Source organism: Paenibacillus phocaeensis, assembly GCF_900021165.1.
Taxonomy (GTDB): domain Bacteria; phylum Bacillota; class Bacilli; order Paenibacillales; family Paenibacillaceae; genus Fontibacillus; species Fontibacillus phocaensis.
In genome coordinates this window covers 57,672-115,342 of the sequence record NZ_FCOQ01000021.1, presented here as the reverse complement: position 1 = coordinate 115,342, position 57,671 = coordinate 57,672, and the positions used below count along the sequence as shown (strand labels likewise).

General features: G+C 49.9%; 52 protein-coding genes and 1 other annotated feature (1 of these 53 only partly in view). Of the genes, 15 read left to right on the top strand and 37 right to left on the bottom strand.

Annotated features, from left to right (window positions below; all coding sequences use genetic code 11):
* Nucleotides 1–402, top strand: the 3' end of a protein-coding gene (locus BN3795_RS15110; protein ID WP_068785539.1) for an AraC family transcriptional regulator. The gene continues 432 nt to the left of window position 1, outside the view; only the last 402 of its 834 coding nucleotides appear in the window; its start codon lies off the left edge, out of view; its stop codon occupies nucleotides 400–402.
* A gap of 48 nt (nucleotides 403–450) precedes the next feature.
* Nucleotides 451–951, top strand: a complete 501-nt coding sequence (locus BN3795_RS15105; RefSeq protein ID WP_198524727.1) for a hypothetical protein — start codon at nucleotides 451–453, stop codon at nucleotides 949–951.
* Nucleotides 952–1,424: 473 nt separating this feature from the next.
* Here the strand turns inward: BN3795_RS15105 and BN3795_RS15100 are convergent, their stop codons facing one another.
* A complete protein-coding gene (locus BN3795_RS15100) occupies nucleotides 1,425–2,141 on the bottom strand; it encodes an NAD(P)-dependent oxidoreductase (protein ID WP_068785512.1) in 717 nt (238 codons plus the stop codon).
* Between the two features lie 369 nt (nucleotides 2,142–2,510).
* Complete coding sequence (locus tag BN3795_RS15095; protein WP_332835607.1) at nucleotides 2,511–5,156, bottom strand: LuxR C-terminal-related transcriptional regulator; 2,646 nt, start codon at nucleotides 5,154–5,156, stop codon at nucleotides 2,511–2,513.
* A 173-nt stretch (nucleotides 5,157–5,329) separates the two neighbouring features.
* On the opposite strand from BN3795_RS15095, the gene BN3795_RS15090 reads away from it, so the two are divergent.
* The 4 genes from BN3795_RS15090 to BN3795_RS15075 all read left to right on the top strand — a co-directional run bounded on the left by BN3795_RS15090 (nucleotide 5,330) and on the right by BN3795_RS15075 (nucleotide 6,822).
* Entirely contained in the window at nucleotides 5,330–5,590 is a 261-nt protein-coding gene (locus BN3795_RS15090; protein ID WP_068785510.1) for a hypothetical protein, read from the top strand.
* Entirely contained in the window at nucleotides 5,587–5,967 is a 381-nt protein-coding gene (locus BN3795_RS15085; protein ID WP_068785509.1) for a pepsin/retropepsin-like aspartic protease family protein, read from the top strand. The genes BN3795_RS15090 and BN3795_RS15085 overlap by 4 nt, the downstream gene beginning before the upstream one ends.
* Nucleotides 5,968–6,179: 212 nt before the next feature.
* Entirely contained in the window at nucleotides 6,180–6,422 is a 243-nt protein-coding gene (locus BN3795_RS15080; protein WP_068785508.1) for a hypothetical protein, read from the top strand.
* A 1-nt stretch (nucleotide 6,423) separates the two neighbouring features.
* On the top strand, nucleotides 6,424–6,822 hold the full coding sequence (locus tag BN3795_RS15075) for a retropepsin-like aspartic protease (protein ID WP_068785507.1): 399 nt from the start codon (nucleotides 6,424–6,426) through the stop codon (nucleotides 6,820–6,822).
* Between the two features lie 166 nt (nucleotides 6,823–6,988).
* On the opposite strand, the gene BN3795_RS15070 is transcribed toward BN3795_RS15075, so the two are convergent.
* The 15 genes from BN3795_RS15070 to BN3795_RS15005 all read right to left on the bottom strand — a co-directional run bounded on the left by BN3795_RS15070 (nucleotide 6,989) and on the right by BN3795_RS15005 (nucleotide 24,790).
* Entirely contained in the window at nucleotides 6,989–7,507 is a 519-nt protein-coding gene (locus BN3795_RS15070; protein ID WP_068785506.1) for a hypothetical protein, read from the bottom strand.
* A 122-nt stretch (nucleotides 7,508–7,629) separates the two neighbouring features.
* A complete protein-coding gene (locus BN3795_RS15065) occupies nucleotides 7,630–9,021 on the bottom strand; it encodes a TIGR02679 domain-containing protein (protein ID WP_068785505.1) in 1,392 nt (463 codons plus the stop codon).
* Nucleotides 9,011–13,120: a TIGR02680 family protein gene (locus BN3795_RS15060; RefSeq protein ID WP_068785504.1), complete on the bottom strand. Its 4,110-nt coding sequence runs from the start codon at nucleotides 13,118–13,120 to the stop codon at nucleotides 9,011–9,013. The genes BN3795_RS15065 and BN3795_RS15060 overlap by 11 nt, the downstream gene beginning before the upstream one ends.
* Nucleotides 13,121–13,136: 16 nt before the next feature.
* The gene (locus tag BN3795_RS15055) at nucleotides 13,137–14,288 is read right to left on the bottom strand and encodes a TIGR02678 family protein (protein WP_068785503.1); all 1,152 of its coding nucleotides are present in this window, start codon (nucleotides 14,286–14,288) and stop codon (nucleotides 13,137–13,139) included.
* A gap of 1 nt (nucleotide 14,289) precedes the next feature.
* Entirely contained in the window at nucleotides 14,290–15,783 is a 1,494-nt protein-coding gene (locus BN3795_RS15050; protein WP_068785502.1) for a TIGR02677 family protein, read from the bottom strand.
* Between the two features lie 412 nt (nucleotides 15,784–16,195).
* Nucleotides 16,196–17,182 carry a hypothetical protein gene (locus BN3795_RS15045; RefSeq protein ID WP_068785501.1) on the bottom strand — a complete coding sequence of 329 codons (987 nt, stop codon included), beginning with the start codon at nucleotides 17,180–17,182 and terminating at the stop codon, nucleotides 16,196–16,198.
* Between the two features lie 329 nt (nucleotides 17,183–17,511).
* Nucleotides 17,512–17,802 (bottom strand): DUF6809 family protein, encoded by a 291-nt coding sequence (locus BN3795_RS15040; protein WP_068785500.1) that lies wholly within the window; start codon nucleotides 17,800–17,802, stop codon nucleotides 17,512–17,514.
* 290 nt (nucleotides 17,803–18,092) lie between these two features.
* Nucleotides 18,093–19,481, bottom strand: coding sequence for an ABC transporter substrate-binding protein (locus BN3795_RS15035; RefSeq protein ID WP_068785499.1), 1,389 nt, complete (start codon nucleotides 19,479–19,481; stop codon nucleotides 18,093–18,095).
* A gap of 81 nt (nucleotides 19,482–19,562) precedes the next feature.
* Nucleotides 19,563–20,363 carry an endonuclease/exonuclease/phosphatase family protein gene (locus BN3795_RS15030; RefSeq protein WP_068785498.1) on the bottom strand — a complete coding sequence of 267 codons (801 nt, stop codon included), beginning with the start codon at nucleotides 20,361–20,363 and terminating at the stop codon, nucleotides 19,563–19,565.
* Nucleotides 20,364–20,374: 11 nt separating this feature from the next.
* The gene (locus BN3795_RS15025; protein ID WP_232729939.1) at nucleotides 20,375–21,097 is read right to left on the bottom strand and encodes a carbohydrate ABC transporter permease; all 723 of its coding nucleotides are present in this window, start codon (nucleotides 21,095–21,097) and stop codon (nucleotides 20,375–20,377) included.
* 101 nt (nucleotides 21,098–21,198) lie between these two features.
* On the bottom strand, nucleotides 21,199–22,062 hold the full coding sequence (locus BN3795_RS15020) for a carbohydrate ABC transporter permease (protein ID WP_110945195.1): 864 nt from the start codon (nucleotides 22,060–22,062) through the stop codon (nucleotides 21,199–21,201).
* A 369-nt stretch (nucleotides 22,063–22,431) separates the two neighbouring features.
* Nucleotides 22,432–22,572, bottom strand: a complete 141-nt coding sequence (locus BN3795_RS25595) for a hypothetical protein (RefSeq protein WP_198524726.1) — start codon at nucleotides 22,570–22,572, stop codon at nucleotides 22,432–22,434.
* On the bottom strand, nucleotides 22,565–23,314 hold the full coding sequence (locus tag BN3795_RS15015) for a sugar phosphate isomerase/epimerase family protein (protein ID WP_068785495.1): 750 nt from the start codon (nucleotides 23,312–23,314) through the stop codon (nucleotides 22,565–22,567). Before BN3795_RS15015 ends, BN3795_RS25595 begins: the two co-directional genes overlap by 8 nt.
* A 103-nt stretch (nucleotides 23,315–23,417) precedes the next feature.
* Nucleotides 23,418–24,068 carry an FMN-dependent NADH-azoreductase gene (locus BN3795_RS15010; protein ID WP_068785494.1) on the bottom strand — a complete coding sequence of 217 codons (651 nt, stop codon included), beginning with the start codon at nucleotides 24,066–24,068 and terminating at the stop codon, nucleotides 23,418–23,420.
* A 2-nt stretch (nucleotides 24,069–24,070) separates the two neighbouring features.
* Complete coding sequence (locus tag BN3795_RS15005) at nucleotides 24,071–24,790, bottom strand: SDR family oxidoreductase (protein ID WP_068785538.1); 720 nt, start codon at nucleotides 24,788–24,790, stop codon at nucleotides 24,071–24,073.
* A 318-nt stretch (nucleotides 24,791–25,108) separates the two neighbouring features.
* Between BN3795_RS15005 and BN3795_RS15000 the strand changes: the two genes are divergently transcribed.
* Nucleotides 25,109–25,603 (top strand): GNAT family N-acetyltransferase, encoded by a 495-nt coding sequence (locus tag BN3795_RS15000; protein WP_068785493.1) that lies wholly within the window; start codon nucleotides 25,109–25,111, stop codon nucleotides 25,601–25,603.
* Here BN3795_RS15000 and BN3795_RS14995 read toward each other — a convergent pair.
* From BN3795_RS14995 to BN3795_RS14980, 4 genes are all read right to left on the bottom strand, one after another.
* On the bottom strand, nucleotides 25,597–26,397 hold the full coding sequence (locus BN3795_RS14995) for a CPBP family intramembrane glutamic endopeptidase (protein ID WP_068785492.1): 801 nt from the start codon (nucleotides 26,395–26,397) through the stop codon (nucleotides 25,597–25,599). The two genes, BN3795_RS15000 and BN3795_RS14995, sit on opposite strands and share 7 nt — an antisense overlap.
* A 96-nt stretch (nucleotides 26,398–26,493) precedes the next feature.
* A complete protein-coding gene (locus BN3795_RS25590) occupies nucleotides 26,494–26,901 on the bottom strand; it encodes a P-loop NTPase family protein (protein WP_068785491.1) in 408 nt (135 codons plus the stop codon).
* Nucleotides 26,902–27,368: 467 nt separating this feature from the next.
* Nucleotides 27,369–28,688 (bottom strand): hypothetical protein, encoded by a 1,320-nt coding sequence (locus BN3795_RS14985; protein ID WP_068785537.1) that lies wholly within the window; start codon nucleotides 28,686–28,688, stop codon nucleotides 27,369–27,371.
* Nucleotides 28,681–29,238 (bottom strand): RNA polymerase sigma factor, encoded by a 558-nt coding sequence (locus BN3795_RS14980; protein ID WP_332835608.1) that lies wholly within the window; start codon nucleotides 29,236–29,238, stop codon nucleotides 28,681–28,683. The genes BN3795_RS14985 and BN3795_RS14980 overlap by 8 nt, the downstream gene beginning before the upstream one ends.
* A 398-nt stretch (nucleotides 29,239–29,636) precedes the next feature.
* Between BN3795_RS14980 and BN3795_RS14970 the strand changes: the two genes are divergently transcribed.
* Together BN3795_RS14970 and BN3795_RS14965 are read left to right on the top strand one after the other, a co-directional pair.
* Entirely contained in the window at nucleotides 29,637–31,796 is a 2,160-nt protein-coding gene (locus tag BN3795_RS14970; protein ID WP_068785488.1) for an alpha-amylase family glycosyl hydrolase, read from the top strand.
* Nucleotides 31,797–32,001: 205 nt separating this feature from the next.
* On the top strand, nucleotides 32,002–32,727 hold the full coding sequence (locus BN3795_RS14965) for a Uma2 family endonuclease (protein WP_068785487.1): 726 nt from the start codon (nucleotides 32,002–32,004) through the stop codon (nucleotides 32,725–32,727).
* Nucleotides 32,728–32,786: 59 nt separating this feature from the next.
* Here BN3795_RS14965 and sstT read toward each other — a convergent pair whose 3' ends face one another.
* Nucleotides 32,787–34,028 (bottom strand): serine/threonine transporter SstT, encoded by a 1,242-nt coding sequence (gene sstT, locus BN3795_RS14960; RefSeq protein ID WP_068785536.1) that lies wholly within the window; start codon nucleotides 34,026–34,028, stop codon nucleotides 32,787–32,789.
* 111 nt (nucleotides 34,029–34,139) lie between these two features.
* Complete coding sequence (locus BN3795_RS14955; RefSeq protein ID WP_068785486.1) at nucleotides 34,140–35,270, bottom strand: NAD(P)/FAD-dependent oxidoreductase; 1,131 nt, start codon at nucleotides 35,268–35,270, stop codon at nucleotides 34,140–34,142.
* Nucleotides 35,271–35,371: 101 nt separating this feature from the next.
* On the opposite strand from BN3795_RS14955, the gene BN3795_RS14950 reads away from it, so the two are divergent.
* Entirely contained in the window at nucleotides 35,372–35,683 is a 312-nt protein-coding gene (locus BN3795_RS14950) for a YbjQ family protein (RefSeq protein ID WP_068785485.1), read from the top strand.
* 76 nt (nucleotides 35,684–35,759) lie between these two features.
* Here BN3795_RS14950 and BN3795_RS14945 read toward each other — a convergent pair whose 3' ends face one another.
* The 5 genes from BN3795_RS14945 to BN3795_RS14925 all read right to left on the bottom strand — a co-directional run bounded on the left by BN3795_RS14945 (nucleotide 35,760) and on the right by BN3795_RS14925 (nucleotide 40,299).
* Nucleotides 35,760–36,218 (bottom strand): GNAT family N-acetyltransferase, encoded by a 459-nt coding sequence (locus BN3795_RS14945; protein ID WP_068785484.1) that lies wholly within the window; start codon nucleotides 36,216–36,218, stop codon nucleotides 35,760–35,762.
* A gap of 31 nt (nucleotides 36,219–36,249) precedes the next feature.
* Nucleotides 36,250–37,335, bottom strand: coding sequence for an aspartate-semialdehyde dehydrogenase (gene asd, locus BN3795_RS14940; protein ID WP_110945194.1), 1,086 nt, complete (start codon nucleotides 37,333–37,335; stop codon nucleotides 36,250–36,252).
* Nucleotides 37,336–37,417: 82 nt separating this feature from the next.
* Nucleotides 37,418–37,682 (bottom strand) — a binding site (T-box leader).
* Between the two features lie 71 nt (nucleotides 37,683–37,753).
* Nucleotides 37,754–38,263 carry a hypothetical protein gene (locus BN3795_RS14935; protein WP_068785482.1) on the bottom strand — a complete coding sequence of 170 codons (510 nt, stop codon included), beginning with the start codon at nucleotides 38,261–38,263 and terminating at the stop codon, nucleotides 37,754–37,756.
* Between the two features lie 128 nt (nucleotides 38,264–38,391).
* Complete coding sequence (locus BN3795_RS14930) at nucleotides 38,392–39,153, bottom strand: glycoside hydrolase domain-containing protein (RefSeq protein ID WP_068785481.1); 762 nt, start codon at nucleotides 39,151–39,153, stop codon at nucleotides 38,392–38,394.
* A gap of 267 nt (nucleotides 39,154–39,420) precedes the next feature.
* The gene (locus BN3795_RS14925) at nucleotides 39,421–40,299 is read right to left on the bottom strand and encodes an AraC family transcriptional regulator (RefSeq protein ID WP_068785480.1); all 879 of its coding nucleotides are present in this window, start codon (nucleotides 40,297–40,299) and stop codon (nucleotides 39,421–39,423) included.
* 133 nt (nucleotides 40,300–40,432) lie between these two features.
* On the opposite strand from BN3795_RS14925, the gene BN3795_RS14920 reads away from it, so the two are divergent.
* On the top strand, nucleotides 40,433–42,391 hold the full coding sequence (locus BN3795_RS14920; protein WP_068785479.1) for an alpha-amylase family protein: 1,959 nt from the start codon (nucleotides 40,433–40,435) through the stop codon (nucleotides 42,389–42,391).
* A 63-nt stretch (nucleotides 42,392–42,454) separates the two neighbouring features.
* On the opposite strand, the gene BN3795_RS14915 is transcribed toward BN3795_RS14920, so the two are convergent.
* The 5 genes from BN3795_RS14915 to BN3795_RS14890 all read right to left on the bottom strand — a co-directional run bounded on the left by BN3795_RS14915 (nucleotide 42,455) and on the right by BN3795_RS14890 (nucleotide 51,289).
* Nucleotides 42,455–43,030 carry a hydrolase gene (locus BN3795_RS14915; RefSeq protein WP_198524731.1) on the bottom strand — a complete coding sequence of 192 codons (576 nt, stop codon included), beginning with the start codon at nucleotides 43,028–43,030 and terminating at the stop codon, nucleotides 42,455–42,457.
* 39 nt (nucleotides 43,031–43,069) lie between these two features.
* Nucleotides 43,070–44,284 (bottom strand): multidrug efflux MFS transporter, encoded by a 1,215-nt coding sequence (locus BN3795_RS14910; RefSeq protein WP_068785477.1) that lies wholly within the window; start codon nucleotides 44,282–44,284, stop codon nucleotides 43,070–43,072.
* A 106-nt stretch (nucleotides 44,285–44,390) separates the two neighbouring features.
* Nucleotides 44,391–45,221, bottom strand: coding sequence for an AraC family transcriptional regulator (locus BN3795_RS14905; RefSeq protein ID WP_068785476.1), 831 nt, complete (start codon nucleotides 45,219–45,221; stop codon nucleotides 44,391–44,393).
* Nucleotides 45,222–45,425: 204 nt separating this feature from the next.
* The gene (locus BN3795_RS14900) at nucleotides 45,426–45,965 is read right to left on the bottom strand and encodes a polymer-forming cytoskeletal protein (RefSeq protein WP_068785475.1); all 540 of its coding nucleotides are present in this window, start codon (nucleotides 45,963–45,965) and stop codon (nucleotides 45,426–45,428) included.
* Nucleotides 45,966–46,315: 350 nt separating this feature from the next.
* Complete coding sequence (locus BN3795_RS14890; protein ID WP_068785473.1) at nucleotides 46,316–51,289, bottom strand: discoidin domain-containing protein; 4,974 nt, start codon at nucleotides 51,287–51,289, stop codon at nucleotides 46,316–46,318.
* A 374-nt stretch (nucleotides 51,290–51,663) separates the two neighbouring features.
* Here BN3795_RS14890 and BN3795_RS14885 point away from each other — a divergent pair, with 374 nt between their 5' ends.
* Both BN3795_RS14885 and BN3795_RS14880 read left to right on the top strand, forming a co-directional pair.
* Entirely contained in the window at nucleotides 51,664–52,545 is an 882-nt protein-coding gene (locus BN3795_RS14885) for an ATP-binding cassette domain-containing protein (RefSeq protein WP_068785472.1), read from the top strand.
* A complete protein-coding gene (locus BN3795_RS14880; protein ID WP_068785471.1) occupies nucleotides 52,542–53,330 on the top strand; it encodes an ABC transporter permease in 789 nt (262 codons plus the stop codon). Before BN3795_RS14885 ends, BN3795_RS14880 begins: the two co-directional genes overlap by 4 nt.
* 102 nt (nucleotides 53,331–53,432) lie before the next feature.
* Here BN3795_RS14880 and BN3795_RS14875 read toward each other — a convergent pair whose 3' ends face one another.
* The 3 genes from BN3795_RS14875 to BN3795_RS14865 all read right to left on the bottom strand — a co-directional run bounded on the left by BN3795_RS14875 (nucleotide 53,433) and on the right by BN3795_RS14865 (nucleotide 55,385).
* On the bottom strand, nucleotides 53,433–54,227 hold the full coding sequence (locus BN3795_RS14875) for a TetR/AcrR family transcriptional regulator (RefSeq protein WP_110945193.1): 795 nt from the start codon (nucleotides 54,225–54,227) through the stop codon (nucleotides 53,433–53,435).
* 99 nt (nucleotides 54,228–54,326) lie between these two features.
* The gene (locus BN3795_RS14870; protein ID WP_068785470.1) at nucleotides 54,327–55,016 is read right to left on the bottom strand and encodes a VOC family protein; all 690 of its coding nucleotides are present in this window, start codon (nucleotides 55,014–55,016) and stop codon (nucleotides 54,327–54,329) included.
* Between the two features lie 51 nt (nucleotides 55,017–55,067).
* Nucleotides 55,068–55,385, bottom strand: coding sequence for a thioredoxin family protein (locus BN3795_RS14865; RefSeq protein ID WP_068785469.1), 318 nt, complete (start codon nucleotides 55,383–55,385; stop codon nucleotides 55,068–55,070).
* A gap of 169 nt (nucleotides 55,386–55,554) precedes the next feature.
* Here BN3795_RS14865 and BN3795_RS14860 point away from each other — a divergent pair, with 169 nt between their 5' ends.
* Together BN3795_RS14860 and BN3795_RS14855 are read left to right on the top strand one after the other, a co-directional pair.
* Nucleotides 55,555–55,881, top strand: a complete 327-nt coding sequence (locus BN3795_RS14860; RefSeq protein WP_068785534.1) for a YnfA family protein — start codon at nucleotides 55,555–55,557, stop codon at nucleotides 55,879–55,881.
* Between the two features lie 16 nt (nucleotides 55,882–55,897).
* On the top strand, nucleotides 55,898–56,821 hold the full coding sequence (locus BN3795_RS14855) for a serine hydrolase domain-containing protein (protein WP_068785468.1): 924 nt from the start codon (nucleotides 55,898–55,900) through the stop codon (nucleotides 56,819–56,821).
* A 55-nt stretch (nucleotides 56,822–56,876) separates the two neighbouring features.
* Here BN3795_RS14855 and BN3795_RS14850 read toward each other — a convergent pair whose 3' ends face one another.
* Nucleotides 56,877–57,671, bottom strand: a complete 795-nt coding sequence (locus BN3795_RS14850; RefSeq protein WP_068785467.1) for an SDR family oxidoreductase — start codon at nucleotides 57,669–57,671, stop codon at nucleotides 56,877–56,879.

Sequence of the window (57,671 nt, the reverse complement as noted above, 5' to 3'; positions counted from 1 at the left end):
GCGCTCACTTTAACACTGCAACTGCTCATCAAATGCTGCCGGCAAGTGAAGCAAAACAGCCCGGAGCCGCCGTTCCCAAGTCCGATGCATGAACGGATTTCGGAGATTGTTCGTTACATTAACGACCATTATGCCGAGAAGTTATCGCTGCATTTGCTGGCGGAGAAGTTCTACGTGAGTCCCTATTATTTAAGCCGCTGTTTTAAAGAAGCGACGGGGTTTACCTTTGTGGAATATTTGAACAGCATTCGGGTCAAGGAAGCCAAGAAACTCCTGGTCCACTCCTCCCTGAAGGTCAACCTGATTGCCAAAAAGGTAGGGTTCGGCAGCGTCACGCATTTTGGCAGAGTGTTCAAGCAAGTTACCGGGCATAATCCGTTGTTTTATAAGTTGGATCCATGATAGAGCAACAAACACCCCCGCCCTATCGTCCATAGGATGGAGGTGTTTATGATGAAACCATTCGGATTTATTCTCTTGTTCGCCCTTTTGCTTGGTTGCCAAGCTTCCGAACCGGGCCTTGACGCCAATCCGGCGAAGACGGAACCCGCTCCGCCTGCTCAGACGCAAACGTCAAGCAGCCAAGACAACTTCTTCTCCGTACGGTTTGCGGCTCCTGAACAAGTGAAGGTCAACACGACGTTCTCCTTGGAAGCGGAATTAAAAAACACGGCGGATCAAACGTTCGAAATCATAACGGGAGAGCCGGTCTTTTACTATGTCATCCAAGACAGCGAAGGAAATGCCGATCCTATCGTAAGAACCGACATTGGCGTCATGCGCCCTATTGATCCGGACGACGTCATCCAGGAGAAACATCCGTATCGCTTTAAGACCCCGGGCGTCTACGAAGTCTCCGCCGTTGCTGAATTCACGCTGCAAGGGGCGGACGACAATCCCCAAGCCTATAAATTAGAGACCGATCGGAAGAGGATCGAAGTAATCGAGTAGGTTGGCACTTTGCACTTCCCAATAGGGGGTGGTCTATCCCCCATTCGATCGTCGGGCCAAGCTATCGCTGATCTTCCCGCAAGGCAGGCACGGCGGAATAGAGGGGCGCCGAAGGCGGGCACAAGTCTAGCCAACCTGTAGCTGCGCCGCGTTCAACGTCCGAACAAGGCCAACCTGCGCCGTTCCCTATTTACGCTAACGCTGACCAGAACGCTTATTGGGGCAAAAAAAGGAGAGTTTCATTTCTAACGCTGACCACAGCGCTTATACGGCCAAAAACACCGCTTTTCTGCAGAAAAGTCGGGAAATAAGCTCTCCTGCAAGCGTTAGATTTTACAAGTCCCCGTTTCGGCGCAAATAGCGTTGCTGGTAAGCGTTAGGTGGGGAGGGTCAAGAAGTTGGTGCAGTAGAAGTGTCCATCAGAGAAACGAAACTCTTTCGATTTCTGCTCTTCGGCGGCATGCGCAACCTCTTTATTTATTATAAATCACCGGGGTTTTGAATTCCCAATCCTTCCACATCTTATCATCCGTCGCTAGTTCAGCGATAAAATGACTTACATTGATTCGGCTTGTTTTACCCGCATTGAATATGGGGCTTCTTACCGGAGCTTCACAAATATCATAGGGACTCTCTTCATCATGATCGACTAAGGTATCCGGCCGTACGGCAACCCATCCGACATTGTCGTCTTCTTTACCTAATTTGGCAATCAAATAATTGGCTGCCTTCATATTATCTCGATGAGGAGGAAGCAAAAGCTTTAGTATGGATAAGACGATTTTTTCTCCCCGTGAATTTGTCTCTCCCGATAACGTGTTCGTGTAACCTACTGTACTCATCAGGATGAGTTTCACTCTTTTGCCAGCGCTTTTTGGGGCCATTTCGCAGATTCTTTGGATGGCATCAAACACCAAATCACGAGGTTTGCCAAACATCCCCTTGAGCGTTAGATTATGACCAAGACAGGAGATCATGACATCACAATCACGTAGAAGTTGATTCATTTCAGCGTCATTTAATTCGTTGATATTCCCCTTTACGATTTCCACCAATGGATGCTCTAGTAAGTCTGTGGGAAGAACTGCACTATTTCGGATGAGAATCCGAGTAGAGATTTGTCTTTTAATGAATTGCCTGACGACTTGTTTGCCGGTAGCTCCGCTTGCCCCAAGCACTAATACTCTCATATTCCATCTCCGTTTTTATTAGATTTTATTTATTGAAACCTCTGAATATTAGGAGTACAGCGAGAAACACGCCAAAACTTGCGTTTCGATCTCCGACAACTTTACAAGGTAATCGGAACGTTCTAATGCAGGAACAGAGCTAAATATGCCACTAACAAAACTAAATATGAGCAGCAGCCCAAGGTAGACTGCCGTTTTTCTGTTGGTTTGCAGGACGCCTCCCCCTTTTACCTGATGATCAGCCAGAGTGTTTTACGAATAGTATATTGGCTGCAAGGTATGACCGAGTAGATACTAAAGTATTAAAGTTGGTGCGAACTAAAAAAGTCCCAAGCTTTGCCTTTAGGCATTGCTTAAGACCGGAGTCAGTTATATCAGGCCGAGCTCTCTGGCACGTGCGATCGCTTCGGTTCGCCGTTTAACCTGCAATTTGTCAAAAATATTACGATTATACCCCTTCACGGTACTTAAGGCCAGGAAAAGCCGATCCCCTATTTCTTGATTGGAGAGGCCTTGGGCAATCAGTTGCAGAACTTCCAGTTCACGCTGGCTTAAGGCATCGCTGAAAGGTTCGAAGCGAATGGGTGGACTGTGAATCGCGAAATGATTGAGCTTCTGTTCATGATGCATGTTGGACAGTAAAAAACCGGTATATTCCGGCTGGATCCGACGGGTAGCCGCTTCCGTTAACAAATCAAGCATGGGCTTACCCTCGTCAACAAAAAGACGAACGAAACCTTCATCCTCTGCCAGTGTCAAAGCATCTTTTAATCTTTGAAGCGCCCTCTCCAGATCGCCTTGGACCTGAAAGGCTAAGGCTTGGAGTACACGAAGCTTAAGCTGTTCGTTCTTCCATTGCTTCGCTCTCGCTTGGTCATACAAAGGAGCCAGTAGGGCCAGAGCCGCGCTTGCATTCCCTTGGATCATATGCATTCTTGACTGCAGAACAGGCCATTCACTAGTTTCCAAATGCTTGACGGCTTCCGGAAAGTTGCCGTGATGAAGAGAAATAAGAAGTTCCAAATGTTGAACTTCACCCAAAAGGTGAGGAAAGGATCGTTCTTGCACTTCATAACGAACTTTAGTTAACAAAGCTTCCGAGGCTAAAATATCTTGTCTGGCGAGTTTCAATTTAGCCGCAAATAGTTCACTATCGGATAGCCTATCCGTGTTTTCGATCTGCTTGGCCAACAGGATACTCTGCCCTATATGCTGTTCGGCTGCCTCCAAATCGTTCCATTCATAGAAGATACGAGCCATGCCCAAGTAGGCATCACAAGCAGCCGGCAATGGCGGTTCGCCAGCCAGTTCAATCACTTGTTTATAGGTTTGCACGGCCAGGTTCAACTGATTGTCGAGCTCCTGAATCTGGCCTGTACCTAATGTTGCCATTAGCGTAATAATCAAGTGCCCCATTCGCTTGCTGATCGATAAGGCTTCAGTATAAGCTCGTCTGGCGGCTGCGCGATCGCCCTGCAGCTGGTAGGCAACGCCTAACGTCCAGCTTGTCGCCGCGCGCACAGGCAGATTATTCGGATGCAGCTGCTCCAACGCGAGGAGGGATTGGGCAATAATGGTATCCGTCTCGTTCCGAGTAACTCCAAGCGTGGCCCGGATCGATGCGATATGCCCGATTAGATCAGGATCTACCTCTTTGGAATCGATCTGCTTCATGGCCGCTTCGGCAGCGGATAGTTTTTGTTCGATTCCGTCCACTTGGCCGATCATCAATAAGGCGGAGGCATAAATCACCCAGAGCGACGGCCGTTCGTTCAGCGTGGACGCGTCCTGGCGTTTCAACCAATTTAATACAGGCTGAGCGGCGCCGCGAAAATGTAGAGGCATTTCCCTTCCTTCGATTAATGTGGCAGCCCGATCCACATCTTGAGCCGCCACAGCGTGCTGAAAAGCTTCGATCTCAAGATCATTCTCTTCAAACCAGTGGCTTGCCCGGGTATGTAGAACGGCGATCTCCTCGGCCTTGTCCTTGTTGGCATGATACAAACGCTGTCGCAACAAATCAGCAAAAAGATGATGGTAACGGTACCAATGACGCTCGCTATCCAACGGGATCATGAAGAGGTTGGAACGCTCAAGATACGCCAGGATTTCATCTCCCCCCATACCTTGCGGTAGAACGGCATCACAGAGGGAGCCGCAAAATCGATCAAGAATGGAGGTATGAAGCAAAAAGGTCTGAACCTTTTCAGATTGCTGCATAAGGACTTCTTCCATTAAATAGTCCAACACAAAACGGTGGCTGCCGGTAAAGGATGAAATGAATTGGGTCGTATTCGAACAACCCTGCATCGAGATCGCGGCTAATTGCAGCCCGACAATCCACCCTTCTGTGCGTGCCTCCAGAGCAAATACCTCCGCCGATGATAAATGAAGCCCCATGATTTGGTTAAAAAATAACATCGCTTCATCCCGGGTGAAACGCAGGTCGTTTCCGCGCAGTTCGGTTAATCGGTTTTTCGCCCGTAATCTGGCGATCGGCAGCTTCGGCTCTTCGCGCGTCATGATGATCAAATGCATCTGTAACGGTTGATGATCGATCAGAAAAGACAGAGCATCATGCACGGTTTGAGATTCAATGACGTGATAGTCATCAAGAACGAGAATAAATGAATCTGAACCGGAGGATATTGCATTGACTAAAGCAGTAAGGATGTATGGGATCGGCAACGGTTGCGGAGATTGCAGCGCTTTCCATACACCTTGGTCGTTAACGTCAACGATGTTCTTTATGGCAGCGATAAGATGAAGGAGAAATCGCCCAGGATCATTGTCACCTTCATCCAGCGATAACCAAGCGGCCCGACGTCTGCAGTCAGCCAGCCACTCGCTGACCAACGTGGTTTTACCATAGCCTGCAGAAGCGGAGATTAGCGTTACTTTTCCTTGCTGCCCCTCAGACAAGCGTTCAAACAAATGTGAGCGTAAAACCGCTTTCGATCGCGCCGGAGGAATATGCAGCTTTGTGGTTAATATAGGGATGTTCACTTCTTTCACTTCCTCTTGGCTATCGCTGATGAACTCCTTCGAGACTATTACAGTTTGTATGATTTTGGAAATTGAACATGATTTTTTCTCCCATATGCCTTCGATCTACATTCAATTGATTTCAACTCTATGTTTGTTATAGTAAAATAAAAGTATCATAAAAAAGATTTGAGGTGTTATATATGAAATGGCCTAAGGTTAGAAAACAGTTTCCGGATCGCTGGGTATTATTTGAAGCAATCTCCGCAAAATCCGCCAATCAACAGCGGCAAGTTGAGGAACTGGCCGTTATTTCTGATTTTGATGATACGAATTGCGCCTGGCAAGCCTACAAAGAACACCACCTTGCCGATCCCAGTCGGGAATATTACATTTACCACACCTCACATGAGCACCTTGAGATTATTGAGCAACCCTTTACTGGAGTACGTGGCTTACAATGAAGATTGTCATGAAAAATGGTCTGCCGCTTATTTCCGTTAAATTAGGCTATAAATCTAGCACGATTACTCTAGAAAATGTTCTCCTCGACACGGGCTGTGCAATTTCGGTATTTGATACTGACATCGTTTCTTCGATCGGTCTTATGATTAACACCGAAATTGGCAGAGCCGTCCGAATGTATGGGATTGGTGGCAAAAGTGAACTAGCATTTCAACAAACAGTAGACGATATCTCAATCGATTCAAACCATCTATCAAATTACACTTTACAATTAGCAATGACAAAAATCCCTTACGGTTTTGATGCAATACTCGGGGTTGATTATTTCACAAGAAGTCAAGCGGTTATCGACTTCAAAAACTTTGTGATGCACTAAAAACAAAATCACTCCAAAAAAACCGCAAGCCACAAACGGGAAACCAGCACTACTACTTAACTCGCCCGCCGATTCACTCCTATTGTGCCTTTATATTGATTTGCATGTCCTTTTTATAATGCGGTTCATGGGCTTATGTGTTGGGGGGGGGACCGCCTCTCAAAACATGATATAATTTCTATAAATGAAACACTGAGAAATGGAGTGATTTTATGCAATGGCAGGAAGTTCGTACGGTTTATCCCGATCAATATGTACTGCTTGAAATTCTCGACTCCTATACGGAAGATAACATTCAGTACGTTGAAGAGGTAGCTCTGGTTCGAGCCATTCAAGACCCCTCCGAAGCGACCAAAGAGCTCCTAAGATGCAAAGACAATAACATCGTTTACCACACCGGCCAAGAAAAAATTGCGATCGAGCTAAGAAAACCTCCATTCTATAGGAGCCGATAACATGAAGATCGATTATATCGATAATCTACTGCAGACCTCTATGACGATCCATTATAAAGGACGCTCCTTGACCATCGATCATCTAGTTATCGACACCGGTGCAGCCCATTCTCTCCTCTCTTCCGATCTCGCGGCACAAATCGGAATTCACTTTGAAAATGGAGACAAACTTGTACGCAGTTTTGGAATTGGAGGAGATGAATACTCTTTCCGAAAGCGGATTGATCAAGTTCAGCTAGGAGATTACATTATGAACAATGCTTATGTTGATTTTGGTGTCTTTCATGAGGATATCGATCAAATAAATGGCCTAATTGGGTTGGATGTTTTGAAGAGCAGCAATATGATTATTGATCTGAATCGGATGGAAATGTATTCAGCTATCCTAAGTCGTGATTAGACCGTTATCTGTTATACGAAAGTGTTTCATAGAAATATCTAAATTCTAAATGCATTGAATATTATTACTCCTAAGCTACTTATACATGCTTCTTTTTTAAAGTCACCAGCTGTACTAATCCAAGTCAGCTCTTTCATACCAACAAACCCAAAGGATTTTAATCTTTCTATGAAGCTATTAGCATATACCTATCACATGAATGAATAGCTATTTTCCCAATTTCCTCAGATTCTTTAGTAGATAAATATCCAAGCACATCTATATCAAGAGGCTGCATTGAATCTAAACATTCCGAGAAGTAACAAAACGTATCCCAATCGTATTTTTCTTGTATATGGCCTATAAACAGCTTAGCAAACAAAACAGATCGTTGTTCAGTCCTTAATCTATCAATAATCAATATAATTTGTTCAGTAACTTTGTACTTGAACTTTTCATCAGTAATAAGCTTATATTTAAAATCAGAAAAATTATCTGTCGAATTCCTCGAATGAAATTCTCTTAAAAAACAAAGTACTTTCTTGGTAAAATGAAGTTGTTTTATAGAAATTCCTAACCTTCCTAAGGATATTATGCTCTTTAGTATTGGTATTTCACTGGTAACATCATCATTAAATATTGAATCTAGGGCTACTTCACTGTAATCAATAGTTAAATCCAAACCAGTATTTATCAAATGCTTCATTTATTGATCCACTTTGAAGTTCACTCATAGTCTGAATTCTCCTTTCACAATCTTTTATAAAGCATTCTTGTTTATTCGGGATTTGAGAGTGTTAAAATCTGCCTCAATTCATTTATTTCAACTTAATTTTTATAAATCACAGAAGATACTTCTTTAATCCAATCACCCCTTAATTCTTTTCCAAATAATTCCTGATAAACCTTTGCTTTAATCTGCACCATTTCTTTTGTTAAGCCGCCTTTTAATCCTTGAAGGATTTTTAAGTCTGCATCAGATAAAGGTTTGCTTTTGGGTGCAACATAATTACGATAAATAGAAGCTTCCATACGCCAAGCGTAAAATTCTGCTGAGAATTGATCCTCCATATTGTTTAACATCTGAATGCCTGGAACATCAAGATCACCAGAATAATAAATAACGCAACTTGGATTTGCTTTAAGGCATTTTTCTATAAACACTTTAGAAGCAGTTCTTGCCTGTCCAATTGTACAAAGTAGAACTGGAAAATCTGGTGGAAGTTGCTCCAATGAAAACTTGTTTAGATTAAGAAAATGAATGGTTTCATCAACTAGATAAGAAATAACAGACGGATTTTCGATAATATATATTGACGAGTACATTGGAAATTGCTTCATCTCTTCAATTTCACGCAAGTTTAACGTGCGGGGAGAAGTAGCTTTAACTAAATTCGGTACAAAAACATGTGAAATCGAACTAAGATCATCATCCAAAATGTCGAAATTCCTATAGATTTGACGTTCAAACAAATACTCTGGTATGAGTGTCATATGGCTATCATTATTTCCGATTCGCTTTAAACTTTGACTATTTATGTCATCAAGGGCATTCCATAATAATCTTCCTATTGAATTTGTTTTATCAAAAGCATGTGAGTCCTCAGTAACATAAGCAGCGAACATAGGTAATCTAATTTTTCCGGTAGAGATTCCACATTCTTTAAACATCTCGTCTTTTCTCATAAGTAAATTCCATAAAGCACTCAAACATGTTAGCAATTCTGAATAGGCATTTGTACCTTTGTCAAAAACCGTCCTTAGGATCCTACAGCCTTTGGCTTCTCCTTCCTCCAATCTTTGTAACCAATTAAATGTCTTTTGATTAAAATTTTCAAGGTCACTATTAGAAATATTGAATTGGGTAATAAAGTCTTGTTTTACTTGACCGAAAAGATCAGCCCAAGCCAATAATCTTAACTCTTTTTGTTCACGTTTGGTAATAAGTTGATGGCCGTAGTATATATTCAACAGTTCAAGCAGTGAAACAGTGTATCCAGCTTCCGAAATCGCCTTTTCAAAATCTGCGGCTGGGAAGCGTGGTGCCTTGTAGCGTACACCAAGGAATCCACGCAATGCCTTTTCCTCTTCATCGGTGGGACGCATTTGCACTGTACCGAATGCCCCATAACTTTCAAATTTCTTACGATACAAGTCGAAAAGGCGGCCAAAGCCGCCGCTGCGTCTAAAGATCTCGACAAGTTGTCTGTTATCCTGCATTGCGGGAACGCTCCTCGATACTTTGCTCTAGTGATAAATGATGTTTTTCTTTGCCGTCCCAATAGTAACGTGCAACAGCGAGCACAGGAGAGTCCACAGGACGAAGAATTTGGGCAATGGAGAGTTCGTCCACCGTTTCGTAACAGCCCCATAGCACCTGGGAGTTCATAATATAATCGAACTCAAAGTCATGCACAAGTTGGAACATCTGCGCAATGTTTTCGCTGTCGATACCCGCAAACGCCTCATCCAATGAAATGATACGCGGTGCATCAGGCGCGGCATAGGAATATTTGGCCGCTATCGCCGCAAACAGAGGCGAGTAGATGCTCATCGCCTTTTCCCCGCCACTAAGCTCCCCGAACACCTTATTTGTAAAGCGCTCTTCCGGAATGCCCTTGCGCGTGATGAACATGTTAAAGCGGAACCATTTGCGGTAATCCAGCGCATTCTTCATTTCTTCAAACATCGAGAAACTCGCGTCGTCCTTGCACTTTTTGCGGGCTTCATTGATTTTGGACATGAAGTGCGAGCGCACTTTTTCCTTTTGCGACGGCGTCAAATAGATAGACTCTTTAGACAAATACGACAGTAGCTCCGTCGTCGAAATTTGGTCGTCTTCTTTGCTTGCGAGAGGAACCCATTCGAGCCGCATCTGAATGGTGCCCTTCACTCGCTGCAGCATCACGTTCGCATCTTGTTCCCAGCGCTTCGCGGCACGCACTTTCTCATGGATCGCGGTACCGACGACGTCAATGAGCACCTTTTCAAACAACTTTTGCTCCTCTTCCTGAATATGCCGTGATATAAGCTTTAGTTGATTATCCACATCACCGTGTACTTCCCTAGGCGTGTTCTCCACATGCTGGGGCGAAAAGACCAAAAATTGCCGCGAGCAGTGCTGTGCAAGGAGCTGCCATGATGCGTCTTCCTTGTCTTTGGACTGAACTTCAATCGGGATCGTTCGCCGCGACTGCTTAAGATTGTAATCTACAAGTTCGCGCTGCGCGTGGGCTTCTGCATCTTTAAGTGTAGAAAGCACCACATCCGCCGAAAGCGCATTACAAGTGTCCTCCAACGTCTCTACGACCTGGGAAGGGCTCTGCAGAGAACATACAAAACCTAGAGATAGCTCCTCTTGGAATACTTTCGTCCACGCATTCAACAGTCTCAGCCGCTCTTCCATCTGCGGCTGTTCTTTCTCAAGGTTTTCAGCATACGTGCGGATATTAATTTCTGCATTATTGATTTGTTTGCGATAAGTTTCCAGCAGTTCATCCGCCTCAAGTGCTGCCTTTCTTGCTTCCTCGATCTCCTGTTTCACGTCTGCATCGCCGAGATCCTCTATTCGCTCAAGATACATCGCCTCCATCGATCTGTTCCTGGCAATGCTCCGTTCAAGATCCGTTTTCTCATCCATCAGGAACCCAAAATCATCAACTAAACGTTCTTTTTCTTCCCCAAGGCTAGACAGTAATTTAATCTCAGAAAGCCACCCGATGTGCGCCACTTGAAGGTCGGTGAGCTTTTTTTGGTAACGTGCAAGATCGCCGAGGGCCTGCTGATAGCTAGAGTGCGTAAGCGGAAGCGGAAGCTCCATTTCCTGTGCTGTATAATAGAGCTCATTGCGCGTGACTTGGGTCTCGTTGCGATACACACGCAGTTCGTTTTGGAGCCGTTCCAATAAGGAAAGCTGCGCAATGCGTTCTCTGGTCTTGATTTCATAGCGGGCAAGGGAATCCTCTAGCCCCTCGATAGACGGGAACATATCCCGCTCTATATGAAGCAGGCGCTGCTGATTTTCCACGGAAAAGCGTTCCGACTCCAAATCGTATTTTCTATTCATGAGTTCGTCACGCAGATTTTGCAGTTCTTTTAACCTACGTGCCCGAATTTGTTCCCGCGCGGATTTCCCAATGTACGCATCGTCGTATCGAGGCGCCAGCCCCCCGACCATGCCGCTGCGGAATTCACCTGTTTCAAGCATATATCCTTCCTCATGTGGAACAATAGATATAGTTTGCAGTACGGCGCTAATGTCATCCTCGGAGAGCCCGTTAATCGGCGTCGGGCGCACATAAGTCAGCAGATTTTCTTCTTTATAGGAGCCTTTTTGTACTACTGTCATGGAAGCGGCAACCATCGAACGATCGCTTTCATGAACCACAAGAGCCGTTAGAAGACCCGCTCGGGTAATAGCACCTTCGATAGCTTCTTTCACGGACGGCTCTATGTGCTCCATAAATTCAACCGTTTCATAAAAATAAGCAGCGCGGATATTCTGTGTGCGCAAGCGCTCCATTTCTGCCACCTCAAAAGCGGTAAGATCGGGCTCCATCTCCTTTTGCGCAGATAGTTCTTCCGCCTTTGTTTCCGTTTCCTCAATTTGCTTTTGAAGAAAACCGATGGAGGCCGTTAGGTTCGCTAGCTCTTGTTGAAGTGTGCCGAGACGCTTGTTATACAAACCATTTAACCAATCCGTTACCTTCAAAGGAGAGGAGTCATCCAAAAGGTCGCCAATCCCTTGCAGAATTTCCTGTGCATCGAGAAGCTCGCTAGTCTGAACATGAAATTGTTGGGCCCCTTCTGCCCATTTTACAACAGCCATTTCGACCGAAGCGGCGCTCTCGGCAATTTCTTTCTCCAAGGCACGAATCTCTGCTTCGATTCCTTCTGCACGTTCTTCTTCGGCCGCCACATTTCGCTGCATCCGCTCCTCGTGTTCAAGGCGAGATTGCAATGATCGAAGTTGACTCGCGATGTCCTCCACCTTGCTGTGATACTCCTTAAGGGAATCATGCCAATTTTGAAATCCTGCGTCTGAGAAATTTCCGGGACTGGCTTCAAAGTACTGACGCAAGGCGGTGTGGGGCTTGAAATAGGCTTCATCCGCTAGCGATTCCATCTCCGAAAGCACATCCTTGCGGCTTTTGGCAGCTTTGTATTCCTCCCCTTCACTTTGTTTGATCCGATTCTCCACTTGGCGTTGTTGTGATTTATTCTTGTCCAAGGATTCGATCTTAGTTTGCAGTTTTTTTTCTGACTCGTGCAGAGCTTCCCTTACCTTTCCTAATTCTTCCTCTAGCGTAAAGAGTGCATGACCTTGCATGGAAGCGATTTTTCTCTGGAGGGTATCTTTGATGTTGGATTGTATTGTCCATTTCCGTTCCAAATCTGTTTTGGTCGCCAGTGCTGCAGATTCGGCAGATTTATATTCATTCATTCGCTTCATGGATTCATTGAACCGTTTCTCGCTGGATACGAGATGCTTCGCCTTCTCATATAGTGAGAACTGGTTGTATGTGTCGTACGCATCCGCCAACATCGTAAGGACACTGAGTTCACGGCCAAGACGAGTTTTCTTTTCTTGCAGGCTATCCATGCTCTCCAATGATGAGGAGAGCGGGGCCAATTCATATTGTGACAGTTCTGGAAGAGCATCAGAGAGAACGTTGGACACCTCGCTCGCTTTTACAGCATTAGAGAGCTTCGGACTTCGGAGTTGGAGCAGCACGCCGATCAGTTCTTTAAATTCCTGCGTAGTATTAAACCGATAAATTTCTTGATTCACGATCTCTACATAACGCTGCTGGCTGTCGGTGACCTCTCCGTCCCTGCCAATGCGGTCCGCCAATTCAACCCTGGTAAGAAGAAACTTTTTAGCTTCCCCGCTTACAATCTTTTCATCATATAATTGAATGTCTTTCCCAATGCGCTTATTATGGAGAATGAAATACCATGTACGAATGGTGTTGTCACTCTCCCGCCGCTTACCATTTAAGCCGATGCCAACGGTCACAAAGGTGTTTTCTTTACGGTACTCCATATAGAGATATCCTGTACCTTCCTCGCGTTTTGACACATGCTTATTGCCGAGCAAAAGATCGATCATCCGCCGATCTTGTGAACCGAATGGATCAAGGCGTGACGGTCGTTTATCACCGTCAAGCAAAAACGGCACCGCCATGGTAGTGGATACTGATTTACCAGAACCATTGGCACCGCGGACAAAAAGGCGTCCATTGCTAAACTCAAAAACCGTGTCACCGTGATACCAGAAATTTATAAGACCGAAGCGATTTAAATGAAACGTACTCATCGCCTATCACCTCCGTTTATGTAGAATGAGATACGTATTCCCCAGTAACGCGCCCCGCAGCGGAATAAAATACAACCTGCTCGCCCGTAAGCGCATCCGCCATATGAAAGTCAGACATATACTCCATAACCTCTCTCCAAATGGCGGTGACGGGCCGTTCTGTAAACGATTTGGTCCACCCATGACTATGCAGATCTTTGATCTCTTGAAACCATTTGATCGCCTCATATTCCGAACATAAAACACAACCTTTATGATCAAGAGCTACTTCTTGGCTGTTTACCTTATCCCAAATGAAGGTTGCATATTGCACGGCAGCATTTGAAATCTGCTCATCTTTTGGATAATAGTCTCCATAACGGTTTTCTGCATGGGTAAGCATTGTCGTGCGATGGTACCGTTCGAAGTGCCAATATTCAAACCGTTCTGAAATCATTTCGTTCAGTCTCTCTAGCTCTTCCCTATCTTCCAGAAGCTTGACTTCCTCTTCTGATAGTTCGTCATCATAGACGGCCGATTCCAAAAATAATCTGCGCAGAAGCCGTTGTCTCGGAGTTGTACCACTGGCAATCTCTTTCGCAATATGCTCTTCTAACTGGCTACGATTTTGGATTTTGCTTAGATCGAAGAAGTACAGCGGTGCGAAATGACGGAAATATGGAGTGGTCTGAAACAAAACATCATGCTTTTCATTGTCTCGAAACCCGTCAATGTCACGATCTACGACATAGACGAGCCTTAATTTCACGCAATGCTGTAGAACATCTGCAAAGGCCCTACGGTGCGAACGCTCCTCCCAGGCGAAAGTAACTGCTTCTTCAGGAAAATACATACGGATGGCATCACAAGCGTTCTGCAGCGTAAACTGCCGGTCTTCCCCGTTGTCTTCCAAGAAAGCAAGGAAACAGCAGAAAAATATATAGTGGAGTGACGTTATAAAGTCGCCAGCGCCCATAAACGCCTTTGCTGTGACGGGAATTTTCTCAAGTTTGATAAACTCATTACGCAAGAGTAGACGATAGCCAAAGTATTCGCGCACGGTGTCGGCGATATCCGCTTTTCGAGCAAGAATCTGAAAATACAGATCCGCCTGCGTGTCCCGATGAATCCAGTTGTAGTGAAACAGAGCTTCAATGCACTCCTGCAGCACCAACCGATCTTTATCCATGCTATTCCTCCGTAAACACGAATTCGTAATCATCCATCGTCAGCGTACCGTCAGTGGAACGCAAGTGGATGCGCTTGCTAGAACGTAGCCTAAGAGAAAATCGGCGCCCGTCTTCCGTTCGACTTTTTGAGCTTTTTGTAATCATAGCTTGTCCTAATAACTCAAGCAACAAATCCCTCACTTCAGGATACACGACACCGATCTCATCTAGCGTAATTTTGCCATCCTTGATTAGACTGTTGAACTGCTCCTGCACCATGCGCGTTTTCTCCAGATGTTCCTGAACCAGAGACATCTGTGCTAAGGGATCTTCGTACACAGGCAGTTTGGTGCGTCCGTTACGGTTCCCGGGCGTCTTTTTGTTGAGCGGCAATTCGAACGGATCACATTCCCACACATGCTTAGTGCTATCATCCTCGGATTTACGAGGTACTAAGAAGTGTTTTGTAGTTGAAGCTCCAAACATTGCAGCAGCAATAACATGGCAATCCCGCATGTCTGAAGTGTTCGCAAAAATGCGGGCCAGCTCCAAATAGTCATTCTTGCGGCTTTTAAAGTAGTTGAATTTATCGCTGATCTGATCTGCAATCCGTACAATTTTTTGGATGGTGCTGCGGGTTTGCTCGATGAGAAAGCGAGAACTCGCTTTACGGCCGTTGATTTCCACGAACCACCCTTTAAAACCGAGCCATTCTGCCCTCCTTCGCTCAGAGGCAAGCTCCACCTCAAACTTATCATCGATTTGCTGCTCCACTTCGTAAGAAACAATCGCGGAAATAATGTGCTCAATCTCACTTTCATCGATGAATCCGAGGCGCTCTTCGATCAAATCTTTCTTCTCCATAATGCCGACCACGAAGTCGCTTAATAGACGTACAAATTTTTCTTTGTACGGCAAAAAAGATTCCGTACGGATCAAACGTTCATATGGTTCGCTGTTTACATGCGACAAAAAGTCGGCGGTGCCGTTGCGTAGGGCTTCAAATCGGGACATAAGATCCCGCCAGATGTTGCGAATATCGCCTAACGTCCCGTTGTTCGAAGGACTCCATCTGCGAAGTTTGGTCAGGTCCTCTAAAATATGATCCGCCAAGACGCGCTCGAACGATCCACCGCGGATCGCCTGCAGATTGTGTTGCATCTCCTCCAGCGTACGTTCAAGTGATATGGTATATTGCGTGACCTCATAATAATTCTTGCGTTTATAAAAATCCTCGATACGCTGTGCATGGGACTCGTCTTGATGGGCGATCAGATTGTTCCATTTCACTAGCGCCTTGAGGTCTTCTTCCAATTCTTTCTCGGAGTAATCCTTAAAGTGAGGGCCAAACTGCTCTGAAGTTACTAGTTCTTGATACACATCATCCAGGAACATATAAGAGTTGTATTCCTGACGGTACTTCTGATAGAAAACGTAGCAGATGGGACGGTACCTTTCTGCTTTAGGAGCAGAAAGATATGTCGCCTCTTTTACGGAACTTAAAAGAAAGCTCATTTGCAACCTCCTTTCAGGAATGATATGTATGTATCTACTCAAGAATCCTTGGCTCAGCAACATTTTCTCCACTTCAATAAATAATTCTTATTCCTTATCTTTGAACAGTTCGCCAAGGAGATCACTCTCTCATATTTTCTACTACTCTATTAGTACAGAAATCATTTTGTAATAATAAACAACCTTAATAATATCAAGTAATTTTGATTGTGAATCCCTTATCATCCCCACTATTTGGTTAGATATGGTTGTATTTATTAACTCTACTCCTCTATTGAATATTGAATTGCCTCAACGAAATGCTTCGTGTTCCTTCCGAACCAAGGGCCAGATGCCCGATGCGTGAATATGGTGTTATATGATTGGAATGCCTTCTTGAATTAGTTACAAAAAAACCGGTAAAATTACCGGTTTAGTGTGGTTTTTCTAATTCTTTATTCCATCTTTCAACATCATCCATGCTGAAAGCAATCGTCTCAACTCTCAATAAATCATTAGAGATTGCTGGCTGAAACGCTTCAAGCACTCGTTGCGGACGATAAAGTGATTTATTATAAAACTCCTCTAACTCCTTTGGAAACTCTATTAATAACAAGACTAATTGTGCCTTGATATTCTTTGCTTGACTATAATAATGAATCTTTGATAATTGAACATACATTCGGTCAATAGTAACTGGGGTAATATTTAGTAATACTTCAAAGAAGTATTCTTTCAACTCTGTATTTAAATAAGCGTCAAATATTATTCTACGTTCCATAATAGGATCCAGGCCTTTAAAAGCTGGAGTGAATTGTGCATCTCTTATTATATTTCCCTCAGGAATATTATACTTAAATAAGTATCTATCAATTGACTCAATTTCAATAACCCTAAAATAGCTACGTCGATTTAATGGTTTTGGATTATTTACGGTAGCACAGCTGTTCAAATCACTATTTGATTGAACAGATTCAGAAGTTTCAGACACCAGCTCCGTCTCATTCTCATCATCCTTCTTATCTTTTGCTTTAATAACACCGATCATTTGCAAGAGTTCCGGAGTAACTCCATGGAATGTCATATTTGATTGGTGTTGATTTTGATTGACTAAAGTTGTCATCTTTATAATGTGATCTCTGAGTTCTGTATTTTCTTTCTTTACCTCTTTAACTTCTGCACTTTTTTTACTTACTTCTCTACTGAGGCTGAGTATCTTCCCCATACTTAAATTATCGAAAGATTCGGAAAGTATCAAAAGTGTTATCAATACAAATAATGTTATATATTCAGGTGTCAATGTATATGAAGGTTCTTTCTTGAAGAAAGCAAAAGTAATAATACCTATAAGATATAGAATAAATAAAACTAGTAATGCTCGAACAAAATTATTTTTAGATTTGGGACTTTGATTATCCACACAATCACCTTTCAGAGTAATAAAGTTGGTATTAATATTGTACCCAAGATTTTCTATTTATCTTTAGAATTGATTGCATCCCTTTCATATAACGCCTTATTTATGATTCGGGAAATACAGAAGTAAAGTCGAATATATGAACAAAATTCCTTAGTCTATATGACTTATAGTTATATTCTACTATAAAATTGGAATAATGTGCCGAAGAATTAATTATTTGCTCAAAAATAAAAAACTCCCGCTAAAATTAGCAAAAGTTTGAATCTATATCATATTCATATAACAGCAAGTACATACAGTATCCCAATTTTATTTTCCAAGGCCTACCTCTACCTTCCATCATTCCCCTTCCCCTCTCCCCTAAACACCTCAACCATCACCAAAGCCCCCATCCTAAACCCCTGTACAAAAGCTTCACTTGTAATCATTGAACTAGATTCCCCGTTCAAATCCAAAATCTCCTCAAGGGTTGTGAAGTCGTTCTCCGAAAATCTTTGCTTGACTTCTTCCATCAATGCAGAAATCTTTCTAGTCAACGGACGATACTCGGAATTCGAGGGGACTATATGCTCTTCGGGACGTAGGTTACCGTAATATAATTCTTCTATAATGTTCTTCATTGGCTCGACCTCTTAGGTTCTTGTCAAAGTAAGGAGTTAAAAAACTTGACGCCGCTCCCCCGAGACAAGTTTACCGTATTCGAATAGAGCGAGTTGAATTTTATGCAATATTCGCATAATACTCTCTAAGTAAACAAAATCGTATAGGCGATCCGGGATATCCTGCATTCTGCACCTGCATCCCCTCAAAAACTCCTTAATCGTGTCTACTTACAACAAAAGACGTGCATGGGACATCAAGGCTCCCCATGCACGTCTCATATATGTCCTTACAACACGATTATCAAGGACTACTTCTTATTCACCCTATTATAGTCTTCCAAAGCTTTGTTGGAGGCGGCGGCCATATCTTTAATGGCTTGGTCGATATCTTTTTTGCCTGTGACATAGGCCAGGGTTTCGTCCTTTATCGCGCGGTTGAATTCACCGGAGACCGGGTTCATGGGTTCCTGAGTTTCCGGAGACGATGCGTGGAGCTGCTCGATTGCGGTTTTAAATAAAGGATTTTTCTCCAAATGCTGCTTCATTTCAGGCAATTCATAGGTTTTTTTGTTGACCGGAAAATAACCGGTGCCTGTATGCCATGTAAATTGTGTTTTGGGAGAAGTGCTGTATTTCATATATTCCCATGCGGCATCGATGTTCGATGGTTCGCCTCTGTCCACCAGGTACAGCGCCGAACCGCCGACAGCTACTCCGCCTTTGTCACTCTCATGGACCTTAGGCAAGAACGCGGTGCCTACTTCAAATTTATCGCCTACCGCGGTTAACGTTCCTTTTACTCCTGCCGTAGAATTAAGGAACATACCCAGCTTTCCTGCAGCAAAGACCTCGTTCGTTTTTACTTCCGGGCCCGTTTGGATGCCGCCGTATTCAACAGCCTTTTTCCAAGTGGTCAGGAATTCTTTCATCGTCCCTGTCGAATCAAATTCTACTTGGGTCATGGTGTCTTCACGACCGTTTTTGTTATTGCCGATATAGCCTCCCTGCATCCCGATCCAGCTCGATAAGTGGTATTGGTCCGGCGTTACGGAAAGACCCCATTGCGTCACTTGATCTCCGTTCCTCTTCGTCATCTTGGCGGCGTATTGGCCCATTTCATCAATGGTTTGAGGAGGTTTATTCGGGTCCAACCCCGCTTCTTTAAACATGTTTTTATTGTAGTACAACAAAACTGTAGAGTTGGCAAACGGAACGCCCGCCAATTTACCTTTGAAGCTGAAGGAAGAAACGGTATTGGGCTCTAAATCCGCTATATTGAAAGAAGGGTCTTTATCGATCATCGATTGCGCCCAGATAATACTAGGCACGTCCTTGATATATGCCGTGTCCGATGCGGGAACTTGTACGATATCCGGCAAGTTTTTGGTATCCTTCGCCTGGACGGCCGCTTTTACTTTTTTCAGCAAGTCCTGGTAACTGCCTTGAAATACCGGCGTAACTTCAATCCCCTTTTCCTTGCCTATCGTATCGTTGAAATTTTGGACGACTTCTTTCACCACACCTTCATTCGTGCCCCCCATGGCATGCCAAAATGTTAAATGAACCGTTCCGGACTGGCTGGCATTAGCCACCGCGCTGCTGCTGGCGTCCATGGAAGATGCGGTTGTGTCGGTTTTCGTCCCGCACCCGGTAAGTAGTATGATCGATGCGGCTAGTACTGCAATGGTTTTCCTCATTCCCCAATCCTCCTAAGGGTTATGTGTGTTTTTTATATTAACTACCTATCCGTGCGCTGGGTCTGCGTCTGAATGGGCAGGTTAATCTTCTTGCATTTCCATATGGGCCACGATCGGATAATGATCCGACGGGTACCCCTCTTCAACCTTGTCTCTCACAATCGCACTGGATTTAAAGTCAATCCCTTGACTGCTCATAATGTAATCGATAGGGCTGCCTTCCGTGCCCCCTTGATAGCCGTGAAACGTTCTGCTATGTTTCTTCTCTTCCTCGGACATAAGGTCGAAGCAACTTGTCATCGGCTCGAATTCATGGATCACATCGAGCAATCCGCTCTCCGGAGTATCGTTGAAATCGCCGGTTAGTACGACCGGTAAGAGGATACCCAGATTCTGTTCCCGAACATTTTTCAAAATCAGTCTCAACCCTTCTGTTCTAGCCACCTTGCCCATATGATCCAGATGAGTATTAAAAAACCTTATCGCGGGCTTTGTCTCGCCATGAAAAGCAAGCTCTACCCATGAACAAATTCTTTCGCATTGGGCATCCCAGCCAAAACTGCCGATCACATCCGGAGTTTCCGACAACATAAACGAACCGCTTCGCAAGATGGAAAAACTGTCCCTTTTAACAAAAATAGCGCTGAATTCCCCCGCCACATCCGAACGGGTCCGGTTAACCCCATACACGTCATAGGTTCCGTGGAATCGGTCTTTTAGCCAATCCAGCATAGGAACCGTCGCTTCCTGCGTACCGATCAAATCCGGCTTGCGGTCCTCGATGATTTTGGCTACCCAATGCTTTCTTTCCTCCCATACATAAGGGTCTGTAGCTACTGCGGTACGCAAATTGAATGTCATCACGGTAAACGTTCTGCTCACTTCAACGCCTCCTATCCTTTAATTGCGGAAAATGTAATCCCTTGTACCAACTGCCTCTGGAATACGAGGAAAATAAATACCGATGGAATCAGAATGACGGTAACCCCCGCCATTACCGGGCCGTACACCATGCTTTCTTCGAATTGGAGCATCGTAATTCCAACCTGTACGGTTCTCATATGCTCGGTGTTGGTAACCAATAAAGGCCACAAGTAAGCATTCCACAGCCCGATAAAAGAAGCGATAAATATGGACGACAATACGGATTTGGACATTGGCAGCAGGATATTCAGAAAAAAACGCAGATCCCCGCAGCCATCGACAAACGCAGCATCCCTGAAATCCCGAGGCATCGTTTTGAAATGCTGCCGCAGCATAAACATAAACGTGGCCGAGGCGATCATGACAATCATGATGCCTGCGTAGGTGTTGATTAATTTCATATTCGCTACGGTGATGTAATTGGTAATAATGAGCATATCGCCCGGAATCATCATCGTTCCCAGAATAATCAGAAACCAAAAATGTTTGCCCTTAAAATCGAAGAAAGCAAAGGCGTACGCCGCTAAGCTGCTTGTAATCAATCTTCCGATCGTTCCGATCGACGCGATCAAAAATGAGTTCCACATAAACAGGAGAATAGGCGTGGAGGTAAACACCGTCTTGTAATTCTCCCAATATAAGGTGCTTGGAAATAACTTGGGAGGATAGGAGCTTAGGTCAGACGCGCTCATGAAGCTTACTCCCACGCAATAAATAACCGGAAAGGAGACCATCAACCCTACAAGAAGACAAAGAATGCTCATGAACATCTTGTGTACATACCTGGATCTCATCATGTGTAATGAACCCCTTTTTTCTCATATACAAAGCTCAGCAAAGTAACCAGCATAACAATGACGAAGATTAAGACCGCTACGGCGGATCCATATCCGTATTTCGCATTCTCAAACGCCTCGATATACATCCAGTACATCATCGTTTCCGTAGATCCCATAGGCCCCCCTTTCGTGATAATCCATACGGGACCGAACACCATCAGTGAACCGATCAAATCCGTACAAATCAAGAAAAAAATCGTGGGAGAGATTAAGGGCATCTTTATGCTTACCAGCTTCTGAAAATAGTTGCAGCCTTCCATATCCGCCGCTTCCAGCAACTCTGACGGGACATTGCGGAGCGCCGCAAGCAAAAACAAAAAGCTGAATCCAAGTCCCATCCACACGCTAAGGATCGAAATGCCTACCATCGCATATTTTTCATCGCCAAACCAGTCGATGCCTAAGCCCGTCAAATAGTTAAACATACCGATTGTCGGATTCATAAGCAGTTGGAAGATCATGACGGCCGAAGACATGGATACCGCCATGGGCAGTGCGAACATAATTTGATAGATGGGATTTCCCTTTCTCTTCTTTTCCGCCAAAAGCGCCAAAGCCAAACTGATAAAAAATGTAGCGGGAATCGTTATCGCCGTATATTCCAACGTATTTAACAAGGTATTGATCAACATCTTATCTTTGAAAAGATTAATAAAGTTTTCGAACCCAACAAACTCAACCGGGTTTCCATTCAGATCAACCAAAGTAAATCCCAAGTAGACCGTTTTGGCGAACGGATAATAGGTGAACAAAATAACAAACAGTAAGCATGGCAACATAAACAAATAAGGTTTGATTATTTTTTTTATCCAGCCCATACAGGACTCCCTTCCATTCTTCAAGAGGTATAGACATCTTTGCCGATATCGTAGCGTAAAAGTATTCGCCAACTGTCAAATCGATTTATATGTTTTGTAAAAGTAAAAGAACCCGCTCTGTAGAAACAGAACGGGCTCTTCGCGATTAAATCGGCTAGATCGTGCGTCTTATGCGGAACGTGAAAACATCATTGCGCAAATAATCCAGCGAGTACAGGACAGGTTGATAAAGAATGTCCCTTCATTGCAGAAAAAGCGATTCTCTTGGAGTTGCTTTTTTCATTCGCTAAGCATACTTAAATACACTTGATCCGATTTCTCGTTGAAGAATTTTGCCTCTGAAGGTACTTATAGGCATCCTTAAGGAATTTAACTTCGTAATTCATCTTCAACATCCTTAAGACGGATTAGTTCACCTTTTAGGTAGGCTTCACGGGCTTGGTTAATAGCATCTAAATCATCTTGAGTAGTTGGCTCATCATCTAGAGGAATTTCCCTTATCTCAATCATACACCTCGTCGACCATCGCTCGAAGCCGCTGGCAGTCGATCGCGGTTGCTTCCAGTGGCGGATAGGTCTGAAACTCCTCTTGCTCCACAATCAACCAAGGGATATCCAATTGTTTGGCCATTTGGACGTACTCTTTCATCGGCAGCACGCCGGAGCCAATTTCCGTGCTTTGCCGAGGAGATTCCTGCATATCTTTCATATGGAGAAGACCAATTCGATCCTTATGCGCCTCTAGCCAAGGCAGCGCATCCAGGCCGGAAACGGCCAGCCAGTAAAGATCCACTTCCAGGTCGATCCGTTTCGTCAAGGTTACCATCTCATGCAGGATGTCACGGCCGGGGATCTCCGTAAATTCATTGGCGTGATTATGATAGTAGAACTCGAAGCCTTCCTCCGCCGCTTTCTTCGCAATCTCCTCCATCTCGGCCATCCAGGATTGCCAGCCTTCAAAGGTCGGGAAGCTCGCATAGGGAATGACAAGCCGCGAATTTCCAATCTCTTTTTCGAAAGCCAAAGTCTTCTCAAGATCCTTCTGCAGCGTTTCATAAGAAAGATGCGAAGCCGCAACCTTCAGTCCCAATTCATCCAAATCGCTTTTGACTTCAGCCGCACTTTTCCCATGATAGCCGGCAAATTCAACGCCATCATAGCCGCTTCGTTTCACCTCTGTTAACGCCCCATATAAGTCGTCTTTGCAGGCATCCTGAATACTCCATAATTGCAAGGCAATTTGGGGTTTCATTGAATCTCCTCCCTTCTCGAGTTCATTATAGCGAAATCAGATCCCACATTCTTCCCGCTTTTCTCCCAAAAGCTCCCGAATAATGCGTTTTCATCTCATCATTTCAAAAGGTTCGGGCTGCCGCAACAGCCTGCCGGATCGCTTCATCCAGGATGCTCTGCGCCTGGTCCGGATGCTCGCTGGTGCCCTCCACAAAGATCGCCTGTACATCATCGATCCCGATGAAATTCATCGCGGCTTTGATATAACGATGACTATACTCGACATCTTCAAATTTGCCATGGGAAAGCACCGTACCGGAAGCCTGAATATGCATCACTTTCTTCCCTTGCTGCGTTCCCGTCAGGCCGGATAACCCCCGCATTCCATTATTCGCTCGTGTGAACGTTTTACCCGGAACCAATACGGCGTCAAAGTACATTTTCAAAATAGATGGAAAAGAGTAATTCCATACCGGATTAGCGATAACGACCTTATCTGCGGCCAGGAATTGATCCAAGATCTCGCTCATCCGTACCGCTTTTTTCTTCGACACTTCGCTAAGCTCCTCAAAAGAAGGACCGCTTGCCGGCTGCCCCCAGCGTCTCAGGAGATCCGCATCGATTTGCGGAAGATCCATGCGGTACAAATCCAGACGAATCACTTCGTCACCGGGATTGGCCTCTTGATAGGCTTCAATAAAATGTCCACCCACCCGCAAGCTGTAAGAGTCGTCTTGGAAAGGATGAGCCGTCACATACAACACCGTTGCCATAGTCATTTCCCTCCTGATTTTTCTTGTTGAAACAATTGGGGGTACAAGGCTTGAACGCCTTCGCTGAAGTCCTTCTGCAGTTTGCGGCTCCAATCATCGGCGACAATTTCATAACGATCGGCTGCAATCCCATCGATGGCGATGCGAGCGATATCCGCAGGACTAGCTTTAGGCGCTTGAACATTGGCGGTCATGTCCGTGTCCATAAACGCTACATGCAGCCCGGAAACCCTGATGTTTTTCGGAGCCAGTGCCACGCGAAGTGTATTCGTCATATTCCATTCAGCCGATTTTGCCGCAGGATAGGCCGTGTCACCCACACTAAACCAGGATAGAACGGAGAGGATATTGAGAATGGATCCCCCACCGTTTTTTTCAATAATTGGGGTTATTGCGCGAATCATCGACAAGGTACCAAAGAAGTGGGTTTCCATATCCAAGCGGATTTGATCGAATTCCCCGTCAAGCAATGAAGCCCCCGTATGGGATCCTGCATTGTTTACCAGCAAAGTCAGATCGGGTACGGCTCGTGCCGCCTCGGTGACCGATCGGGGATCGGTGATATCCAGTTGCACCGGGATCACACCCGGCAATTGAATGGTTTTGGGGTCTCTCGCTCCGGCATAAACTTTGGCTCCTCTGGAGAGGAGTTCGTTGGCGAGATGGTGGCCAAGCCCTCGGTTAGCGCCAGTAACCAACGCAATTTGATTTGAAATATCCATAGATAACAGCTCCTTTTCAGCAATTGGGAATCTATTTGATGCGGCTTTCTTTTTTAGAACGATCATTCTCTAATGATTAAAAAAATTTTACTCCTAAAGATATTGTTGCTCCCCCCTCCAAAGTATCAAATGAATTTTTAGAATGATCATTCTCGAATATACTCAGGAAATTCACCTTCCAGAGCCATCATACACAATTTGAGAACGATTAGTCAAGAATCCTTGCTTAACGGGTCGAGTACTGACTTCAAGAGAATCCCCAAACACCGCCTCCCCTATGGTAAAATAATGACACCCTACATACTGGAGTGATGAAATATGATTACCATTCGCCCCCTGGAACCTCAAGAGTTCGAGTTCTTCACGGATATGCACTACGAGTCCATTCACATCCCGCAAGGGAAACCACCAAAACATGAGCTTTTGAACGCTCCGCATCTTAGGAAATATCATGAAGGTTGGGGGCGTAAAGGAGATCGCGCATTCATTGCTCTGAAGGAGGAACGTCCGGTTGGTGCGGTATGGTACAGATTGTTCGACGAATCGAATCAAGGTTACGGGTTTATCGATAACGATACCCCGGAGCTAGGCATTGCCGTACATCCCCACGAGCGGGGTACCGGGATCGGACGCAGCTTAATGCAAGAAATGATCAAGCAGGCAAAGAGCGATGGATACAGCTCGCTTTCCTTGAGCGTCGATCCCCAGAATGCTTCCGCCGTGAAGTTATATCAGCAACTGGGATTTGTCTATTGGGGCATATCCGGTACTTCATGGACGATGAAACTCGATCTTCAACGTCAAAGTCAATAAACCGGACGGCGACGAGCCTCCCATAGTTTCACAGTCAGGATTGATACGAGAACAATGGCAGCATTGGCGACTAGGGTTCCCGTCCAAGTCATCGTCATCGTGCCAAAAAGGGGCGAAGCCGCATTAAACAGGGTGTGGAAGAATACGCACATGAACACGCAGCCTTTTCCTGATATTTTGTAGATAGCCCCGTTAAAAAACCGAAACGCTAGGAGTTGCACTGCAAACATCCAAAAGTTTATGAGACCTTCTCCGTGATTCGTCCCCGGAATGAAGAAAAGAGGGATATGCCATAAAATCCAAATGAGTCCGACAAGGAGGGAAGAACCGATAAACCCAATTTTTTTATCAAGCTTAGGCTGCAATATGTACATCCAGCCCGCTTCCTCCAACCCGCCGATCACCAGATTGCCGGGCAAGGAAAGAAAGAGCGTATAAAACGGAAGCATCAACTCCGTATGGCCCGAAACGGCAAGATGGATCAAAAAATACAGGGCAAGCCCCGCAACCACGAACAAGTAGAGAAAGATGCTGTTTTTAGCGTAAAAGACGGTTTTCGACCATTCCTTCCAATCCGCTATCTTGTTGTTTTTCTTCAATACGAGATAGGAAGCAATAGCAGGCGACAAAATGTAGATGGCAAAAGGAATATTCATCCCGAATTGCCGTAACGAGTGAACCCAATTGTAAACCGAATAGCCGAATGGCCCGAGAGCGATGAGCGCCCCCGATACAAGATAGGCTATGCCAAAGGTCAAAACTGTAAATTGAACGATGATTTTTTGGTCTGACACGATTTTGTACCTCACGTTTCTTTATCAAAGAAATATTTTGTATTGCAAGTTCTGAATTTGCTAAACGAATCGAGTCCATTGATGGCAAATCGCCATTTATGCTTTGGACAGCTTGCGCTTCTGATATAAAAGCAATCCCGCTAAAAAATAGATCAGGGTGAGCACAACAATCATCAAAATCTCAAACCGAATGTCCGTTATCCCCAGGGGATGCCCAAGGATCGAGAACATATTCAACTTCGGCAACGGGAACATCGCGCCGGAAAAGAACATGAGGATAAAAAATGGAAAACAGCCCACAGTTAACACATCAAAAACCGTATTCAGGAAGCTTGCCACTACCAGACTTACAGACACCATCGAAAAGCTGGAAAGAATGCCAATCAGAAGTACAGGCCCGAAATGCCCTCCTCTAAATACCGAAAAGCTTACCTGGTCCACGACCCGTGTACTTCCATAGGATTTGCTTAACCCGTCTACAGAAAGAAATATTTCATGTTCCATATTCTATCTCCTTCAATGTCAAGCCTATTTTATCTTTACCTATAATAACTTTGTGTTTATAGAAAAAGAAATGATAAATGATCACGTTCACAGCTGCATGGAAACGAATCAAGTGCGCCGTGAACTCCTTCACGTAAACGAGCAAGCACAGCCATCATGCGGGCGCCCGCCTTCCGAAATCACGGAAATTGCTCTAACGCTGATGAGAAACGCTATTTTAGCAAATTCGACGCTATAAAAATTCTAACGACGCTGAGACACTCTATTACGTCAAAAATCCACGTTTTCGGGAGCAAAAAAGCGATATAAGCGCTCTGGTAAGCGTTAGAATCGCAAATCGATGATTCAGGTGCATTTAAGCTCTGTGGCAAGCGTTAGCGGCTGGCTGGAGGCAGATACGAGCACCGAAGCGAGAAGAAGGACCTCAAATCCCCGCCACACCGGGGAATTTAAGGTCCTTTCACAAGTTAATGGAGGTCATCCTCAAATGTTGCATCCTCCACGACAAACCCCGCTCCGTCATATTTGTATTTCAGACGGATCGTAACCGGGAATTCGGCCGGCGATATCTGGACCGGCACCGACGCATACAAGGTATCCCCTTCAAAGAAATAGCGAACGATGCTGCCGAGACCCGGTTGGTCCAGCCATAAGCCGGCGTCATCCTCGTCGTATTCGAACGTGCGTGTTTCGCCGCCCAGCGTATATTGGAAGGTTCGCTTGCCCTTCTCCGCCGTCACGGTTGAGGTCAGCTTGGAGCTCACTACCCGCACAGGATCCGCCGCGGACACTTCGGTTAAATCTTGTCTCAGCAGCTTCACTGTCGACTCATAAACCCCGGTGCCGTATCCGCGGGTCAAGATGACGGCCAGTACCTCTTCCTCCCCAACGCCCGTATGCAGCATGGAAACTTGCGGATAATACGATTCATTGTCCACATTGTCCCAATCGTCGAATGTTCTTTCCGCACCGCCATAACGCACGCGGATCGGGTAGATCATGGTTGCATTTGCTCTCAGCGTACCCGTGATCTTTAGATCAAGTGCCGGCTCCTCCTTCAGAACAACCTCTTTTCCCTGATTTGCTCTAGTATAGGCTTCAAGCGACAATCCGACTTCGTCCGTTTCCACTTGTTCGATGTGCCCGATTTTGTGGTTATCGCTGCGAACGTGCACATCAATCATTTCCTGATACGTTAGGGGGACCGAATCCCGCAGCAGCAAACGAAGCCGATAAATGGTTTTTTCCTTATTTTTTTCCTCAACGGGTATGGTCGTGTCGACGTACACTTCATACACCCACGGACTGGACACATCGTAGCGCTCCAGCGGCTGCTTGACCTTGGGATTGTTCCAGATGTCCGGCGTCGGGCCGCCCCAAACGCCCAGCTTCCGCTGCATCAGCGCTTTAACTAACGTTACGATCGTGCGGTCGCTATCCTGTTTCGCTGCGTTTTCCGCGGAATTCCACCAGTCGAAATCCCCCCCGGCCCTGCGCTTGAAAGTTGAGTGAAACGTCTCCCCCCCTTCACCGCCTGCATCTTGAACGCCTTGAACCGGAACGGGCAAGGGCGGCTCAACTTGTGCAAACCAGATCCCGCCTCCCACCGCCAGGAGCAGGATGGGAATGACCGTCAATATCGCGGTGATCCATACTTTCCGATCGCGCTTCTTCTCCGCCACCCGCAACTTGTTCTCGACACGCTCCATCAGATCGCTTCGAAAACGCTGCTGCTGGAATGGCGGTCTGGCCAATCGACGATTCCAATCCGGTCTCCATTCATTCATGTTCATCCGCTCCCTTCCATTTGGAGGCCACCTTCTTTTTGGCTCGGTGAATCCTCGATTTTACCGTGCCTGGCGAGAGGCCCGTAACCGCAGCGATTTCCTCCATCGACAGCTGATAATGTACACTCAAGACTAACGGATCGCGAAATTGGCTTGGCAGCTTCAACACCTGCCGCCATAATTCGTCCGCAACTTCCCGATCCAAGAATTCCGACTCGGCAGACGGCGAAGGCGGCGAGAAAACCGCCCCGTCCGGCACTTCGCTCGGCGAACGGTCGCCGAACAGTATCACTTTGCGCATGAAGGCCCGTTTTTGATAAGAAAGGGCGGTATTCCGCGTGATTCTCAATAGCCAGGTTTTGACGGAAGACTCCCCTCGAAAGGAAGCCCGACTCCGGTAGGCTTTGATAAATACATCCTGCGCAACATCATCCGCCGTATGCGTATTCCGGGTGATCACGTAAGCATAGTTCCAAACCTCTTCCCCGTACGACTCCATAAGCCCCCGAATATCCGAAATGCTCGGCTCCGCCGGAGGCTGCAACTGCATTTCCCTCAAGTGGTTCTCCTCCCCTTCACCTAAACAGACTCTTCAAGTGCAGCGAAAGTTCCCTATTCACAAAAAATAGAGTAAAGATTGTATCAAAGAATCCATCTAGGATTTGACAGATTTGGGATCGTGATATAAAATGAAAGCGCATCCTTAATTTGCCATCTTCGTCTATAAGCATCGGGAAGGATGTCGATCCCACAATTTGAGGGCGCTGCTTTCCTGATCTCTTCCTATCAGGAACAACCCCGTGATCTTCTAGTGAAGATTGCGGGGTTGTTTGTTTTTTTTTTGCAGCGGGAAAGGAGGAGCCGAAGGTTCAACTCGCGGTTGGTTTGGAGTTCAAATGAAGTCCGTGTGCAGAAACAGTATAACAAGCTGGAAAGGTGGTTTGATTTATGAAACTGTTCTTGAAAAAATCCGTGATCACACTGCTTGCTTCCACCTGTCTCTTTACAGCATGGCTCATCCCATCGATCGCCGTTCCTACGGCCAAAGCCGCTCCCGATACGTCGGTTCTGAATAAGCAGAACTTCTCTACCGATGTGATCTATCAAATCGTGACCGACCGCTTCGCGGACGGAGATCCTTCCAACAGTCCGTCCGGCGCGGCCTATTCTCCAGGCTGTACGAATCTGAAGCTGTACTGCGGCGGAGATTGGCGGGGAATCATCAACAAGATCAACGAGGGTTATTTTGCCGGAATGGGTGTCAGCGCCTTGTGGATCTCTCAACCGGTAGAGAATATTTATAGTGTCATCAACTACTCCGGCGTGAACAATACATCCTATCACGGCTATTGGGCCCGCGATTTCAAACGGACGAATCCGGCGTTTGGCAACATGAGCGATTTTCAGGAGCTGATCAATACGGCTCATGCCCATGACATCAAGATCATTATTGATTTCGCGCCCAACCATACCTCTCCGGCTTCCGAGACGCAACCTTCCTTCGCCGAGAACGGCAAGCTGTACGATAACGGCAACCTGATCGCCGGTTACACAGGGGACACCAACGGAATTTTCCACCATAATCAAGGAACCGATTTCTCCTCGCTGGAAGATGGGATCTATCGAAATCTCTATGATCTGGCGGACATCAATCACCACAATAACGTGACGGATAGCTACTTTAAAGACGCGATCAAGCTCTGGCTGGACATGGGGATCGACGGCATCCGGGTGGATGCGGTGAAGCATATGCCGGAGGGCTGGCAGAAGAACTGGGTAGCCTCCATTGCAGGATATAAACCGGTGTTTACCTTCGGGGAATGGTTCCTCGGCATCGGCGAGAATGATCCGAACAACATCCGTTTCGCCAATGAGTCCGGGATGAGTCTGCTAGACTTCCAATTCGGGCAAAAGGTTCGGCAAGTCTTCCGCGACAATACGGATACGATGTACGGCTTGAATAACATGCTGACAACAACCGCCGCCAATTACAAGCATATTCATGACCAAGTTACGTTTATCGACAACCATGATATGGACCGCTTTAAGTCAGGCAACAATAACCGCCGTCTGGAACAGGCGTTGGCCTTCATCCTTACGTCACGCGGCGTTCCGGCCATCTATTACGGTACGGAGCAATATATGGCAGGTAACGGGGATCCGGCCAACCGTGGTTTTATGAGCGGTTTCTCCACCACAACCGCCGCGTATCAAGTCATCGGCAAACTGGCGCCGCTGCGCAAGTCCAATCCGGCACTGGCCTATGGAAGCACGCAGGAACGCTGGATCAATAACGATGTCTATATCTACGAGCGGAAGTTCGGCGGCAGCTCGGCGCTAGTGGCGATTAACCGCAGCGCGACAACCTCCGCCTCGATCACCGGCCTGCAAACCTCCCTCCCGGCAGGGACTTACGCGGATGAGTTGAGCGGACTGCTTAACGGCAGCAGTATCACAGTTGGTGCCACAGGCGCCGTATCTGCCTTTAACCTGCCGGCAGGAGCCGTCGCCGTATGGCAATTTGCCTCTGACGAGACGGCCCCGGTAATCGGCAATATCGGAACGGACCTGGGGAAAGCCGGCACGACGCTGACGATCGATGGCCGAGGTTTTGGCAATGCCAAAGGGACCGTCTATTTCGGCACTACGTCAGTCACAGGCAGCCAGATTTTGCAGTGGGAGGATTCCCAGATTCAAGTGAAGGTTCCGGCGATCGCATCCGGATCCTATAACATCAAGGTCCGGAGCGCGTCCTCCGCGGACAGCAACAGCTACAGCGGCTTCAATCTGCTTACCGGAGATCAGGTATCGGTTCGTTTCATCGTGAACAACGCCACCACGCAACTCGGCGAGAATGTCTACCTGACAGGCAATACGGCTGAGCTCGGCAACTGGGATCCGAACAAGGCGATCGGCCCGTTCTTCAATCAGATCATCACCGCCTATCCGACCTGGTATTACGATATCAGCGTGCCGGCCGGAACGCCCCTGGAATTTAAGTTTATCAAGAAGAACGGGACGGCTGTCATCTGGGAAGGCGGCGTGAACCACAGCTTTACAACGCCAGGCAGCGGTGTCGGTACCGTTCAGGTCAACTGGCAGCCGTAAACTCCAAGGCGGAGCAAGTCCTAGCCGCAACACAGCAGCCAGCCGGAGATCTCTCCCCGGCTGGCTGTTCTTTCTCCGCGATCATTCATCGAAACTTCCCAACATTACGCCTTCCGCCTTCACCAGAATAGCTAATTCTCTGTTGACTCCCTCGGCAGGTTTAGCTAATATATATACATAAAATAGCTAATTCGAGGTGAAGATCATGCGAGTATCTTCTACTGACATGCAGAATAATTTCGGCAAATATTTAAAGTTTGCGGAAGCCGGCGAAGAAATCATCGTTATGCGAAACGGCAAGGACGTGGCCACATTAAACGCGTTTGCCGAAGCCGTTGAAACCTCGCTAAGGGAAAAGGCGGCGAGCTACCATGCCGGGGACGAATGGGTATCCTACCAGGATTTCCTCGAGCTGACGGAGACGTCGGAGCAACGTTACGAGTTGATCGATGGCGTCGTGTATAATCTCGCTTCTCCTTCCTTCAAGCACCAGCTTGCCGTTCAGGAACTGTTAGGCACTTTTTACGCTTGGTTTAAGGGTAAGCCGTGCCTACCTCTGACCTCCCCATTCGACATCACCCTGGAGAAAGAGGAGCATAACACTTGCGTCGTACAACCCGATCTCGTCGTGATTTGCGATAAGGAGAAGATCGACGCCAATGGCAAATACATGGGTACTCCTCAATTGGTCGTCGAAGTCTTGTCTCCCTCCACGCGGAGTAAGGACATGATCAAGAAGCTGGACTTATACAGCGTATGCGGCGTGAAGGAATATTGGATTGTGGATCCGATGAAAGCACTCGTGATCCTATACTCGCTGGAGGACGGTAATATTACGGATATGACCGTATTCTCGAACACCGGGGATACGCATGTGACCTCTCAGCTTTACCCGGGTTTACAAGTATCGATCCCGGATTTGTTTGCCTAAGCGAGAGGTCTCTCCCGCATGAAAAAAAAAGCTGGCGAATCATCGCCAGCTCTTCGCATTCAGTCCATGCTTGCCGTGTTCATGACCGGAAGCCGCTCTTCCCTGCGTTTCTTCGCATAATCCGCCGTGGCCGTAAACAATACGTCCGAGGAGGAATTCAGCGCCGTTTCACACGAATCCTGCACGACTCCGATAATAAAACCTACCCCTACGACCTGCATGGCGATATCGTTCGAGATCCCGAACAGGCTGCACGCCAGCGGAATGAGCAAGAGCGACCCGCCGGCCACGCCGGACGCACCTGCCGCAGAGATTGCCGACAAGACGCTGAGCATCAGCGCCGTACCGAAGTCCACCTGGATGCCCAGCGTATGGACGGCAGCGAGCGTAAGGACCGAAATCGTTACGGCAGCCCCCGCCATATTCATCGTCGCGCCCAGCGGGATGGAGACCGAATAGGTATCCTTGTTCAGCCCTAATTTTTCGCACAAACGCATATTCACCGGAATGTTTGCCGCCGAGCTGCGGGTGAAGAACGCGGTAATGCCGCTTTCTCGTAAGCAAGCGAACACCAGCGGATAGGGATTGCGGCGAAGTTGAACATAGACGATCAACGGGTTCACGACCAACGCGATAAATAACATGCAGCCGACCAGCACGAGCAGCAGCTTGCCGTAATCCAGCAAGGAAGCCAGGCCGCTGACGGTAATGGATTCGAAGACGAGCCCCAGAATACCAAACGGCGCCAGTTGAATTACCCATTTGACGATCAGCGAGACGGCGTCGGACGCTTGAGTAAGCAGGCCTTTCGTCTGATCGCCCGCCCCCTTCAAAGCGAAGCCAAGCAGGATCGCCCAAGCCAAAATCCCGATATAATTGGCATTCATTAATGCACTGACCGGATTATCCACGACATTTAGGAGCAGTCCCTTGAGAACTTCCACGATTCCTCCCGGCGGGGTCAAGCCTTCCGTTGTTCCTGCCAACGACAAGCGAACCGGAAATATAAAGCTGACCGCCACGGCACAAGCCCCCGCCAGGAACGTACTAATTCCGTACAAGATCAGAATCGATTTCATATTGGTTTGACGCCCTTGTTGATGATTGGCGATCGCTGCCATCACCAACAGCAGAACCAAGATCGGAGCGACGGCCTTCAGCGCCGATACGAACAGGGTACCAAGCAATGCGATTCCGCTGGCTTTCGGGACGATTAACGCTAAGAGGATCCCGACGGCCAGACCGATTAGAATTCGTTTCACTAAACTGATTTGATTCCATTTGAGCAGAATTGCCTTCATGTTTCTCCCCCGTTTGTTTAAAATGTTGCCTTGAAGCATAGCGATAGTATACCACGCCTCACGGACATCTGTCCTCCGGATGGAAACATTTGTGCATTACTGTTCACATCTTCACTTCGATTGAGGGGCTAAAGCGTTCTCAATGCTGTAATCCTCCCTGAGTACATTCGTCTCCCGTCCTAACATCCATTGCGCCAGCTGGGCACCCAGATAAGGCCCCATCGTCAGGCCCGATGCCCCCAGACCGTTCGCTGCAAAAAGCCCCTCCCACCCGGGAACTTCCCCGAATACCGGCAGAAATCCCGGCGTGAACGGGCGAAAACCAACCCGCGCTTCCATGAACTCTCCATCCGCCAACCCTGGCGCTATCGCCAGCGCTTTGTCGATCACCTCATGAAGACCGCCGGCTGTGATGCGGGGATCATACCCAGCAGGGTTATTTTCGTGGGTAGCGCCAATGACGATGCGGCGGTCGTCAAACGCCAGAATATATTGATCGCCCGGCGGAATGACGACAGGCCAGCGTTCGGTTGATCCGTCCGGCAAGGCTAAATGAACGATTTGCGCTTTCTGGAAGGTGACCTGAAAATCCAGCCCCAGCGGGGTGAGCAGGTGACGAGCCCAGGCTCCGGCGCATACGGCAACCGCATCGGCGTGGATCTCCTCTCCGCCGACGCGCACCCCGGTCACGGCCCCGCCGTCCTGCAGGAGCACAGCCTCGCCATGCACGAAGCTTGCTCCGTGCCGAGCCGCCGCTCTCAGGAGCGACTCCCGGAGCGCACGCCCATCGACGCGAGCTGCACCGCTTACATACAGCGCGTAGAACCCCTCATCCAGCGGAGGAAACCGGCGCTTGACCTCGTCCGGCTCGAGCAGTTGAATATCGCCCATCTCCGGGGCTTCCCGTCTTCGCTCAAGGGCAAGCCGCTCTATAGCGACCAGCTTCTCGCGTTCCCGGTGCAAGCGGAGCGCCCCTACGCGGGCATACCCGGTATCGCGTTCTCCTTCCTGCTCCAATTCCTCGATTAACGGGCCGTAATACTGTGCCCCGCTTCTAGCCAGCCGGTACCAGGCTTGGTTGCGCCGCTGCGAGATCCACGGACAGATAATTCCCGCCGCAGCATCGGTGGCCTGTCCCGGAACGCCGCGGTCGACGACCGTCACCTCCGCCCCAAGCTTGGCCAAGTGATAAGCCGTCGAAGCCCCCAGAATCCCGGAGCCAATTACGATAAACTTTTGCAAAATAGGTCCCTCCTTTTTACATCTTATGGTTTAAGATGAAACTCTCAAGGCAAACCTGCGTAACATCCTGTAACGCTTCAATTCATAAGGAGGACTATCGTATGTTAATGACCACCACCTCAACTATCGAAGGCACGACGGTAAGACAATACCTTGGAATCGTCACCGGCGAAGTCATCATGGGCGCCAATGTCGTACGCGATTTCATGGCTTCAATTACCGATATCGTTGGCGGACGTTCCGGAGCTTATGAGAACAAGCTTGAGGAAGCCCGGAATACCGCGTTTGCGGAGATGAAAGAGAAGGCCAACGTTCTCGGGGCCAACGCCATCATCGGCGTCGATATCGATTATGAGGTCATTCGCGAAGGGATGCTGATGGTTTCCGTCAGCGGAACAGCCGTCATCGTTTAACCTCAGTTTCGCCCAATGAAAAGCCAAAAACCCGCGGTTTCGCGGGTTTTTGGGGTTCTGCAGGATCACATTCCCTTTAGATCACCTTGGTCATAAACACACTGTTAGGGTCCTCCGCGTAATCCGCAAAGGGTTCGCAATACGTAAACCCGAAGCCTTCATACAACCGGCGAGCCGGGACGAAAGCTTCCATAGATCCCGTCTCCAGGCTAACCCGGCGATACCCTCGCCGAGCCGCCTCCTCCAGAAGATGCGCCAGCACTTGCTTGGCGACCCCCTTCCCGCGATAAGCGATGGCGGTGCGCATGGATTTCACCTCGCCATGCTGGCGGTCCAGCTCCTTAAGGGCACCGCATCCTGCGAGATCGCCGTCCACCCAGGCACTCCAGAACGTGACGTCCGGCCGCTTCAGACCGTCCAGATTCAGCGCGTGAATGCTCTCGGGCGGGGAGTTCTCGGCCATATTTGCCAAATGTTCACCAATGAAAGCTGCGATCTCAGGTCCGCTCAAATCATCCAATTTGATGGTTAACAACCGATTCCCTCCCCAGGCTTACGCAATCTTATTATTTCGCTTGAATATATCCTTCCGCCTTCAGCAGTTCGGCGATCAGCACGCCGCCGCCAGCTGCCCCGCGCAGCGTATTGTGCGACAGTCCAACAAACTTATAGTCGTACAGCGAATCCTCGCGCAATCGGCCAACGGATACCCCCATCCCGTGCTCAATATCACGGTCGAGCTTCGTCTGCGGACGGTTTTCTTCCTCAAAATAGGTGATGAATTGCTTCGGTGCGCTTGGCAACCCCAACTCTTGCGGCCGGCCCTGGAATTGACGCCAGCGCTCAAGGATTTCTTCTTGCGACGGTTTGTTCTTAAACGAGACAAACACGGTAGCCAAGTGGCCGTCCGTTACGGGAACGCGGATGCATTGTGTCGTGATCAAAGGCGCGCTTGCTTTTACGATCTGTCCGCCTTCGACACGGCCCCAAATCCGCAGCGGCTCCTGCTCGCTCTTCTCTTCCTCGCCGCCGATATACGGAATGACATTATCCAGCATATCCGGCCAATCGGTAAAGTTCTTGCCGGCACCGGAAATCGCCTGGTACGTCGAAGCAACTACCGTCGTGGGTTCGAAGTCCAGCAGCGCGTTTAAGGCAGGGACGTAGCTCTGAATCGAACAGTTTGGCTTCACGGCAATAAACCCGGTGCTCGTTCCAAGACGCTTGCGCTGCGCGGCAATCACTTCGATATGCTGCGGGTTCACCTCCGGGATCACCATCGGCACGTCCGGCGTCCAGCGGTGTGCGGAGTTGTTAGAGATGACAGGAGTCCCGGTTTTGGCGTACGCCTCTTCCAGCGCTTGAATCTCCGCCTTCTTCATATCCACGGCACAGAAGACAAAGTCCACGTCCGCCGTCACTTCTTCAACCTGAGCTGCATCCTGAACCACGATCGATTTCACCGCTTCGGGGATGGGCGTAGCCATCTTCCAGCGTCCCTGTACGGACTCTTCATACGTTTTGCCTGCGGAATTTGCACTGGCCGCAATGCTGGTAACCTCGAACCAGGGATGCTGATCCAGCAGTTGAACGAAACGCTGGCCTACCATTCCTGTCCCACCGACGATGCCTACTTTTAATCTCTCTCCCATTTCTTGATCCTGTCCTTTCCGAGTAAATATTTGTAACCCTCGTTATAAATAAAAAATCCCACCTCCAAGACGAGTCTTCCGTCTTGGGGGCGAGATTGGTATGCCCGCGGTACCACCCCAGTTTCGTAATATGTCGCCATATTAACCTCTTCAAGTACAGCCTGGTCCGGCCAAGCGTATACCCTAGCTCTGTAACAGGAGCTCCTGTCACACCATCCCGCCGGTTTAACGTTCCGATGTGCTGCTCGGAGTCTTTATTCGATAAAGAAACGCTTTGCTCCTTTTCAGCTTGCCGGAGCTCTCTGGGAAAGGCTTCATTTACCTACTCTTCTCGTCATCGCATTTCATGTTGCGATTATATTACCAGATAACCGGCCGAACGTAAACCAGTTAGAAAAATTTTTCTCCGGGCGGCCGTTCACGGTTGCAACTGATCCTCGGATACGGGATTCCCCTGCATATCGATGTAATGTCCATCTTGGATAACGTAAATCCATTCCGGAAGCGCTCCGTAAAAGACGTAGCCGTCCGGAGTCTCGTCCGGGATAGCATATTGCGCAAACGCCGCGGCGATCTTGCCGCCTTCCTTCAATTTATCAGCAAAGGCGGTATTCAGACCGGACCCTTTGATGAACAGGTCCAGCGTCTGACGTTCAAAATTGAAATCGGCTGCGTTGCCCGGCACGGCCATATTTTTGACGACTTCCAAAGATAAAGAAACCAACTGCCCGTTTTCCGTCCCATGGATCTTGGTGATATTTCCCTGAACCCGATAGGGATTGGATACTTGCTCCCATTTCTCCGAGATCAGCGATTCACGCTCAGAAGACAAAGGACTGGCGGAATTATCGGCTTCACTCCTAGCGCATGCACTTGCAAGAATCAAGATCATCATGAAGATGACGATCATCCCTCCTCGTTTGACCATCCGGCTTCCTCCCTGCTTTTTATAGATGTAAACGTCCCGTCTTCACACTTAGTTTCATGTTTCTTGTATAAATGTAATAAAAAAACTGAAAAGGCAACGCAGAAGTGACGTCGCCTTTTCAGTTTCACTCAAAATTGCTTCGTATTGGGATTCAATTCTCTTGCCACATCTATATCGATATATCTGCAATCGTTATTATAATTCGTATAAACATTTCCGGCATACTGCCGAATATACGCACCGGAAAAGGATGTATCATCCAAATTGAGATTGTGAATGGTCGCGGGGTTGGTGCAACTGGTCGTATAGCAGCTGGTACCGGCAGAATTCAATGATTTTCCCGAATCGCATTGCCACTGGGCAACCCACATATTGGCTCGCCCACCGCAAGCGTCGAAGAGTTGTTGGGCAACGGTGCCTCGGCTTCCCGCGCTGCAATAGATGCCCGCCCAATAAGCCGTACGGCTGTTCATATAGCTTACCCACGCTGAAACATAACTTTCCATGGCGGAAGTATGCAGGTTCCCTCCTTCCACGTCCAAATAGATGACGCTCAAGGAAGGCGCGCCAACATCGCTGGCGAATTGAGCCGCCTCTTTTGCATCCGCTTCTCCTAACGATGCTGCGTTGGAAGACGTCGGCGCATTGCATGGACTTGGCTGATCTTGCCGCCCCACGTAAAAGTACCCGAGTTTGAAACCAATATCCTCGTATTCCTTACGCCGGTCGGCGGTGAAGCTGATCGACTTCCGATCCGTTCCCCGGTCGCTCGACATATAACACGTGCCACCGAGATAGAATCCCAAAAAATAGAAGGGGGTTCCGGTCCACATGTTTTGGGCTTGCGTCTTTGACAGTGCCGGCGCTTTATGAAATCCTTGATAAGCCATGCCGGTCACTCCCCTTTATTGCCGGATGCTTCGATGGACTCGGCGTTTTGCTGCGCCATCATGAGATCATCGTACATCTTGGCCTTCAGTTTCAATTCCAGAAAGAACTCTTCGGGTACCAGCAACTTTCCGTGCTCCTCTGTTTCAAAATAAGGTTGCATCAGAATCTACCACTCCTCTATCTTTTATTTCTTCCGGAAGAATAATATATTACTATGTGATTGGATTCACGATTGCTACGATTCTTCCAAAAGATAGAGAAATGGCTTAGTCCGCTCGAAACACCTGATACCTCTTCCGATATTCTCCCGGTGTGTGCGCCGTTTCGCGCTTGAACAGCCGGGTGAAGTAATTGGGATCCGGGAAGCCGCACTGCTCCCCGATTCGTTTGAGCGGAAGGTCGGTATGCGTCAGCAGGCGTTTGGCCCGGTCGATTTGCAAATGATGCCGGTATTGGAGCGGACTCATCCCCGTGTGCTGCTTCAAGCATCGCGCCAAATAATCGAAATGGTAATGCAGGTCGCGTTCCAGTTGCCCCGCGTCGAACGGGTCTTCCAGGTGGTCGGTCAGATAAGCCGCTACCCGTTCGCTGAGTAAATAGGATTTCGCCTGTGGACCGCTCTGCCGAATTCCGTGTTGCAGTTGCAAAAGAAACTGGCCGAACCGCACCTGCAGCTCGAAGGACCGATGCGCCGTCAACGCCCGATGCAACGAGATCATCTCGTCGAGTAAAGGGCGGAGCGTTCGGAGCTCCACATCAGCAAACTTCGGGACGTTGATGAGTGCCGGACGCGGCTCCGTATCCTGGTCGGTCCGCGCCAGCAGCGGCTGTTGCCAGTCCGGCTTGTCCGTCAGCCCGGGTGGCGAGGAAGCCGGATAGCCAAAGTGAATCCAATAGACCTCTGTCTCTTCCTCGGTTGGCCGGTAGCCGCGGTGCCGTTTCCCCGGCTCAAGGACCAGCAGCTTCCCCTCGCCGATCTCGTAGGAAATCCCTTCTTCCTCCATATACATGGCGCCTTTAGCGCAAAGAATCAGGTCGTACGCATCAAACACCCGTTCGGCATGCGTCACGCCCGCCGGCCATACCGCGTAGCCAACCGTGGCCAATAACGGGACCGGCGGCACGGCAAACTCCAGCACGAGCATCCCTATCGCCTCCTACAGTTTATGTAGAAATTGTACTATAATTAGTCGTCTTTAACAGCTGTAATAAGATATTTCATCTCATAGAATAGTAGATATCGTACGACTATATAGATCAATCACGGGAGGACATCCAATGAGATTCCGTCAGGTTCATCTCGATTTCCACACATCCGAAGCGATCGAAGGGATCGGCAGCCGCTTCTCCAAGCAACAGTTCCAGGATATGCTGAAGCTGGGTCATGTCGATTCGATCACGGTGTTCGCCAAATGCCATCACGGTTGGGCTTACCACCCGACGACCGCCAACGAAATGCACCCGCATCTCTCCTTTGACCTGCTGGGCGCCCAGATCGAAGCGGCGCATGAAATCGGCGTCAAAACACCGGTTTATCTATCCGCCGGGCTGGACGAGAAACTGGCACGCCGGCACCCGGAGTGGCTTATCCGCGATCCGCAAGAGAAGGTCAACTGGGCGCCGGACTTCATGACGCCGGGATACCATCAGTTTTGCATGAATACTCCTTATCTGGACATCCTCGCCGCCCAGGTTCGCGAAGTCGCGTCCAACTACGACGCGGACGGGATCTTCCTTGACATCGTCGGGGTGCGCGAATGTTATTGCCAATACTGCGTCGCCGAAATCCGCCGGCGCGGCTCGGATCCGCGCAACCTGGAGGATATGCGGGCCCTTTGGGAAGAGACGTACCAACGTTACGCCAACACCATGAACGATGCCGTGCATGCCGTCAAACCCGGCCTACCGGTCTTTCACAACAGCGGTCACGTCAAGCGCGGACGGCGCGATCTCGCAAAGTTGAACACGCATCTGGAGCTGGAGTCCCTGCCGACGGGCGGCTGGGGGTATGATCATTTTCCGCTTTCCGCTCGCTACGCTCAAGGGCTGGGGATGGACTTCCTGGGGATGACGGGAAAGTTCCACACCTCATGGGGCGAGTTTGGCGGCTACAAACACCCGAACGCATTGAAATATGAAACAGCACTGAGTCTGGCCAACGGGGCACGCATCTCGATCGGGGATCAGCTGCATCCAACCGGCTATATGGACCCGGCGACCTACGCGCTCATCGGCGAAGCTTACAAGGAAGTCGAAGCGAAGGAAGAATGGTGCAGGGAGGTGACCTCCGTCGCTGACATCGCCCTGTTGTCCGCAGAGGCGCTAGGGGTTCCGAATTCCGTAGCGCAACTGGCTGATTCGGGAGCCGTACGGATTTTGCTGGAAGGGCATTATCTCTTTGATGTCGTGGATTTGGAGAACGACTTAACCTCCTATCAAGTTGTCATTCTGCCGGATGTCATCCCTGTCGGCGAACCGCTGAAGAGGAAGCTGGAGGCCTATGCCAAGAATGGCGGCAAAATCCTCGCCACCGGACGCTCCGGCCTGTCGCCGGACGGTACACGCTTCGAGCTGGATTTCGGCGTGAAACCGCTGGGGGACGCCGTTTTTAAGCCGTCTTATGTTCGGCCGGATTTCGAGCTTCCTTCCTTACGGAACGCTTCCTTCGTCATCTACGCTGACGGTCAGGACATCGAACTGGACGGAAACGGCACGAAGCTGGCCAGCCGGGAAAATTCCTATTTTAACCGCGACCTGTTCACCTTCTGCTCGCATCAACATACGCCGTCCGATTTGCGGGACGCCGGCCCCGGCCTGGTTGAAGGTCCCGCCGGCATCTACGCGGCCTGGAACCTGTTCGAGGACTACGCTCAGAAGGGCAGCCTGCCCGTCAAAGAGATTCTGCATTACGCCCTGGACCGCTTACTCAGCCGCAAGAAGCTATGTACGAACCTGCCCGCACAAGGGGTAACCACGCTTCAGGCACAGCCAGCTGACAACCGCTGGATTCACCACCTGCTGTATGCCTCTCCGGTACGCCGGGGGCAAAATGTCGAGGTCATCGAAGACCTGCCTGTCCTTAGCGGTACGGAAGCTGCGGTAGCCGTTTCCGCGCCGGTTCGGGAAGTTTACCTGGCCCCTCAGCGGACGCCGCTCCCCTTTCGTCAGGAGGACGGCTGCGTCCGTTACACCCTGCCGCCGTGGTCCTGCCATCAAATGGTTGTGCTGCAGTTCTAGGGCACGATGAACGTTAAAAAGCCTTGAACCCATGGTTCAAGGCTTATCTGCATAACCCGCCGCTTACCGTAGCGCCGTTAACACTTCTTCCGTAGAGCGAATCTTCCCGATGCGCGGGAAGATATAACGGCATACGTAATCGTGCTCCTCCTTCGTCGAAGCGGTCATGGCATCTTCCACGAAGATCTGCTGGTATCCGTGCTGGAACGCTTCGCGCGCGGTCGTGTCAACTCCGATAGAGGTTGAAATGCCGCAGAGCACGATCGTATCGATGCCGCGACGCCGCAACTGCAAGTCGAGATCTGTACCGTAGAAAGCCCCCCACTGGCGTTTGGTTACGACGTGCGCTCCTTGGATCTTCGCCAATTCCGGCACGATTTCATCCCAGCCTGCCGGGTAAGCACCGGGGGTCAGATTCCTGTCCGTATCGGGCTTCAGCATGTCCTTACCATCCAGGGAGGATACGCGGACGAGTACCACGAACCCGCCTTCTTCGGCAAACGCCTGTGCCAGCCGACTTGCGTTCTCTACTACGACAGAGCTCGCGTGCGGAGCCCCTTGACGCGACGGATCGGCAATGCCTTGCTGCAGATCGATGACAACCAGCGCCGTTTTTTCCGCGAGGATCATCGTATTCATGTTAGATTGAGTATTTTCCATCCTCTCTTCCTCTCTCTCCTATCTGGATTGGACCGCCGTATGGGCCGGCTCTCTCATTTTTTTATACACCTTGACATAAACCCATGCCGCATTGATCAGCAGCAAAACGCTGGTCATCAGAAAAACATACGGAATACCAAACCATGCCGCAACTTGGCCGCCCAGCACCGAACCGGCAAATACCCCCAGATACCCCGCCGCCATACTAAATCCGTATACTCTGCCCGTGAGAGGCCCCGGGGTGATTTTCTTGATCAGCGTGTTCACCGAGGGGGTTAATCCTCCCGCAGCGAATCCCAGCAAAAATCTCAGCCCCATCAGCTCCCATGGATTCCGAGCGAACGCCTGCGGGATAAACAAGATCCCTGCGGCCAACAGCGCGGCCAGCATCACTTTATGGGCGCCCATGCGATCGGACCATTTCCCGAGTCTCGGCGCCGCCAGGATATTAGCCAACCCCGATGCCGAGAAGATGGCTCCGGCCAACAAGGCCACATGGCTGCTGGTCCGGGAAATTTCCTTTACGTATACGGTAAGTATCGGCTCTACCGAATACATCGCGACGCTCAACATGAAAAAGGTGACAAACAACGTTACCGTCAAGCTCTTCTCGGGCACCGCGCCCCATACTTCTTTCATGCCCGCCACTTTCGTGTCCGTCCGTACGAACGTTTCCTTTACGAAGAACAGCGTAGTGAGGAAGGCAATCAGCATCAAAGCGCCGGTAAAGTAAAATGTACTCTGTATCCCGACTTTCTCGGCAATAAACCCGCCAATCGTGGGCCCTAGCAGCGATCCCGCGATATTGGACGTGGACAATAAGCCCAGCGCCCAGCCCGCATGCGCCTTGTCCGTTTGCGTCGCAATCAGCGTCGTACAAGCCGTGCCGTAGCCGGTAATGATCCCTTGCAGCAAACGAAGAGCGATCAGCACATACACATTGGTGGCGAACCCCATACACCCAATAACCACCGCCATCCCAAGGCTGGCGCGGAGAAGCATCGGCTTACGGCCGTATTTATCGGCCGCAAGTCCCCAAATCGGCGAGAAGATGGCCGAGACGATAAACGTGATGCCAAAGGCAAGTCCGGAATAACGGGCCACGGCATCGGCCTGATCCACCCCCAGCTGTTTGATGTACAGCGGCAGGATCGGAGCGATCTGGCTCATGCCCACCCCCGTCACGAACATGCCAAACCAGCAAACGATTAAATTTCTTCTCCAAATCGGCATCACTCGAAGCCTTCCTTCTGTTAGCACACCCTGCTCTTTGCGCCTTAAATGAACTTTCTTGCAGGATGATTTTAACGCGAATAACGGCTTCAAACCATGCATTATCTTAAACTCCATGGACGATTTTGCTATGAAATTCGGAAGGACTAACCCCTTCTATCCGTTTGAAGGTTCGGCTGAAATAAAATTCATCAGCGAAACCGAGCTGCAGCGCGACCTCCTTGATTTTCTTGTCACCGTCCACGAGGAGTTCCTTGGCCTTGTCCATTTTGAGTTTGTTGAAATATTCGATGACCGTATAGCCGGTTGCCTGCTTGAACACGCGCGTCAGATAATACGTGGACAGGTGCACCAAATCAGACAACTCCGCCAGAGTGAGCCGTTCGCCGAGATGCTCGCGCATATACTGGATGACCTTCTCAACTTTAAGCGCAACCGCGTGATTCTGATGTTGCCGCTTCACTTGGACGAAGATTTCATACAGCAACTGCTGCAGTCCGGCCCTTGCCAGCGGCTCGTAACCCGGCTGTTTGGCGGACCAGGCGGACGTCAGCCTTCGGAAGGCGTCCTCTACCAAGTATCCGTTCGGCAGAGCGCGTACCTGCGGCAGCGGCAGCCCGTCGGGAGCTTTTCCGATCGACCAAGCGCCGTCGTCATATCCGATGCTCACATAACTGAAGTGGACCGAATAGAAATAAATCGGCTCCGCCTCATCAATTTCAATCGTATGGGGCAAACCCGCCCTGATGTAGAATAAGAGACCGTCCCGAACGGGATACTTCTTGCGATCCAGCGTGAAACTGCCCTTCCCGCCGATGATAAGCAGCAGCTCGTGATGCTGAAGCGTACGGCTTATTTTGCGCTTGAGCGGCTTGCCATCGTTTGGCTGTTTGCTATTGCAGTAATGGATATGAAAATAGAGATTATTCAAGTTCATAACCGCTCGCCTCCTTACCGGATCTTTCGCTGTGGAATGCATCTACTGCGATTAGACCATACGAACGGACATACCGCAACCTCAAGAATCTTAGCGGCATCGCAATCATCGGTTTAGGAATCTATGTATTTGTAAAGTCATTCTTCATCTAAAAAAACAAGGCCAACCGCAATCGGTTGGCCTTAGTCATTGTTGGTTTTCGGCTTACTTCACTTCGGTCGCGCCCGTAACTTTACCGTCGATTTTCGCGCTGGCTTGCACGTCGGCGTTGGCAAAATACAAGTTACCGTCGATCGTAGCCGTTTTATCCAGGTTGAACCCGTTGGCTTCAACATAGACGTCGCCTTTCACGGTGCCGCCTTGAATTCTCAGGTTTTCGCTTTGTACCGTCAGTTTAGGGACGGTCAATGTAAACGAAGCGGTGATGTTGTGATCTTCGTCCTGGGTGTACAACGCGATTTTGCGATAGATGTCCTTGGATGAGTCGTTCTTGTCATGGAATTCCCCGGCAACTACAACGTCCTTGTCAACGGTCAAGTCGTTCAGAATCGCAATGATCCATGTGCCCTTCTCGCCGACTGCGTTCACGAACGCATCCGCTTGGTTTACAATCGAAGCCGTTGTGGTGACATCCGTTTGCTCAGCGGGTTTATTCGTGTTCGCCGCCGAATTGTCGTTTGAACTGCATCCTGCCAGCAGTGCCGCTGCAATCCCTGCTACTACCAAACCTTTGACCATTTTCATGTTGTTTCCCTCCTGTTTTTATCTTCAGTTTGAATTATAAAAAAAAGTGGAATTGTTAAATGTGATAAATTTCACTTTTAATGTGCTTTTTTTCACATTCATAGTCACAGCTTGTTCATCTTTTGCATACCCTCCTTGACTACATCCCCTCCTTGCCCTTCGACCGACGATCCGGACGAGTTCTGGCCAGTGGGCACTCCCCCTTTCATCCTGAGTTTATCATATTGAGAATGATCGGTAAAGAAATATTTAGAATTACCGTTCCCGTATGTTTTGGGCCAAAACGACTCAGCTCCCGGCAACGGAACATCCGTCCTCCGGGAGCTGCATGATTTCCTCTATCAAACTGCTTACCGATATAGATTTAATTCAGCGATCGACCACCACCACTCCGGGGTCGTCGAAGTTTGCAAGATTTTCACGTACCGGGCGGTTTGCTGCGGGAAGGTTGTCAAGATCTGCTTGCTCGTCCCGGCTTCTTCCGCGATCGTCGTCCAGTCTTCCCCGTCATTCGAGATCAGGATCTGGAAACTGCGGGCATAATCGTTGTCGCTGCTGCCCGAATCCATGCTCAGCCGGCTGAAGCGCTGCTCGCCGCCTAAATCAATCTGGATCCACTGGTCAGGGGATTGCCCCGCGCCGGACGTCCAGCGGCTGCCCAGGCTATCATCCAGCAATGCCGAGACATCAGCGTAGGTCGAAGCCGTAACCGTCCATCCCGAGCGATCCAACGAATCCAGAAACGGCTCGTTTCCCTCTCCCGGTTCAGGTACCCAATCCGTCTGATCCGCTGTATACACGTTCAACTCCTGAATCGACCACCAGTGGGAATCGGTTCCCGTTTGCCCGACTTTTATGAAGCGCGCCGTCTGCAGCGGGAAGGCGGCCGTCACCACCGGACCTTTGCCGGTCCCCGAAGCGACGGGACTTCCCCAAGTCTCGCCGTCGAGCGAGACGTACACTTCATAACTGCGGGCGTAATCGTCGCGGCTGCCGCTGCTGTCCATGACAATCTGGTCGACCGGCTGCGGCGTGCCCATATCCAGCTGGAACCATTCCCCGCCGGATTGCTCGCGGCCGCTCGTCCAGCGAGTCCCTTCGTCGCCATCCAGCATCGCTTCTGCGCCCTCGCCAGAAGAAGTGGTAATGTTCCAGCCGTCTGCTGTCAACTCTTTTTGCTTGCCGATGCCGTAATCATTGACGTAAAGCTCGGCGATCGACCACCACCGGTTGGCTTCGCCAATTTGCACGAGCTTCAGGTAACGGGCGGTTTGCGTCGGGAAAGTAATCGACAAGAGCCCCGGCTGTCCTGAGCCTCCGATGACCGGATCTCCCCAGTTCTCACCGTCGTTCGAAACATAGAGTCGATATGCGCGAGGGTAATCATCACCCGCGTTGCCCGGATCGAGTTCGATGGAATCAAAACGCTGTACCGCGCCCAAATCCACCTTCACCCATTGTCCGCTTGCCTGCTCGCGTCCGTTCGTCCAAAGCGTGTCGCGGTTCCCGTCCAACATCTTTGCCGTCCCCTCCTCCCCTTGCGTGGAGGAGGCGGTCACGACCCACCGGGTTCGATCCTCAAGCGAGCCGTCCCCCGGAGGCAACGTCCCCGGTGACGGAACGCCGAATTCGGCCAGCTTCAGCTCGGAAATCGACCACCAGCTGTCCGAAGCGTCCGTCAGTACGATTTTCACATAACGGGCCTGCTGTTTACCAAGGGGTACGGCCAAGCTGGGCGAAGTTCCGGTGCCGGTAGTTGCCGGTTCACTCCAGTTCTCGCCGTCAGCCGAGACGTAAACTTCATATCCATGCGCATAATCTCCCCAGTTCGTACCGGAGTTCATCAACAAGGTATCGAAGGATTGCTCCGAACCCAGATCGATTTGCAGCCAATCGCCGGGGGCTTGCACACGCCCCGAAGACCAGCGGGTAGTCAAGTCGCCGTCAACGAGGTGTTCCACGCTTTCTGAACTGGAAGAAGCCGTGAGAGTCCATTCGCTGCGATCCAGATATTTCACGCCGTGCGTCGGATCCGGGCCTTCCAGCACCGTTTCTTCAAGCGGATTGACCTTCACCTGGGCTTTGGCATAAACCGTCGCCGATCCCAACGGTCCGTTTGCCCCGAAGAAATGCACCGTTTTGGCGTTGTCCGTCGGGTTCCAGATTTGCGCTGTGTAGACGCCGTCTTTTTCATAGACAGTTACCGCCGGATCGTCCGCCCAAATCTCCATGGTGCGGGTTCCGGTCGAAACCATGCTGTGAATGAACCAGTACGCGTTAAAAACTTCGTTTTGCTGCATTTGACTCGTATCCCATTTCGCCAGCGCGCCTTCCGGATCGCCGATCGATTGGAACGGCCAGATGATATGCTGCCACGAACGCTCCGGCTGGCCGCCGAGGTCTTGGATCAACCCGGCATATAACTCGTTTGTTTTCTGCGGATCCCGTCCGTAGTATGTCATCCATTCTGCCGGCGGGAGCCAGTGAATGCCGTAAATCTGCTCCGGTTCCCCGGAGAAATACGTGCCGTACAAATAGGCGCTGCCGTAAACATGACCTACGGTAGCATGCTTGTAGCCATCCGCCCAGTTGTCGTGGTCATAGTTGAACCAGTATTGCTCGGCTGCTTTCTCCTCGGTCGTAAAGCCCCAAATGCCGGTATCCCGGTACTCATCGTTGCCGGTCACAAGGCCCCACATGTATTCGCCGACCCAGCTGAATAAAGCCTCACCGGCGGCCTCCTGGTTGTTGCCGCTGCGGTTGTCCGCATAACCGCCTGCCCAGGAATGCCCTTCATACGGGTCAAAGTTGCGAAGCCAAGGGAACTGGCTGTCCGTCTTGGACGGGTTGGCATAGTCGCGAATCAGCAACTCCACCATATCGCCGTAATCCTGAAGGAACTGCTTGTCGTACGTCGCCAGCACGGCGGAAGCGAAGACATAATAGCCGTACGTGAAATGGTGATCCGTCAACCCCGTATTCACGCCATACCCGCTGCCGTACGGGAAAATCGCGCCCCATATGTCCGAGTAATGGAAATAATACGAGTGCAGCCGTTCCTCCGGCGAGTAGGTATACCAGTCCGTTAGAATCTCCTTCAGCTTGGAGAGATACCGATCTCTCCGTTCCGTGTCGCCCAACTGATCGCTGATCAAGACACCCAGGGACAAGGGGTGCAGCTTCTTCCCTTGCCAATAGGGATCGTCGCTCATGAGGTTGCCTGATACATCCGCATCCAATTGATCCAGGTACGCGATCAACTGCGCCCGGGAATAGGTCGGATCGTCAGGTTCGACAAACTGCGGGATGATGCCGTAGAAACGGTCTTGCGTCGTAAAAGAGTTCCCTTCACTAACCTTCATCAAACCGCGGATCGAAGGATAGCTTAGGTTAGTCAATGGTGTGGTTGCGATCTTCCATTGATGCGGGAGCAGCGCCATCAACGTGTCCGAAGAGAAGCCCGGACGCTTCAGCTCCGTGATCGAGCGGAAATCGGTCGTCACTAGCGAAGCCGCTTCATCATACCGGTAGTCCACTTGCGTATCCGTCACGAACGCATAGGCATGCTGATAATAGTTGCCAAGCTCCTCCGCAGACGGCAACGCCGCCAGGGACAGATAGCTGTCGCCTTGGCCAAATTTGATCTTGATCGTATTGCCAAGTTTCATGAACAACGTGCCTTCCGGAGCGAACACCCCGTAATGCCGCACGAATGTCTGCGGCTGCGGCGCTTTATCCTGGTTGGTCACCTCGATGCCGATATGATCGCCTGTCAGCACGTCGCCGTCATTGAGCAGGATCGGCTGACCATGATCGTCATACAACCGGGTGATGTACTGCGACTGCAGGATCGCCGCATCCGGATTTTCGAACGTGTTGTAAAGGAACGGCGAGCCTTTGACGAACGTCGTGCTCATTTTCGCCGTATCGTCGTCACTCATCACTACCGTGGCGGAATAGTCGCCATAACCGGAGATCTTCGTGACCACCTCCGCCGGGTTGAGGTCATTGGTTGACAGGATCAAATCCGGTTCACCGTCGGCGTCAATCGAACCTCCATCCGCAGAAGCATAACCGGCCCCCGGGTTCAAAATATTCAGCCCCTGCTTGGTATACCGGTTCTTCAGCGGGAGCGTCACCAGGCTGTTGCCATCGCCTAAATTGGAGATCAGGATCGACTGCCACCAATCATTTGAAGGAATCGGCGCTTTCACATTGGAGGTGCGATACTTCGGATTTTTCGGCTCCAGCATCGTCACGTCATTGATTTCGTAGCTGCCCGCGCCAACCTGAACGGCGGAAGCGGCCGGAATTTCCGGGATGTCATAAGTGGATTTCGGGTCGCCTTCGCGATAGGCGTAGACGCCGAATTCATACAGTGAATACCCATTGGTAGAGCCGCGGCCAAGACCGACCATTTTCACGTAACGGGCTTTCGCGTAGACCGGAATGCTCTCCCGTCCGCCCGATCCGTTGATCTGGCGATAAACGGTCGTCCAGTGCTCGGCATCTTCGGATACCTGAATATCGTAGGCGCGTCCGTAAGCCGCCTCCCAGTTGAAGGAGACGCTGCCGATCTCGCTGACATCACCCAAGTCGACATAAATCCATTCGTTATCTTTATAAACCGAGGACCAGCGGGTATCGTTGCTGCCATCGGTCGCGTTGCTCGCCAAGTAGTTCTTCTCTTCCATTTTGGCTTTATCTTCAGCGGATTTGCTCGGCTCATCGATTTCCAGCGAAGACGCCGTTACCGCCTTGCCCAGCGCAAGATTTACCGCTTCCGGCTTGGGAGGCAGGCTGACGCCTCCAGTGCCGTACACGTTAAATTCGTAAATCGACACGCCATAAGCCTCTTGTGCCCGCTTCGTGCTTAACATACGGACATAGCGGGCTTTGGCCGCCACCTCAACCTCGGTCAAACCGCCCTTTCCTTCCGTCGTCGAATAAACCGGCTCCCAATGAACTTCGTCATCGGATACCTCAAACGCAAACGCGCTGGCATAAGCGTTTTCCCACTTGACGGAAATCTTCGAGATGGCGGCACTGGCGCCCAAATCGACATAGATCCATTGCGGATCCTTCTTCCAAACGCTTTCCCACCGGGTATTCTCATTGCCGTCAACCGCCATATCCGGCGTATTGCCGCCCAATGAAGAAGAGGCGTAGACCGGTCTATATAGGGAGAGCAAATAGTCCCCCTCTGCCGCCTGAGCCGCCGGGGCAGGCAATGCTTGCACACTGCTGATCAACAAAATCATAGCGGTCAATAAATGCGCCCAAATGAATCGCGACTTCCGTCTGCTCACGTACGTTTTCTCCATGCTCTCTCTCCTTTGTTGTTTTGAAACTGTGAAGCCTGCAGCCTGTTCCTCTCCTTGTCTTTACCTCTACCTTCTCTCCATCGCAGGTCTCCTCACTGTGGGTATAATACGAATTCAAGCGGTATTAATGTGGAAAAATGTACCACTTCACCATGGATTATCGTCCGATGCTCCGCTAGAATGTAGAGCCGTTCTTTCGATTCCCAAAAAATAGGAATATAGCACTACGTTCATTCAGGCCCGTATTTCGAAAGTCTCACAACAAATAACCGAAACTCATTAGCATTTTTCGGATTGACACCACATATGTTTACGACATATACTGTTTATGTTATATACAGTTATTATTGAATATTCGGAAGGGAGCTAAAGAAATGAATCATGCCATCGAAGTCAACGGATTGCACAAAAGCTTCGACAGCCAAACGATCCTGAACGGGGTTGATCTAGTTGTGCCTTCAGGCACGGTCTATGCTTTGCTCGGACCCAACGGCGCCGGCAAAACAACGCTGGTTCGCATCCTTTCTACGCTTACCGTTCCTGATGCGGGAACGGTACGGGTGGCGGGGTACGATGTTGTCGCCCAAAAACAAGAGGTCAAACGCTCCATCAGTTTAACCGGACAATTCACCGCCGTCGACGAGGTGCTGACCGGCGAGGAAAATTTGGTGATGATGGGCCGCCTCTCGGGCCTAAGCTCTAAGGCAGCCCGTTTGCGCGCCGCAGAGCTGCTGGAACAGTTCGACTTGACCGATGCAGCGCGCAAGCGGGTAAGAACATATTCCGGCGGCATGCGCCGACGTCTCGACCTTGCGATCAGCCTGATCGTCAAGCGCCCGGTACTGTTCTTGGACGAACCAACAACCGGTCTTGATACACTGAGCCGCCGCGTGCTGTGGGACGGCATCACGGAATTGGCCCGGCAGGGCCATACGATATTTCTGACGACGCAATATTTGGAGGAAGCCGACCAATTGGCCGATACGGTTGCGGTCCTCAAGGACGGACAAATCGTGGCGACCGGCACCGCGGAACAGCTGAAGGCTCAAGTCCGCAGCGATCGGGTTGAGCTCCGGGACGCAGAAGACCGCCTGGTTTCCCGGGTGCCGACGGACGGCACGATCCGCGATTTGCTCGGCATATTACATGGTTTAAACTCACAGGTGCCGGAGGATGCGCGAGTCAGCATCCAGCGTCCGACGATGGATGATGTCTTTATCGCCCTGACTTCCGGCGACAAGGAGGTTTCAGCATGATGCAAGTTCAAAGCCCGGCAAAACAGCCCTCGTCTTGGATCACGAATTGGGTTTTTATCGGCCGCGGGATGCGCCATAGTCTGAGAGACGTGGACGCCATGGTGATGGCCATCATGCTTCCGGTCATGCTCATGCTGCTGTTCACCTACGTATTCGGCGGTGCCCTTGACCCCTCCGGCAATTATGTCAAATACGTGGTTCCCGGGATCATCCTGCTCTGCGCCGGGTTTGGCGCCTCAGGGACGGCGGTGAAAGTCGCCGAGGATATTTCAAACGGCGTGATCGAGCGATTCCGCACCCTGCCGATCCAAAGCCTTGGCGTGATTACCGGCCATGTCGCCGCCAGCCTGGCCCGGAATCTGGTCGCCACGACAATCGTTATTGGCGTTGCCTTGCTCGTCGGCTTCCGTCCTGCCGCCGGCATCGGCGAGTGGCTTGGGGCAGCGGGTGTCATCGTCTTGTTCATCCTCGCCATTACCTGGTTATTCGCCGCGATTGGCCTGATTGCCGGAAGCGCCTCCGCCGCAAGCGGATACGGGTTCATCCTGCTGTTCCTGCCCTACCTGTCCAGCGCCTTCGTCCCCACGGAGTCGATGCCGCAGTGGCTCCAGGGGTTCGCGGCCCATCAGCCGATCACTCCGGCGATCGAAACGATCCGCGGTTTGTTGACCGGCGCCCCCATCGGCGACAACGCCTGGTGGGCCGTAGGCTGGTGCCTGCTCCTCATCGGCGGGGCATTCATATGGTGCCGCGTGGTCTTTCATCGCCGGTCGGGACAACGTTAGAACCTATAAGAAAAACGTCTATCGATGTCCATACTGATATCTAAAAAAACAGGGAAATCGAATCGCTTCGATTTCCCTGTTTTATGTTCCTTGCCTTTCACTTCACTTTGGCTTCACGGCGCTTGTCAAATATTGCTCCACACCGTCCAGAATCCGCTCCAGACCAAATTCGATGTCATTCCCTACATCGTTGTCGGCCTCATTCTCCCCGGTGTACTCCCCCGACATCACGAGCGGATGCAAATACGGAAACCGCTCCGCAGTAACGAGCTCCTTCAGCGCAGCACTGTAGCTGAATCCGCTAAATTCGCCCGGGCTGGTGCCTGAACTTATAGCCCGGTCCATATCCCGTTGCAGGATCCCGCATGCCCGCGCATAGCTGCTTAAGAGCAGGATGATCGACATTTTTGCGTAGCCGCTGATGGGGAAGTTTTGTAATCCCCGCAGCGCCCAATCGACGAACCGCAAACTGTTCGGCGTGATCGGCGCGCCGTAAATCGGGAGATCGGCAAACCAGGGGTGTTCCTTGTATACTTTCACCGTGCTCCAGACGAAGGTGCGCATCATGCCCCGCCAATCGTCCGGATCCGGATTCTCGGGAAGAGGGATGTCACAAATTGCCTCCTGCATGAGCTGCAGCAAATCGTCCTTGCTCGGAATATATCGATACAGCGACATGGCCGTATAGCCCAGCGCCCCGGCGACCCGGCTCATCGAAACGGCCGCTAACCCGTCCTGATCCGCAAGCGCAACCGCGGTGCTGACAATTTCCGGGATGCTCATCTCCCGCTTGGGTCCCCGTTTCGGTTCCGGGATCAATCCCCAGGTCAATGCCACCCCATGAGGAAGGCCCATGGTATAGTTGCGATCATCCGCCTTGTTATCATTATCGTTCATGTCTCTTGTCTCCTCGATTGGCATAAGGTCCTGATATAAACTGCTTATTATATAAGCAATATACCATAATTCCAGGGACAACATCCATGAACGAGAGCATTAAGAATCCGCCCCACCTCGTCTGAAGGGAACTTCCGACAAATCGTCCTGCGCTCGAAACTTCAAACGTCCGATGCCAGCTGCGGTCAGTTCGACCGGGTAAAAACGCGCTGGGATGCGGTTGGAGAAATACCATTCCCGTTTGTCCCGAACGACAATCAACAGCCCGTACTCGTCCCCGACCGGGGTCAGTCCGGGATCGTCCCCTCTCCAATTCGGCAACCCTGCTTCGTTCAGACGATGAACGAACGGGATCACCTCGGAAGTGACGATGCCGATTTCGCTGACGCCTATGATGTCGTCGATCGAGAAGTCATGGCTGATCCCGCTGGGCAAATTATGCCGGGCGATCCATTCCACGATATTGCCGGACGGATCTTTAAAATACACTGAATGAGCGTTCCAGGAGGCGAAGAACACTTCGTCCTCCCCCTGTTCGCGGAGGAGCGGAACCCTAGTCGCCAACCATTGCTTGGCTTCCGCAAATTTATTTTCCGGTACGTTTAGAGCAAAATGGTAATATGGAGATTCGTTATCCAGAGCCAGTCGAAACGTAATCAGCGTTGCGCCGGCTTGAATCGTAAAGTGCTCCAATCCTTTCTCGATCAAGGTAAACCCCAGGGTTTCGGTATAGAAAGCTTCCGTCTCCTGCAGTTGCCCCGACCATAACGTCATTGCGGTAAACTTCATGTTCCTCTCTCCCCTCTCGGGCGACGGACGCCGAACATTCCTTCTTCCGGATTAAGCCAGGCTGTCCAGATATTCGCGGATCTGCCCCGGCGTCTTGGCGAATTTGCTGTGCAAGTGGGCGATCTTCTCCCCGTTCTTATAGACGAGCAAGCTGGGGATGCCCCGCACCTCGTTGGCTTCCGCGAGCGGCTGAAATTCCTCGGCGTCCATGGCATAGAACTCTTTGTCCGCATGCTCCGCAATGATATCTCCAATGAACCGGTCGAGGTTTTTGCAGTCCGGGCACCAGGTCGTGTCGAATTTAATGACGGTATATTGATCTCTTTGAATCAGTTGCTCGAATTGCGTTTCCGATTGGACTCGTTCCATCCGGATCCACTCCTTTAATTGTAGTTTTGATAGTTTAAATTTGAACATCTACCTTAGCTAGATTATAGCGCATCTGCGCGAGGACGCCATAGTCTTCATGAAGGTTTCATCTTCGCGGATTCATGGTACAATCTTTGGTAAAAATAACGCGAAAGGAATGGGCATCCGCATGCTCCTTGCAATACTCTTGTTCCTAATCGCCGGACTCGCCGAAATCGGCGGCGGCTATTTGATTTGGTTGTGGCTCCGCGAATCCCGACCGCTGTGGTACGGCATCACCGGCGGGCTGATCCTGATCGTCTACGGCATCATCCCAACGCTGCAAAAGTTCCCTTCCTTCGGACGTGTATATGCAGCCTACGGGGGCGTATTCATTGCGCTCGCGATATTGTGGGGCTGGTGGGTGGACAAGAAGACGCCCGATTTCTACGATTGGCTGGGCGCCGCCATCTGTTTGGCCGGCGTCTCGATTATTCTGTGGGCGCCACGACATTAGAAAGGACACCTTGGCGATGAATCTCTCTTGCATTTCTGCGGCGATAACGCCGCTTCATTTACGCAGCTGTTTAATCTACCGGGGACACCAGCTCGTCTTCGAGCATTATCGGAACGGACCTGTCAAGGAACAGATCGCCAAAACCAACTCGGTTACAAAAAGCTTCCTGTCGGCTCTGATCTGCATCGCCTTTGACCGCGGTCTGCTGCCCTCGCCCGATACGCCAATCCGCACCTTCTTTCCGCAACTGGATGCGGACTCCGATGAACGGAAACGGGAGATCACCTTGCGTCATCTCCTCACCATGTCGGGCGGGTGGAACTGGACGGAATTCGGCGAACATCACTCGTTTCCGCGAATGACCCGCTCGCGCGACTGGGTTCGCTTCGCCCTGGAGCAGCCGATGGCCGATCGCCCCGGCGACCGGATGGAGTATAACTCCGGCGGTTCCCAGCTATTATCGGCCATCTTGGTCCAAGCTGCCGGCATGCCGGTGGACCGTTTCGCCGAGGAGCATCTGTTTGGCCCGCTGGGGATCGATACCTACCGTTGGGAGCAAGACCCGCAGGGGATTCACACCGGCGGGTTTGGCCTGTGGCTGCGACCGTCCGACATGCTGAAGTTCGGGTTGCTTTATTTGCGGCAAGGCGTATGGAACGGCCGACAGCTGATCAGCCGGGAACGCCTGGAGGAGTCCGTCCGGCCCGCAATCGACGTCGAAGCCCCTCATCGCGGCTGTTATGCCTGGCATTGGTGGACCGATGTTTACACGGGGGACAGGAATTCGTCGTTTGAATTCTTCTACGCCCGCGGCTACGGAGGGCAATTTATTTACGTCATCCCAAGCCTCGAGACTGTCGTCGTCCTGACCGACGATAAGCGCAAAAGAGACCGCCCTCCGACCGAGGTATTCCGCCTAAATCTCGCCCCCCATCTATAAACGAAGAGCCCTCCCTTCTTGGGAAGGCTCTTCGGGCGTTGATGAATGGAAAGCTTCACAAGGTTGGAATTGTTCCCCCGTCAATCACATATTCGCTGCCGGTAATCGAAGCAGCCCGATCAGAGACCAGGAAGGCCACAAGTTCGGCCACCTCCTCCGGCCGCCCCGGATGTCCCAGCGGGATGCCGCCAAGCGATTGCATCAGTTGCTCCAGCGCGCTCTCCCGACTTCCGGTTTCCGTGGCAATCCGGTCGATCAAGGCCTCCGCCGCTTTCGTCTGAATAAACCCGGGAGAAACGGTATTGACTCGGATGCCTTGCGGGGCAAATTCTTTGGACAACCCTTTGCTGTAGTTCGTTAACGCCGCTTTCGCTGCGGCATAAGCCAAAGTCGTCTCAAACAACGGCAGCTTCCGTTGGATCGAGGAGATGTGGACGATCGCACCTTTCCCCTTCTCCAGCATGGATGGCAGCAGTCCTCGGTCCAAGCGGACAGCACTGAGCAAGTTCCAGTTCAGAGCATAGACCCAATCCTCTTCGCTAAGCGCCAAGGCTCCGCCCGGAGGTGTGTTGGATCCGCCTACGCTGTGAATGAGGATATCCACGCCGCCCATGCGCTCCTTAACGGCCCGGATCACTTTCTCCGCCCCTTCCGGGGTCGCCAGATCCGCCGCGACGAACAGTTGCGGATCGCCCGGCGATTCCGGCAGCGATCTGGCTGTCGTCATGACAACGGCGCCCGCCGCAGCAAGTCTCGCCGTAATAGCTTGTCCCATCCCCTTGGTGCCCCCGGTCACCAGCACTTTTTTACCGGCAAATTCCGTGTGGACCTGGTTCAAATCAAAGTTCAT

Coding starts and splice junctions, on each gene's coding strand:
- BN3795_RS15105 (WP_198524727.1), top strand. CDS start 451: ATGATGAAACCATTCGGATTTATTCTCTTGTTCGCCCTTTTGCTTGGT.
- BN3795_RS15100 (WP_068785512.1), bottom strand. CDS start 2,141: ATGAGAGTATTAGTGCTTGGGGCAAGCGGAGCTACCGGCAAACAAGTC.
- BN3795_RS15090 (WP_068785510.1), top strand. CDS start 5,330: ATGAAATGGCCTAAGGTTAGAAAACAGTTTCCGGATCGCTGGGTATTA.
- BN3795_RS15085 (WP_068785509.1), top strand. CDS start 5,587: ATGAAGATTGTCATGAAAAATGGTCTGCCGCTTATTTCCGTTAAATTA.
- BN3795_RS15080 (WP_068785508.1), top strand. CDS start 6,180: ATGCAATGGCAGGAAGTTCGTACGGTTTATCCCGATCAATATGTACTG.
- BN3795_RS15075 (WP_068785507.1), top strand. CDS start 6,424: ATGAAGATCGATTATATCGATAATCTACTGCAGACCTCTATGACGATC.
- BN3795_RS15070 (WP_068785506.1), bottom strand. CDS start 7,507: ATGAAGCATTTGATAAATACTGGTTTGGATTTAACTATTGATTACAGT.
- BN3795_RS15065 (WP_068785505.1), bottom strand. CDS start 9,021: ATGCAGGATAACAGACAACTTGTCGAGATCTTTAGACGCAGCGGCGGC.
- BN3795_RS15060 (WP_068785504.1), bottom strand. CDS start 13,120: ATGAGTACGTTTCATTTAAATCGCTTCGGTCTTATAAATTTCTGGTAT.
- BN3795_RS15055 (WP_068785503.1), bottom strand. CDS start 14,288: ATGGATAAAGATCGGTTGGTGCTGCAGGAGTGCATTGAAGCTCTGTTT.
- BN3795_RS15050 (WP_068785502.1), bottom strand. CDS start 15,783: ATGAGCTTTCTTTTAAGTTCCGTAAAAGAGGCGACATATCTTTCTGCT.
- BN3795_RS15040 (WP_068785500.1), bottom strand. CDS start 17,802: ATGAAGAACATTATAGAAGAATTATATTACGGTAACCTACGTCCCGAA.
- BN3795_RS15035 (WP_068785499.1), bottom strand. CDS start 19,481: ATGAGGAAAACCATTGCAGTACTAGCCGCATCGATCATACTACTTACC.
- BN3795_RS15025 (WP_232729939.1), bottom strand. CDS start 21,097: ATGAGCGCGTCTGACCTAAGCTCCTATCCTCCCAAGTTATTTCCAAGC.
- BN3795_RS15020 (WP_110945195.1), bottom strand. CDS start 22,062: ATGGGCTGGATAAAAAAAATAATCAAACCTTATTTGTTTATGTTGCCA.
- BN3795_RS25595 (WP_198524726.1), bottom strand. CDS start 22,572: ATGATTGAGATAAGGGAAATTCCTCTAGATGATGAGCCAACTACTCAA.
- BN3795_RS15015 (WP_068785495.1), bottom strand. CDS start 23,314: ATGAAACCCCAAATTGCCTTGCAATTATGGAGTATTCAGGATGCCTGC.
- BN3795_RS15010 (WP_068785494.1), bottom strand. CDS start 24,068: ATGGCAACGGTGTTGTATGTGACGGCTCATCCTTTCCAAGACGACTCT.
- BN3795_RS15005 (WP_068785538.1), bottom strand. CDS start 24,790: ATGGATATTTCAAATCAAATTGCGTTGGTTACTGGCGCTAACCGAGGG.
- BN3795_RS15000 (WP_068785493.1), top strand. CDS start 25,109: ATGATTACCATTCGCCCCCTGGAACCTCAAGAGTTCGAGTTCTTCACG.
- BN3795_RS25590 (WP_068785491.1), bottom strand. CDS start 26,901: ATGGAACATGAAATATTTCTTTCTGTAGACGGGTTAAGCAAATCCTAT.
- BN3795_RS14985 (WP_068785537.1), bottom strand. CDS start 28,688: ATGAATGAATGGAGACCGGATTGGAATCGTCGATTGGCCAGACCGCCA.
- BN3795_RS14980 (WP_332835608.1), bottom strand. CDS start 29,238: ATGCAGTTGCAGCCTCCGGCGGAGCCGAGCATTTCGGATATTCGGGGG.
- BN3795_RS14970 (WP_068785488.1), top strand. CDS start 29,637: ATGAAACTGTTCTTGAAAAAATCCGTGATCACACTGCTTGCTTCCACC.
- BN3795_RS14965 (WP_068785487.1), top strand. CDS start 32,002: ATGCGAGTATCTTCTACTGACATGCAGAATAATTTCGGCAAATATTTA.
- sstT (WP_068785536.1), bottom strand. CDS start 34,028: ATGAAGGCAATTCTGCTCAAATGGAATCAAATCAGTTTAGTGAAACGA.
- BN3795_RS14950 (WP_068785485.1), top strand. CDS start 35,372: ATGTTAATGACCACCACCTCAACTATCGAAGGCACGACGGTAAGACAA.
- asd (WP_110945194.1), bottom strand. CDS start 37,335: ATGGGAGAGAGATTAAAAGTAGGCATCGTCGGTGGGACAGGAATGGTA.
- BN3795_RS14935 (WP_068785482.1), bottom strand. CDS start 38,263: ATGGTCAAACGAGGAGGGATGATCGTCATCTTCATGATGATCTTGATT.
- BN3795_RS14930 (WP_068785481.1), bottom strand. CDS start 39,153: ATGGCTTATCAAGGATTTCATAAAGCGCCGGCACTGTCAAAGACGCAA.
- BN3795_RS14925 (WP_068785480.1), bottom strand. CDS start 40,299: ATGCTCGTGCTGGAGTTTGCCGTGCCGCCGGTCCCGTTATTGGCCACG.
- BN3795_RS14920 (WP_068785479.1), top strand. CDS start 40,433: ATGAGATTCCGTCAGGTTCATCTCGATTTCCACACATCCGAAGCGATC.
- BN3795_RS14915 (WP_198524731.1), bottom strand. CDS start 43,030: ATGAATACGATGATCCTCGCGGAAAAAACGGCGCTGGTTGTCATCGAT.
- BN3795_RS14910 (WP_068785477.1), bottom strand. CDS start 44,284: ATGCCGATTTGGAGAAGAAATTTAATCGTTTGCTGGTTTGGCATGTTC.
- BN3795_RS14905 (WP_068785476.1), bottom strand. CDS start 45,221: ATGAACTTGAATAATCTCTATTTTCATATCCATTACTGCAATAGCAAA.
- BN3795_RS14900 (WP_068785475.1), bottom strand. CDS start 45,965: ATGAAAATGGTCAAAGGTTTGGTAGTAGCAGGGATTGCAGCGGCACTG.
- BN3795_RS14890 (WP_068785473.1), bottom strand. CDS start 51,289: ATGGAGAAAACGTACGTGAGCAGACGGAAGTCGCGATTCATTTGGGCG.
- BN3795_RS14885 (WP_068785472.1), top strand. CDS start 51,664: ATGAATCATGCCATCGAAGTCAACGGATTGCACAAAAGCTTCGACAGC.
- BN3795_RS14880 (WP_068785471.1), top strand. CDS start 52,542: ATGATGCAAGTTCAAAGCCCGGCAAAACAGCCCTCGTCTTGGATCACG.
- BN3795_RS14875 (WP_110945193.1), bottom strand. CDS start 54,227: ATGAACGATAATGATAACAAGGCGGATGATCGCAACTATACCATGGGC.
- BN3795_RS14870 (WP_068785470.1), bottom strand. CDS start 55,016: ATGAAGTTTACCGCAATGACGTTATGGTCGGGGCAACTGCAGGAGACG.
- BN3795_RS14865 (WP_068785469.1), bottom strand. CDS start 55,385: ATGGAACGAGTCCAATCGGAAACGCAATTCGAGCAACTGATTCAAAGA.
- BN3795_RS14860 (WP_068785534.1), top strand. CDS start 55,555: ATGCTCCTTGCAATACTCTTGTTCCTAATCGCCGGACTCGCCGAAATC.
- BN3795_RS14855 (WP_068785468.1), top strand. CDS start 55,898: ATGAATCTCTCTTGCATTTCTGCGGCGATAACGCCGCTTCATTTACGC.
- BN3795_RS14850 (WP_068785467.1), bottom strand. CDS start 57,671: ATGAACTTTGATTTGAACCAGGTCCACACGGAATTTGCCGGTAAAAAA.